The sequence below is a fragment of the Ruegeria denitrificans genome (assembly GCF_001458295.1).
GTDB lineage: Bacteria > Pseudomonadota > Alphaproteobacteria > Rhodobacterales > Rhodobacteraceae > Ruegeria > Ruegeria denitrificans.
Map to the genome: position 1 here is coordinate 169,772 of NZ_CYUD01000004.1, position 55,035 is coordinate 224,806.

61 protein-coding genes, 1 tRNA gene and 2 pseudogenes (2 of these 64 only partly in view) are annotated in these 55,035 nt (G+C 54.9%); 23 read left to right on the forward strand and 41 right to left on the reverse strand.

What is annotated here, in order from left to right; all coding sequences use genetic code 11:
* The 6 genes from pstA to RUE5091_RS07480 form a co-directional block, all read left to right on the forward strand.
* On the forward strand, window positions 1-365 hold the 3' end of the coding sequence (gene pstA, locus RUE5091_RS07455) for a phosphate ABC transporter permease PstA (RefSeq protein WP_112297150.1). Its footprint begins 997 nt before the window's first position; the window shows 365 of its 1,362 coding nt (coding positions 998-1,362); its start codon lies off the left edge, out of view; it ends in the stop codon at window positions 363-365.
* Between the two features lie 12 nt (window positions 366-377).
* Window positions 378-1,175, forward strand: a complete 798-nt coding sequence (pstB, locus tag RUE5091_RS07460; RefSeq protein ID WP_058281465.1) for a phosphate ABC transporter ATP-binding protein PstB — start codon at window positions 378-380, stop codon at window positions 1,173-1,175.
* A gap of 16 nt (window positions 1,176-1,191) precedes the next feature.
* Window positions 1,192-1,893 (forward strand): phosphate signaling complex protein PhoU, encoded by a 702-nt coding sequence (phoU, locus tag RUE5091_RS07465; protein WP_058281268.1) that lies wholly within the window; start codon window positions 1,192-1,194, stop codon window positions 1,891-1,893.
* 12 nt (window positions 1,894-1,905) lie between these two features.
* Window positions 1,906-2,595: a phosphate regulon transcriptional regulator PhoB gene (gene phoB, locus RUE5091_RS07470; RefSeq protein WP_058281269.1), complete on the forward strand. Its 690-nt coding sequence runs from the start codon at window positions 1,906-1,908 to the stop codon at window positions 2,593-2,595.
* A gap of 109 nt (window positions 2,596-2,704) precedes the next feature.
* Window positions 2,705-3,934 carry an acyl-CoA dehydrogenase gene (locus RUE5091_RS07475; protein ID WP_058281270.1) on the forward strand — a complete coding sequence of 410 codons (1,230 nt, stop codon included), beginning with the start codon at window positions 2,705-2,707 and terminating at the stop codon, window positions 3,932-3,934.
* Between the two features lie 112 nt (window positions 3,935-4,046).
* The gene (locus RUE5091_RS07480) at window positions 4,047-4,814 is read left to right on the forward strand and encodes an SDR family oxidoreductase (RefSeq protein WP_058281271.1); all 768 of its coding nucleotides are present in this window, start codon (window positions 4,047-4,049) and stop codon (window positions 4,812-4,814) included.
* On the opposite strand, the gene RUE5091_RS07485 is transcribed toward RUE5091_RS07480, so the two are convergent.
* Window positions 4,811-5,680 (reverse strand): acyl-CoA thioesterase, encoded by an 870-nt coding sequence (locus RUE5091_RS07485; RefSeq protein WP_058281272.1) that lies wholly within the window; start codon window positions 5,678-5,680, stop codon window positions 4,811-4,813. The two genes, RUE5091_RS07480 and RUE5091_RS07485, sit on opposite strands and share 4 nt — an antisense overlap.
* Before the next feature lie 50 nt (window positions 5,681-5,730).
* On the reverse strand, window positions 5,731-6,951 hold the full coding sequence (locus RUE5091_RS07490) for a serine hydrolase domain-containing protein (RefSeq protein WP_058281273.1): 1,221 nt from the start codon (window positions 6,949-6,951) through the stop codon (window positions 5,731-5,733).
* A gap of 164 nt (window positions 6,952-7,115) precedes the next feature.
* On the opposite strand from RUE5091_RS07490, the gene RUE5091_RS07495 reads away from it, so the two are divergent.
* Window positions 7,116-7,721, forward strand: coding sequence for a 2-hydroxychromene-2-carboxylate isomerase (locus RUE5091_RS07495; protein ID WP_058281274.1), 606 nt, complete (start codon window positions 7,116-7,118; stop codon window positions 7,719-7,721).
* On the opposite strand, the gene RUE5091_RS07500 is transcribed toward RUE5091_RS07495, so the two are convergent.
* Together RUE5091_RS07500 and RUE5091_RS07505 are read right to left on the reverse strand one after the other, a co-directional pair.
* Window positions 7,718-8,740, reverse strand: coding sequence for a phosphotransferase (locus tag RUE5091_RS07500; RefSeq protein ID WP_058281275.1), 1,023 nt, complete (start codon window positions 8,738-8,740; stop codon window positions 7,718-7,720). The two genes, RUE5091_RS07495 and RUE5091_RS07500, sit on opposite strands and share 4 nt — an antisense overlap.
* A gap of 15 nt (window positions 8,741-8,755) precedes the next feature.
* The gene (locus RUE5091_RS07505) at window positions 8,756-9,574 is read right to left on the reverse strand and encodes an SDR family oxidoreductase (protein ID WP_058281276.1); all 819 of its coding nucleotides are present in this window, start codon (window positions 9,572-9,574) and stop codon (window positions 8,756-8,758) included.
* Between the two features lie 117 nt (window positions 9,575-9,691).
* On the opposite strand from RUE5091_RS07505, the gene RUE5091_RS07510 reads away from it, so the two are divergent.
* The 3 genes from RUE5091_RS07510 (at window position 9,692) to RUE5091_RS07520 (ending at window position 11,999) form a co-directional block, all read left to right on the forward strand.
* The gene (locus tag RUE5091_RS07510; RefSeq protein WP_058281277.1) at window positions 9,692-10,705 is read left to right on the forward strand and encodes an NADPH:quinone oxidoreductase family protein; all 1,014 of its coding nucleotides are present in this window, start codon (window positions 9,692-9,694) and stop codon (window positions 10,703-10,705) included.
* 92 nt (window positions 10,706-10,797) lie between these two features.
* Window positions 10,798-11,247 carry a type II 3-dehydroquinate dehydratase gene (gene aroQ, locus RUE5091_RS07515; protein ID WP_058281278.1) on the forward strand — a complete coding sequence of 150 codons (450 nt, stop codon included), beginning with the start codon at window positions 10,798-10,800 and terminating at the stop codon, window positions 11,245-11,247.
* On the forward strand, window positions 11,244-11,999 hold the full coding sequence (locus RUE5091_RS07520; protein ID WP_058281279.1) for a helix-turn-helix transcriptional regulator: 756 nt from the start codon (window positions 11,244-11,246) through the stop codon (window positions 11,997-11,999). The genes aroQ and RUE5091_RS07520 overlap by 4 nt, the downstream gene beginning before the upstream one ends.
* Window positions 12,000-12,392: 393 nt before the next feature.
* Here the strand turns inward: RUE5091_RS07520 and tsf are convergent, their stop codons facing one another.
* From tsf to RUE5091_RS07545, 5 genes are all read right to left on the reverse strand, one after another.
* Complete coding sequence (gene tsf, locus RUE5091_RS07525) at window positions 12,393-13,268, reverse strand: translation elongation factor Ts (protein ID WP_058281280.1); 876 nt, start codon at window positions 13,266-13,268, stop codon at window positions 12,393-12,395.
* A 76-nt stretch (window positions 13,269-13,344) separates the two neighbouring features.
* A complete protein-coding gene (gene rpsB, locus RUE5091_RS07530; protein WP_058281281.1) occupies window positions 13,345-14,148 on the reverse strand; it encodes a 30S ribosomal protein S2 in 804 nt (267 codons plus the stop codon).
* 168 nt (window positions 14,149-14,316) lie between these two features.
* Window positions 14,317-15,171, reverse strand: coding sequence for a lyso-ornithine lipid O-acyltransferase (gene olsA / locus RUE5091_RS07535; protein WP_058281282.1), 855 nt, complete (start codon window positions 15,169-15,171; stop codon window positions 14,317-14,319).
* Window positions 15,158-15,913, reverse strand: coding sequence for an L-ornithine N(alpha)-acyltransferase (olsB, locus tag RUE5091_RS07540; RefSeq protein ID WP_058281283.1), 756 nt, complete (start codon window positions 15,911-15,913; stop codon window positions 15,158-15,160). Before olsB ends, olsA begins: the two co-directional genes overlap by 14 nt.
* A gap of 98 nt (window positions 15,914-16,011) precedes the next feature.
* On the reverse strand, window positions 16,012-16,194 hold the full coding sequence (locus RUE5091_RS07545) for a DUF3553 domain-containing protein (protein ID WP_058281284.1): 183 nt from the start codon (window positions 16,192-16,194) through the stop codon (window positions 16,012-16,014).
* 42 nt (window positions 16,195-16,236) lie between these two features.
* Here RUE5091_RS07545 and RUE5091_RS07550 point away from each other — a divergent pair, with 42 nt between their 5' ends.
* Window positions 16,237-16,833: a histidine phosphotransferase family protein gene (locus tag RUE5091_RS07550; protein ID WP_058281466.1), complete on the forward strand. Its 597-nt coding sequence runs from the start codon at window positions 16,237-16,239 to the stop codon at window positions 16,831-16,833.
* Here RUE5091_RS07550 and RUE5091_RS07555 read toward each other — a convergent pair.
* From RUE5091_RS07555 to RUE5091_RS07595, 9 genes are all read right to left on the reverse strand, one after another.
* The gene (locus RUE5091_RS07555; protein ID WP_058281467.1) at window positions 16,830-18,092 is read right to left on the reverse strand and encodes a glutamate-5-semialdehyde dehydrogenase; all 1,263 of its coding nucleotides are present in this window, start codon (window positions 18,090-18,092) and stop codon (window positions 16,830-16,832) included. The genes RUE5091_RS07550 and RUE5091_RS07555 overlap by 4 nt on opposite strands.
* 46 nt (window positions 18,093-18,138) lie before the next feature.
* Complete coding sequence (gene proB / locus RUE5091_RS07560; protein WP_058281285.1) at window positions 18,139-19,245, reverse strand: glutamate 5-kinase; 1,107 nt, start codon at window positions 19,243-19,245, stop codon at window positions 18,139-18,141.
* Complete coding sequence (gene obgE, locus RUE5091_RS07565; protein ID WP_058281286.1) at window positions 19,233-20,267, reverse strand: GTPase ObgE; 1,035 nt, start codon at window positions 20,265-20,267, stop codon at window positions 19,233-19,235. Before obgE ends, proB begins: the two co-directional genes overlap by 13 nt.
* 37 nt (window positions 20,268-20,304) lie before the next feature.
* Entirely contained in the window at window positions 20,305-20,841 is a 537-nt protein-coding gene (locus RUE5091_RS07570; RefSeq protein WP_058281287.1) for a GNAT family N-acetyltransferase, read from the reverse strand.
* Complete coding sequence (locus tag RUE5091_RS07575) at window positions 20,838-21,446, reverse strand: LysE family translocator (protein WP_058281468.1); 609 nt, start codon at window positions 21,444-21,446, stop codon at window positions 20,838-20,840. The genes RUE5091_RS07570 and RUE5091_RS07575 overlap by 4 nt, the downstream gene beginning before the upstream one ends.
* A gap of 91 nt (window positions 21,447-21,537) precedes the next feature.
* Entirely contained in the window at window positions 21,538-21,807 is a 270-nt protein-coding gene (rpmA, locus tag RUE5091_RS07580) for a 50S ribosomal protein L27 (protein ID WP_050602452.1), read from the reverse strand.
* 11 nt (window positions 21,808-21,818) lie between these two features.
* Window positions 21,819-22,427 carry a 50S ribosomal protein L21 gene (locus RUE5091_RS07585; RefSeq protein ID WP_058281288.1) on the reverse strand — a complete coding sequence of 203 codons (609 nt, stop codon included), beginning with the start codon at window positions 22,425-22,427 and terminating at the stop codon, window positions 21,819-21,821.
* 220 nt (window positions 22,428-22,647) lie between these two features.
* Complete coding sequence (locus RUE5091_RS07590) at window positions 22,648-23,448, reverse strand: DUF2059 domain-containing protein (protein ID WP_058281289.1); 801 nt, start codon at window positions 23,446-23,448, stop codon at window positions 22,648-22,650.
* Window positions 23,448-24,290, reverse strand: coding sequence for a DUF2059 domain-containing protein (locus RUE5091_RS07595; RefSeq protein ID WP_058281290.1), 843 nt, complete (start codon window positions 24,288-24,290; stop codon window positions 23,448-23,450). Before RUE5091_RS07595 ends, RUE5091_RS07590 begins: the two co-directional genes overlap by 1 nt.
* A 123-nt stretch (window positions 24,291-24,413) precedes the next feature.
* On the opposite strand from RUE5091_RS07595, the gene RUE5091_RS07600 reads away from it, so the two are divergent.
* Window positions 24,414-24,503, forward strand: a tRNA-Ser gene (locus tag RUE5091_RS07600).
* A gap of 332 nt (window positions 24,504-24,835) precedes the next feature.
* The gene (locus RUE5091_RS07605) at window positions 24,836-25,498 is read left to right on the forward strand and encodes a hypothetical protein (protein WP_131726286.1); all 663 of its coding nucleotides are present in this window, start codon (window positions 24,836-24,838) and stop codon (window positions 25,496-25,498) included.
* Window positions 25,499-25,766: 268 nt separating this feature from the next.
* Here the strand turns inward: RUE5091_RS07605 and RUE5091_RS07610 are convergent, their stop codons facing one another.
* From RUE5091_RS07610 to RUE5091_RS07630, 5 genes are all read right to left on the reverse strand, one after another.
* Window positions 25,767-27,320, reverse strand: coding sequence for a hypothetical protein (locus tag RUE5091_RS07610; protein ID WP_058281292.1), 1,554 nt, complete (start codon window positions 27,318-27,320; stop codon window positions 25,767-25,769).
* 247 nt (window positions 27,321-27,567) lie between these two features.
* Entirely contained in the window at window positions 27,568-28,449 is an 882-nt protein-coding gene (locus tag RUE5091_RS07620; RefSeq protein WP_058281294.1) for a DUF7146 domain-containing protein, read from the reverse strand.
* Window positions 28,449-28,748, reverse strand: coding sequence for a hypothetical protein (locus RUE5091_RS07625; RefSeq protein ID WP_058281295.1), 300 nt, complete (start codon window positions 28,746-28,748; stop codon window positions 28,449-28,451). Before RUE5091_RS07625 ends, RUE5091_RS07620 begins: the two co-directional genes overlap by 1 nt.
* A 3-nt stretch (window positions 28,749-28,751) precedes the next feature.
* Window positions 28,752-28,925, reverse strand: a complete 174-nt coding sequence (locus tag RUE5091_RS22555; RefSeq protein ID WP_082643581.1) for a helix-turn-helix transcriptional regulator — start codon at window positions 28,923-28,925, stop codon at window positions 28,752-28,754.
* A 336-nt stretch (window positions 28,926-29,261) separates the two neighbouring features.
* Window positions 29,262-30,476, reverse strand: a complete 1,215-nt coding sequence (locus RUE5091_RS07630; protein WP_058281296.1) for a tyrosine-type recombinase/integrase — start codon at window positions 30,474-30,476, stop codon at window positions 29,262-29,264.
* Window positions 30,477-30,714: 238 nt separating this feature from the next.
* On the opposite strand from RUE5091_RS07630, the gene RUE5091_RS22560 reads away from it, so the two are divergent.
* The 4 genes from RUE5091_RS22560 (at window position 30,715) to RUE5091_RS23540 (ending at window position 32,961) form a co-directional block, all read left to right on the forward strand.
* Window positions 30,715-30,936 carry a cupin domain-containing protein gene (locus tag RUE5091_RS22560; RefSeq protein ID WP_082643582.1) on the forward strand — a complete coding sequence of 74 codons (222 nt, stop codon included), beginning with the start codon at window positions 30,715-30,717 and terminating at the stop codon, window positions 30,934-30,936.
* A 411-nt stretch (window positions 30,937-31,347) separates the two neighbouring features.
* Window positions 31,348-32,211: a DMT family transporter gene (locus RUE5091_RS07635; RefSeq protein ID WP_058281297.1), complete on the forward strand. Its 864-nt coding sequence runs from the start codon at window positions 31,348-31,350 to the stop codon at window positions 32,209-32,211.
* Between the two features lie 339 nt (window positions 32,212-32,550).
* Entirely contained in the window at window positions 32,551-32,739 is a 189-nt protein-coding gene (locus RUE5091_RS23535) for a cupin domain-containing protein (protein ID WP_243470729.1), read from the forward strand.
* A 3-nt stretch (window positions 32,740-32,742) separates the two neighbouring features.
* Window positions 32,743-32,961, forward strand: coding sequence for a cupin domain-containing protein (locus RUE5091_RS23540; protein WP_279385376.1), 219 nt, complete (start codon window positions 32,743-32,745; stop codon window positions 32,959-32,961).
* A 119-nt stretch (window positions 32,962-33,080) separates the two neighbouring features.
* Here the strand turns inward: RUE5091_RS23540 and RUE5091_RS07645 are convergent, their stop codons facing one another.
* Window positions 33,081-33,971, reverse strand: a complete 891-nt coding sequence (locus RUE5091_RS07645) for a DMT family transporter (RefSeq protein ID WP_058281299.1) — start codon at window positions 33,969-33,971, stop codon at window positions 33,081-33,083.
* Window positions 33,972-34,170: 199 nt separating this feature from the next.
* On the opposite strand from RUE5091_RS07645, the gene RUE5091_RS07650 reads away from it, so the two are divergent.
* Window positions 34,171-34,902: a class I SAM-dependent methyltransferase gene (locus tag RUE5091_RS07650; protein ID WP_165590759.1), complete on the forward strand. Its 732-nt coding sequence runs from the start codon at window positions 34,171-34,173 to the stop codon at window positions 34,900-34,902.
* Window positions 34,903-35,033: 131 nt separating this feature from the next.
* Here the strand turns inward: RUE5091_RS07650 and RUE5091_RS23545 are convergent.
* Window positions 35,034-35,300: pseudogene (locus tag RUE5091_RS23545) on the reverse strand (integrase); the annotation flags it as partial.
* 161 nt (window positions 35,301-35,461) lie between these two features.
* Window positions 35,462-37,249 carry an adenylate/guanylate cyclase domain-containing protein gene (locus RUE5091_RS07655; RefSeq protein WP_058281301.1) on the reverse strand — a complete coding sequence of 596 codons (1,788 nt, stop codon included), beginning with the start codon at window positions 37,247-37,249 and terminating at the stop codon, window positions 35,462-35,464.
* Between the two features lie 371 nt (window positions 37,250-37,620).
* Here RUE5091_RS07655 and RUE5091_RS07660 point away from each other — a divergent pair, with 371 nt between their 5' ends.
* The 3 genes and pseudogenes from RUE5091_RS07660 to RUE5091_RS23845 form a co-directional block, all read left to right on the forward strand.
* Window positions 37,621-37,857, forward strand: a complete 237-nt coding sequence (locus RUE5091_RS07660) for a hypothetical protein (RefSeq protein WP_131726287.1) — start codon at window positions 37,621-37,623, stop codon at window positions 37,855-37,857.
* Window positions 37,858-38,166: 309 nt separating this feature from the next.
* Window positions 38,167-38,352, forward strand: a complete 186-nt coding sequence (locus RUE5091_RS22575; RefSeq protein ID WP_082643583.1) for a hypothetical protein — start codon at window positions 38,167-38,169, stop codon at window positions 38,350-38,352.
* Window positions 38,349-38,465 (forward strand): annotated as a pseudogene (locus RUE5091_RS23845) (hypothetical protein); the annotation flags it as partial. The gene RUE5091_RS22575 and the pseudogene RUE5091_RS23845, both read left to right, overlap by 4 nt.
* 176 nt (window positions 38,466-38,641) lie before the next feature.
* Here the strand turns inward: RUE5091_RS23845 and RUE5091_RS07670 are convergent.
* The 15 genes from RUE5091_RS07670 to RUE5091_RS07740 form a co-directional block, all read right to left on the reverse strand.
* Entirely contained in the window at window positions 38,642-39,337 is a 696-nt protein-coding gene (locus RUE5091_RS07670; protein WP_058281304.1) for an RraA family protein, read from the reverse strand.
* Window positions 39,334-40,029: an alpha/beta fold hydrolase gene (locus RUE5091_RS07675; protein ID WP_058281305.1), complete on the reverse strand. Its 696-nt coding sequence runs from the start codon at window positions 40,027-40,029 to the stop codon at window positions 39,334-39,336. Before RUE5091_RS07675 ends, RUE5091_RS07670 begins: the two co-directional genes overlap by 4 nt.
* Entirely contained in the window at window positions 40,026-41,150 is a 1,125-nt protein-coding gene (locus tag RUE5091_RS07680; RefSeq protein ID WP_058281306.1) for a cobalamin-independent methionine synthase II family protein, read from the reverse strand. Before RUE5091_RS07680 ends, RUE5091_RS07675 begins: the two co-directional genes overlap by 4 nt.
* Window positions 41,151-41,160: 10 nt before the next feature.
* Complete coding sequence (locus RUE5091_RS07685) at window positions 41,161-41,763, reverse strand: class I SAM-dependent methyltransferase (protein ID WP_058281307.1); 603 nt, start codon at window positions 41,761-41,763, stop codon at window positions 41,161-41,163.
* Window positions 41,760-42,725, reverse strand: a complete 966-nt coding sequence (locus tag RUE5091_RS07690; RefSeq protein ID WP_058281308.1) for a cupin domain-containing protein — start codon at window positions 42,723-42,725, stop codon at window positions 41,760-41,762. Before RUE5091_RS07690 ends, RUE5091_RS07685 begins: the two co-directional genes overlap by 4 nt.
* 192 nt (window positions 42,726-42,917) lie before the next feature.
* Window positions 42,918-43,907, reverse strand: a complete 990-nt coding sequence (locus tag RUE5091_RS07695) for a nuclear transport factor 2 family protein (protein WP_058281309.1) — start codon at window positions 43,905-43,907, stop codon at window positions 42,918-42,920.
* Window positions 43,904-44,947 (reverse strand): LacI family DNA-binding transcriptional regulator, encoded by a 1,044-nt coding sequence (locus RUE5091_RS07700; RefSeq protein WP_058281310.1) that lies wholly within the window; start codon window positions 44,945-44,947, stop codon window positions 43,904-43,906. Before RUE5091_RS07700 ends, RUE5091_RS07695 begins: the two co-directional genes overlap by 4 nt.
* Window positions 44,947-45,711, reverse strand: a complete 765-nt coding sequence (locus RUE5091_RS07705; protein ID WP_058281311.1) for an SDR family NAD(P)-dependent oxidoreductase — start codon at window positions 45,709-45,711, stop codon at window positions 44,947-44,949. The genes RUE5091_RS07700 and RUE5091_RS07705 overlap by 1 nt, the downstream gene beginning before the upstream one ends.
* Window positions 45,711-46,763, reverse strand: a complete 1,053-nt coding sequence (locus RUE5091_RS07710) for an ester cyclase (RefSeq protein ID WP_058281312.1) — start codon at window positions 46,761-46,763, stop codon at window positions 45,711-45,713. Before RUE5091_RS07710 ends, RUE5091_RS07705 begins: the two co-directional genes overlap by 1 nt.
* Window positions 46,760-48,091 carry a histidinol dehydrogenase gene (gene hisD / locus RUE5091_RS07715; protein WP_058281313.1) on the reverse strand — a complete coding sequence of 444 codons (1,332 nt, stop codon included), beginning with the start codon at window positions 48,089-48,091 and terminating at the stop codon, window positions 46,760-46,762. The genes RUE5091_RS07710 and hisD overlap by 4 nt, the downstream gene beginning before the upstream one ends.
* A gap of 11 nt (window positions 48,092-48,102) precedes the next feature.
* Window positions 48,103-48,633 carry an ester cyclase gene (locus RUE5091_RS07720; protein WP_058281314.1) on the reverse strand — a complete coding sequence of 177 codons (531 nt, stop codon included), beginning with the start codon at window positions 48,631-48,633 and terminating at the stop codon, window positions 48,103-48,105.
* 128 nt (window positions 48,634-48,761) lie between these two features.
* Window positions 48,762-49,916 (reverse strand): carbohydrate ABC transporter permease, encoded by a 1,155-nt coding sequence (locus tag RUE5091_RS07725; RefSeq protein WP_058281315.1) that lies wholly within the window; start codon window positions 49,914-49,916, stop codon window positions 48,762-48,764.
* Between the two features lies 1 nt (window position 49,917).
* Complete coding sequence (locus tag RUE5091_RS07730) at window positions 49,918-50,940, reverse strand: carbohydrate ABC transporter permease (RefSeq protein WP_058281316.1); 1,023 nt, start codon at window positions 50,938-50,940, stop codon at window positions 49,918-49,920.
* A 67-nt stretch (window positions 50,941-51,007) separates the two neighbouring features.
* Window positions 51,008-52,219, reverse strand: a complete 1,212-nt coding sequence (locus RUE5091_RS07735) for an ABC transporter substrate-binding protein (RefSeq protein ID WP_058281317.1) — start codon at window positions 52,217-52,219, stop codon at window positions 51,008-51,010.
* A gap of 66 nt (window positions 52,220-52,285) precedes the next feature.
* Window positions 52,286-53,341 carry an ABC transporter ATP-binding protein gene (locus RUE5091_RS07740; protein WP_058281469.1) on the reverse strand — a complete coding sequence of 352 codons (1,056 nt, stop codon included), beginning with the start codon at window positions 53,339-53,341 and terminating at the stop codon, window positions 52,286-52,288.
* A gap of 156 nt (window positions 53,342-53,497) precedes the next feature.
* Here RUE5091_RS07740 and RUE5091_RS07745 point away from each other — a divergent pair, with 156 nt between their 5' ends.
* Complete coding sequence (locus RUE5091_RS07745; protein WP_058281318.1) at window positions 53,498-54,511, forward strand: nuclear transport factor 2 family protein; 1,014 nt, start codon at window positions 53,498-53,500, stop codon at window positions 54,509-54,511.
* Window positions 54,508-55,035, forward strand: partial view of an amidohydrolase family protein gene (locus RUE5091_RS07750; RefSeq protein ID WP_058281319.1) — the 5' portion only. 342 nt of this gene lie beyond the right edge of the window; the window shows 528 of its 870 coding nt (coding positions 1-528); its start codon is at window positions 54,508-54,510; its stop codon lies off the right edge, out of view. Before RUE5091_RS07745 ends, RUE5091_RS07750 begins: the two co-directional genes overlap by 4 nt.

The following is a 55,035-nucleotide window of genomic DNA, read 5'->3' on the forward strand; positions in this document are numbered from 1 at the left end:
GTGATGCAGCGTTGGGGGTAGGGGCCTCGAAAATGCAGGCGGTGTTCCATCACGTTCTGCCGCTGGCCGCGCCTGGTATCCTGACCGGCACGATCATCGGTCTGGCGCAGGCGCTTGGGGAAACCGCTCCGCTACTGCTGATCGGGATGGTGGGCTTTATCGCCTCGAACCCGCCGGACGGGATCGTCGCGGGCTTCCTGTCGCCAAACTCGGCCATGCCGGCGCAGATCTATGAATGGTCCAAACGCGCCGACCCGGCCTTTTATGAACGCGCATGGGGGGGCATCATCATCCTGTTGATCTTCCTCGTGACAATGAACACCATCGCGGTACTTCTGCGCCGCCGCTTTGAACGCCGCTGGTAAGAGGGGCCTATGATGAACCAGATGACAAATGTGGAGAGATCCGTGGACTCCAAGAACATCAAGATCGCCGCGAATAACGTTCAGGTCTACTACGGTGACACGCACGCTATCAAAGACGTGAATGTTGAGATCGAAGACAAGACTGTCACGGCCTTCATCGGGCCGTCGGGTTGCGGCAAGTCCACCTTTCTGCGCTGCCTGAACCGGATGAATGACACGATCGACATCTGCCGGGTGCAGGGCGATATCCTGCTGGACGGTGAAGACATCTATGACAAGCGTGTCGACCCGGTGCAGCTGCGCGCCAAGGTGGGCATGGTGTTCCAAAAACCGAACCCGTTCCCGAAGTCGATCTATGACAACGTGGCCTACGGTCCGCGCATTCATGGCCTTGCCAAGAACAAGGCAGAACTGGATGAAATCGTAGAAAAATCCCTGCGTCGCGCTGCGATTTGGGATGAGGTCAAAGATCGTCTGGACGCCCCTGGCACCGGCCTGTCCGGTGGTCAACAGCAGCGCCTGTGCATCGCCCGCGCTGTCGCGACCGAGCCCGAGGTTTTGCTGATGGACGAACCGTGCTCGGCCCTGGACCCAATTGCAACCGCACAGGTCGAGGAGCTGATCGACGAGCTGCGCTCGCGATATTCGGTGGTGATCGTCACACACTCGATGCAACAGGCAGCTCGGGTCAGCCAGAAGACCGCATTCTTCCATCTGGGCAACCTGGTCGAATTTGGTGAGACCGGACAGATATTTACCAACCCCGTCGATCCTCGCACGGAAAGCTACATCACCGGCCGGATCGGCTGAGCACAGGTATTCAGATATGAGCGAACAACATATTGCATCCGCCTTCGACCGTGACCTCGAAGCCATTCAGGCCCATATCATGAAGATGGGCGGGCTGGTCGAAGCCGCCATCATGAATTCGGCCCGGTCGCTTGAAACACGGGACGAGGAATTGGCACAGCAGGTCCGTCAGGGTGACAAAGCCATCGATGCGCTGGAAGAGTTGATCAACGAAGAAACCGCCCGTCTGATCGCTCTACGCGCGCCGACGGCCAGCGACTTGCGTTTGGTGCTGTCGGTTCTGAAGGTTTCGGCCAACCTGGAACGTATCGGCGATTATTCCAAGAACATCGCCAAGCGCACTACGGTTCTGGCGAGCGGGGGTGATATCAACGGCAGCGCCGCTGCCCTGCGTCGCATGGCGCGCGAGGTTGAACGCATGCTGCGTGATGCGCTGGACGCTTATATTCAGCGTGACGCCGAATTGGCCGCTGAGGTGATCGACCGCGACGAAGAGGTTGATCAAATGTACAACGGTTTGTTCCGTGAGCTGCTGACCTTCATGGCCGAGGACCCGCGCAATATCTCGTCCTGTATGCACCTGCATTTCATCGCCAAGAACATCGAGCGCATGGGCGACCATGTCACCGCCATTGCCGAACAGGTCGTGTATTTCGTCACTGGCGAACGCCCGACCGAGGCGCGCCCGAAAGCTGACATAACCTCTCAATCCGCCTAGGAGATTAGAAAGATGTCCGCTGATCAGCCAACCGTTCTGGTTGTCGAGGATGAACCAGCCCAGCGTGAAGTGTTGGCCTACAACCTCGAAGCTGAAGGTTTCCGCGTATCCAAGGCCGCCAATGGCGACGAAGCCATGCTATTGGTCGATGAAGAGCAACCGGACATCATCGTGCTGGACTGGATGATGCCCAACCTCAGCGGGATTGAGGTCTGCCGTCGTCTGAAAATGCGCCCCGATACACGCACGATCCCGATCATCATGCTGTCGGCGCGTACCGAAGAGATTGACAAGGTGCGCGGTCTGGAAACTGGCGCGGATGACTACGTGGTCAAGCCGTATTCGGTGGTGGAGCTGATGGCGCGTGTGCGTACGCAACTGCGTCGAGTCCGTCCCGCAACTGTTGGAATACGATTAGAGTTTGACGATATCGTTCTGGACGCGGAAACGCATAAGGTCAGCCGTGACAGCAAGCCGCTGAAGCTTGGCCCGACCGAGTTTCGCTTGCTGAGCACGTTCATGGAAAAACCCGGCCGGGTCTGGAGCCGAGAGCAACTGCTTGACCGGGTGTGGGGCCGCGATATCTATGTCGATACACGCACCGTGGACGTCCACATTGGTCGGTTGCGAAAAGCACTAACTCAGCACGGTGGCAAAGACCCGGTGCGAACTGTCCGTGGTGCCGGATACGCTTTGGGATAAATCGGGGTAGGGGTATGAGTTTTGCTCATAGGTGAATGCTAAACTCTTACTGTCATTTGTTGATGCTCCGGGTTAGTTTGCCGCGAAGCTGATTGAGCGGAGATGCACCATGAACGCCCCTGACACCAAGCCAACTCTTCGCGCCAAAGATGCGCCTGATATGGGTAATTTCACATGGGATGATCCGTTTCGTCTGACTGATCAATTGACGGAAGACGAACGCATGATAACCGACAGCGCCTACGCTTATGCGCAGGAAAAGCTGCAGCCTCGAGTGACCGATGCCTATCAGAACGAAGAAACCGACCCCGAGATTTTCCGCGAAATGGGAGAAATGGGCCTGCTGGGCACCACAATTCCTGAGGAATACGGCGGTCTAGGGGCAGGGTACGTATCTTACGGTCTGGTCGCGCGCGAGGTTGAGCGTGTGGATTCGGGCTATCGTTCGATGATGTCGGTTCAAAGCTCGTTGGTGATGTACCCGATTTATGCCTATGGCAGCGAAGAGCAGCGTCGGAAATACCTGCCGAAACTGGCCAGCGGTGAATGGATCGGATGTTTTGGCCTGACCGAGGCTGATGCAGGGTCGGATCCTGCCGGTATGAAAACCCGGGCCGAGAAAATAGACGGCGGATACCGTTTGACCGGCAGCAAGATGTGGATCTCGAACTCTCCGATTGCAGATGTGTTTGTGATTTGGGCCAAGTCAGACGCGCATGACGGCAAGATCCGTGGCTTTGTCTTGGACAAAGGTCTTAAGGGACTGAGCGCTCCGAAAATTCAGAACAAGCTGAGCCTACGGGCGTCGATCACCGGCGAAATCGTTTTGGACGGCGTCGAGGTCGACGAAAACGCGCTGCTGCCGCACGTTCAGGGGCTGAAAGGTCCGTTTGGTTGCTTGAACCGAGCGCGTTATGGCATCAGCTGGGGTGTCATGGGGGCGGCTGAAAACTGCTGGCATGCCGCGCGCGAATATGGGTTGGATCGAAAACAATTCAATCGTCCGCTGGCGCAGACGCAGCTGTTTCAACGCAAGCTGGCAGACATGCAGACCGAAATCTCTTTGGGCTTGCAAGCAAGCCTACGCGTTGGCCGCCTGATGGACGAGGCGAACGCCGCACCCGAGATGATTTCGATCGTTAAGCGCAACAACTGCGGCAAAGCGTTAGATATTGCACGGATGTCACGGGATATGCATGGCGGCAACGGCATCTCACTGGAGTTTCATGTCATTCGCCACATGGTCAATCTTGAGACTGTGAATACCTATGAAGGGACCCATGATGTGCATGCGCTGATCTTGGGGCGGGCTCAAACTGGTCTGCAAGCATTCTACTAGAATTTTCGTGTAATTGGTATTATGGTAATTAAAGGGTAAAGATAAAGTGCCAACATTGCCATAATGCCAACGCCTTACGACGATTTCTTGAACTGTCGCCTGGGTTAAGAGCATGGAGCTGAATGGGAAAACTGTGGTTGTCACCGGTGCCGCTCGGGGCATCGGCAAAAGTTTGGCCGTATGTTTCGCCGAACATGGTGCGACAGTTGTATGCTCCGATATCGACGCACACGGCGCAAACTCCGTTGCCCAGGAAATTGGTGGCCACGGACTGGCCTGCGACGTGTCGCGCGAAGAAAACATCAAAACACTGATCAACACTGTTGAAGGCCAGATTGGCCCGATTGACCTGTTCTGCGCCAACGCGGGAATTCTGACGCTTGGTGGTCTGGATGTACTTGACCAAGATTGGGATCGCATTTGGCAGATCAATGTCATGTCCCATGTCTGGGCCGCGCGTCATTTGGTGCCGCGAATGATTGCACGCGGCGGCGGTTATTTCATGATTACTGCATCAGCAGCTGGCGTGTTAAATCAACCTGGCGCGGCACCTTATGCGGTTTCAAAGCACGCTGCAGTCGGTTTTGCTGAGTGGCTTTCTTTAACGTACGGCCAGAAAGGTTTGCGCGTGTCTGTTCTGTGTCCTCAGGCGGTTCGATCTGATATGATCCACGGAAATGAGGTTTCGGTCGCGGCAATCGATGGCATTTTAGAGCCGGAAGATGTGGCTAAGGCCTGCGTGTCCGCGATCCGTTCCGAGCAGTTTCTGGTGCTACCGCATCCACAGGTTCTTGATTACATGCGGTTAAAAGCTGATGACTACGACCGCTGGTTAGCTGGAATGCAGAAGCTGAATCAACAGTTTACCAAAGACACTTAAGTTTGTCGCCGTGCCTTACGCATCAATCCTTCCTGTGCCACAGACGCGACCAGAGTCCCGTCCTGTGCGTATATGGACCCGCGGTTGAAATTGCGTCCCTGCCCGCTCCAGGGCGAATCCATCGCGTAAAGATGCCAGTTTTCAAAATGGATTGGCGCGTGGAACCACAATGCGTGATCCAAGCTCGCGCCATTGACGTCTCCGGTAAACCAACTGACCCCATGCGGGCGCAGTCCAGAGGTCATCAGATACATGTCGGACGCATAGGCCAAAATCAGGTGTTGGGTCACTGGATCAGTTCCGGCGGCGGCTTTCATACGGAACCATACCTGATTTCGGTCATCTGATTTTTCGGGCGCAAATGGGTTTTGATGATCCACTTCACGAACTTCGATCGGGCGTTCACGCATCAATTCGCCACGTAGTTTTTCAGGAACCTGATCCACATATCTTTGACGCAATTCCGCACGGGCCGGATAGGTTTCGGGTGCATTGGTCGACGGCATAGCGTGCTGGTGGTCCCATCCTTCGTCCTGAACATGAAACGAGGCCGACATGTTGAGGATTTGCTTACCATGTTGGATTGCTACAACGCGGCGGGTGGTCATTGAACCTCCATCTCGTGCTCTATCAACTTGATAAATAACAGGAATCGATGGATCTCCGGCGCGAATGAAGTAGGCATGCAGTGAATGGCACAGACGACCTTCGACGGTTCGATATGCCGCTGCTAACGCCTGTGCAATCACTTGACCACCAAAGATACGCGTTGGCGTTTCACCGCCCGACCCTGTGCCGCGAAACAGGTCGACCTCAAGCCTTTCGATGTCCAAAAGGTCCAGAAGGATATGCTCTGCTTCGGTCATGTTGCAGTCTCCGTTTGGTTTTCAGTTCTTGGGTAGCAGCGGTCAGAACGTCATTCAATCAATGCCCCGAGGACAAGCGACTTTAGCTCTGCCCGTGATGGGTACGAACTGGATGGCGACAATTGCGTGAAGAAGACCGTGGTCAGGTCGTTGGCCCGGTCGATCCAGAAGAATGTCGACGCCATACCACCCCAGCTGAAATCACCCATTGAACCTGGAACACGGGTTCGGCCCGGGTTGATAACCACGGCGCCACCCAATCCGAAACCTGTGCCTTCCATGGGTTGTTCCGCAAAACTCTGCGGTCCCATCGAGGCGATGTCGCCCGGTAAATGATTGAGCATCATGTAGTCCACGGTTTTGGAGCCCAACAGGCGTTGACCTGGGACCTGCCCGCGGTTTCGCAACATTTCGGCAAAACGGGAATAGTCATCAATCGTGCTGACCAAGCCGCCTCCGCCTGAAAAAGTGGTGGCATTTTCGAACGGAGATCTTCTGGCCTGATCAACCAATCGCAGAGTATCACCCCCCGTTTCGGCTGAATTCAACGCCATCGCATCCCCGGCCAAAGGGGTGTACAGCGACGCAAACCGATCCCCTGCCCCGGCCGGCACCGAGAATGCGGTGTTCTGCATTCCAAGTGGTTCAAAAATTTCCTGTGTTAGGAATTGATCCAAAGGTTGCCCTGAAACAACTTCGATCACACGACCAATAACGTCGATGCCGACAGAATACTCCCACCGGGTGCCCGGTTGAAACGCCAACGGTAGTCGAGCAAGGTCGCGGACGCGGTCAGCCAGTAGGCCCTGATCCGGTTTAAACAACAGATCTTGCTCATCCATCGCTTTTGGCAGCACCCCGGGGTTGAATGGATAGCTGAGCCCGCTTGTATGCGTCAGCAGCTGGTGCAGCGTCGGCGTGGGTGCGTCTTGGATCTGGTCCAATCGAATAGCCCCCGGAATCAAAGCCTTCATATTCCTGAATTCTGGTAGGAATTCTGATAGTTGCGCGTCGAGATGAAACAAACCCCGTTCAGCCAACATCATCAGTGCAACGGTCGTGACCGGTTTGGTCATCGAGTAGATGCGCACGACAGTATCTCGCTGAAAATCCAGATCGTCTTCAACGCTTCTTTTGCCGCAGGCGTTAAAATAAACCTCTGATCCGTTGTGTTTCACCAACAAGGAACTGCCCGCGTATTTACGCTCATCGACATATCGCTGCATCCAATTGGTGATGCGGCCCAAGCGGTTCGTGTCGAAGTTTGTCATTTTTGATCAACCCTTTGGATCCTGGGCGGGATTTTGCGGGCTTACATGCTGAATTGACAGTGAAATCGTCCAAAGAACCCGCAAGACTGCTACACTAGGGTCGTAGCGGATTCGCTTGTCACGAGTTGGTGCATTTCAATTGTTCGAAATCTCGGAGGCGCAACATGACGCAACATATAGATTTTGTGTATGATTTTTGCAGTCCCAATGCATTTTTAGCGTACAAGACCTTGCCGGAATTGGCAGACAAACATGGTGCGCAGGTGAATAATGTACCGGTTCTGCTTTCGACGGTGTTCAAGGCGACCAACAACCAGAGCCCATTTCAGGCCTTTTCCGAAAGCCGTCAGAAATCGGCCTATCTGACCCATGACTTACATCGCTTCGCGCGCAGACGAGGCTTGAGTTTTCACATGAGCCCCCACTTTCCTATCAATACTAAGTTTGCCATGCGTGGTGGGGTATTTGCATCCGGAAAACCTTGGGAAGGCGGGTATATGGATGCTATCTTTGATGCGATTTGGGTGCATGGTCAAAAGGTGGACGAACTCGGTGTCTTAACCGAAATCATGCAAGAAAACGATCTGCCGGCGCGCAAAATTCGCGAGGCGATGACCAGCGTCGACATCAAGCAGCGGCTCAAAGATCAGACCAAAGCCGCCGTGAAACGTGGCGTGTTTGGCGTGCCCAGCATGTTCGTGGGGACCGAGATGTTTTTTGGTAAGAATAGCCTTGGAAATCTGAGGTTGGAGTTATCAAAGTCCTCTTAGCGTTTTATGGCGCTCAGCCCATGCTGGGCGAATATCGGGACATATGAACCAAGGATCGTCGCCCGTTCCGGATCGGACGCATTGCCATCCTGGGCGCGTTTGTAGACGCCTTGCAAAATCCCAGCCATGCGAAAGAAATTGAAAGCCAAGTAAAACCCGAAATTGTCGATCACAGGAAGGCCGCGACGCTGGCAATACTGGTCGATAAACGTTTGATCGGACGGCAGGCCGAGGTTATTGCGATCAATTCCGGCCAGGCCCCGCCCTTCACTACCGGGCGGCAGCTGCCACTGCATGATCACTGCTGCTAGATCCGCAAAAGGGTGGCCGATGGTCGACAATTCCCAATCCAAAACCCCTATGCACTGGGTTCCGTCCTTTTCAAACATCAAATTGTCGATGCGGTAGTCGCCATGCACCAGGGTTCTTTGGCCATCATCCGCAGGGATTGATTCTTTAAGTGCTGCTATCAGTGCATCCATTTCGGGGATATGTGCGGTTTCAGAGGCGCGATATTGTTTGATCCAGCGCGCGATCTGACGCTCGAAGTAATTCCCGGGCGGACCATAGTCGGACAGTCCGACAGCGTCGATATCCACCTCATGCAGGGCGGCCAGAACTCGGTTCATTTCATCAAGAACGGCGGTCCGCGTTTCGTTGCTTTCCCCTTTCAAAGTAGGTTCCAGAAATACGCGGCCTTCAAGATGCTCCATAATGTAAAAGTCTGAGCCGATGATATCGCTGTCCTGACACAACAGGTGCATCTTGGGGACCGGTACGGCACTGTTGGCCAAAGCGCTCTGAACACGGAATTCTCGGTCGACAGCGTGGGCGGATTTCAGTAACGCACCCGGTGGTTTCCGTCGCAGAACTAAACTCTGATCCGGTGTTTTAAGCAGAAAGGTCGGGTTGGACTGACCAATGGCGAACTTTGTGGCTTGCAACGGGCCACGATAGCCCGGAAGTTGGGCGCTGAGATAGGCATCAACGGCCGTCAGGTCCAAGATCGTACTGTCCATCTTGCGCCTCTGTCCTCAGAAAGCTTCGGCAAAGATATTCCCGGCCGTCTCGACGTTAATACCGCCCGAAACCGGGATCACTGCGCCGGTGACATAGCTGCCGCCACGGCCGCACAAGAACAGCATGCAACCGGCAATGTCCTCATCACGCCCGACCCGGCCCAGAGGAACCGATTTGCCAACTCTTTCGCGCGTCTCTTCGTCGGCGGTGGCAAAGGCGGTCATTTTTGATACGAATGGTCCCGGCGCCAACGCGTTTACCGTGATATGTTGGGCCGAGAATTCTTTGGCCATGATCTTGGTCAGGTGCAGCACAGCGGCTTTGGAGGCCGAATAGCTATAGGCACCATCACCCATCGGAACCTCTCCCATGACCGAGCCCACATTGACCACACGCGCGGGATCGTCGGCCGAACCAGATTTCATCAGCATTGGCAGCAGTTTTTGGGTCAGTTCAAACAGGCCCGCAACATTGACAGACATAACTTTTTCCCAAGCCTCGTGCGGGAATTGCCCCATCGGTGCACCCCAGGTCACGCCCGCATTATTCATCAGGATATCAAGCTGGTCTGTCCGGTTGCTAACTTCTGAAACCAAGGCCTCGATCCCGTCTTTGGTCGCAACATCGCCACCGAATCCATCAGCATGGCCGGGTGCATCCAGAGCGTTCAACTCAGCCGCCACGGCTATGCAGGCGTCTTCTTTGCGAGATGCGATCAAAACACGTGCCCCGGCCTGAACCAGCGCCTCGGCGGCCATGCGCCCAATTCCGGTTGCACCGCCTGTGACTAGCGCGGTTTTACCCTGCAATGAGAATAACGTGTCGGGGGTCATGGTCTGCTCCTCGGTCCTGAGTTTGCTGGCATGGTGCAGAAACGGTTGGTTTCTTGACAACCGCCTGGGCCGCGCCAAAGCTCCTCCTATCTGAATAACAAGGATAACAGGATCGATATGCAAGCTTTACTCAGCGTCGCGCCGGGCGGGCCGGGCACACTGGAGCTGACCACCTTGCCCGAACCCTTTCCTGGCAAGGGTGAATTGTTGATCGGCATCAGGGCCGCAGGCGTCAATTTCCCCGACACGCTGATCATACAAGATCTCTATCAGATCAAGCCTCCCCGTCCCTTTGCGCCGGGCGGTGAAATCGCCGGAGACGTCCTGGCCGTCGGAGATGAGGTGACTGGCTTCGCCGTCGGGGATCGTGTACTGGCGCTTACCGGGCATGGTGGGTTTGCGACGCATATTACCATCCCTGCAGCTACGGCCATAAAGTTCCCAGATACGATGCCATACGAAGACGCAGCCTGCTTTATCTTTACCTACGGCACATCCTATCACGCGCTAAAGGATCGCGCTGCCCTGCATTCCGGAGAAACCCTGCTGGTATTAGGGGCCGCTGGAGGCGTCGGTTCTGCTGCTATTCAGTTGGGCAAGGCCATGGGCGCCCGTGTGATTGCAGCAGTATCCTCGCAAGACAAAGCGGATTTTTGCCGAAGTTTGGGTGCGGATGAAACGGTCCTCTATGCCGGAGACGTGGACAAAAATGCGCAGAAAGCCTTTTCCTCTGAAATCAAGGATTTGGCGGGTCCTCTGGGCGTAAATGTCGTCTATGATGCCGTAGGCGGCGATTATGCGGAACCTGCGTTGCGTAGCATCGCCTGGGCCGGTCGATATCTTGTGGTTGGCTTTCCGGCCGGCATTCCCAAAATCCCGCTGAATCTTCCCCTTCTAAAAGGATGTCAGATTGTTGGGGTGTTTTGGGGCGCGTCTGTTCTGCGCGACCCAGAGGGGCATGCTAAAAATATGAAAAATTTGTTTGGGTTATACGAAGACGCTCAGATAAACCCTAAGATCAGCGCAAGATATCCGCTGGATCGCGCAGCTGATGCATTGACCCATCTGTCCAGCCGTTCAGCCCTTGGTAAGATTGTGGTGATTATGCCAAAGCGAGAGAAGGTTAGTTAGTGGCGCTGCGGTTGCTCGCCCTATGCGCGCGTTGACCAGTGGACATTACCACCCATTCGCGTTTAAGAACCTGTTATGGGAACAGTGAAATAATGCATAAAGCTCTGATTTTGAACGGTCCGAACCTGAACCTTTTGGGCACTCGGCAACCTGAGGTTTATGGAAGCACCACGTTGGAGATGGTTGAAAATCTGTGTGTTAGTCACGGATCTTCTATCGGAATTGACGTGTCTTGCTTTCAGTCGAACCATGAAGGCGCGTTGATTGACGCGATCCACGCAGCCAAAGGGGATCAGGACGGCATTGTTCTGAACGCAGGCGCTTATACACATACCTCCATCGCGCTGATGGATGCGATTGCATCTGTCGAATTGCCGATGATCGAGGTTCATATGTCCAACATCCACGCCCGTGAAGATTTCCGGCACGTGTCATATATCTCGAAGGTGGCAGTCGGGCAGATTTGCGGGTTTGGCGCACGGGGATATGTTATGGCACTGGACGGTTTGGCGGCGCATCTAAATTGCGGGTCAACTGCATGAAGCTGAGCGAATACCTGCACTTTCTCAGCTATACCAAAACCCTGGAAGAGCTTTGGGATGCCCATTGCCGTCAGATGGCTGAATACGGGTTTGACCGGCTGATCTATGGTTATACCCAGTATCGTACCGAAACATCACTTGGGGATCCCGAGGATTTCGTGATTTTGGCCAATCATGAAAAATCCTATCTGGATGGGTTCCTGCGTGAGGGGCTTTATTTTCACGCGCCGATGTTGAAATGGGCGTTACACAACGAAGGTGCCGCCAGTTGGAACATCGCGCAGGCCATGGTGAACAACAGCAGATTGACGCCTCAGGAACTGGACGTTTTGGAATTTAACCGCAAGCACGGCGTTGCCTTTGGCTATACGGTCAGTTTCACATCGGTTTCGATGCGGTCGAAGGGGGCGATTTCGCTATCCGCCGGGAATGCGTCCAGTCAGGATGAGGTGGATGCGATGTGGGCTGAACATGGCGACGATATCCTACTGATGAATAATGTCGCGCATCTAAAAATTCTCACCTTGCCCTATCACGCGCCAAACCGGGCGCTGACCAAGCGCCAGCGTGAGGCGTTACAATGGGTTGGCGACGGCAAGACAACTCAGGACATTGCGCTTCTGATGGGTCTAACATCGGCAACGGTCGAGAAACATCTGCGATTGGCGCGCGAGGCGCTGTCAGTGGAAACCACTGCCCAGGCCGTCCTGAAGGCATCCCTGCAGAATCAGATGTTCGTGATGGAAGCCTAGCGTTAATAGTTTGACGCGGAATTGCGTCAATTTACCCTAGGTAAGGAAATCATGACTTTCCAATTCTCCACCCTGGTTGCAAAGTGAGAGTGTTCCGTGAGTGGTGGCTTTAGCCAGGGAACATTTGATTGGATCTTTGTAATACCAAGGCTCTCCAATCGCTCTGACATCTGGGCGCCTATTCGTCCGCGTCTGACTGTCGGAAATTTGGGGGGCCTCGACCATCCCCATCATGCGGGGCCCCTCATATCCTTCTCAGAAAGGGATAGGACGCGCGAGCGTCTTTTTTTGTTTCTAAAACAACTAAAGCAGCCCAACAAAAAAAACCGGCCACGCAACACGCGACCGGTTTTTGTTGGGTACCTGACCGCTTTCGGGGTCGGGAATATCTGCTTAGCCTTGTGCGGCTTTGGCAACTTCGGCTGCGAAGTCTTCTTTTTCGACAACGATGCCTTCGCCAACTTCCAGACGGATGAAGCCAGTGATGGTTGCGCCTGCTTCTTTGGCCGCTGCTTCAACGGTCAGGTCAGGGTTCACAACGAAGGGCTGGTTCAGCAGAGTCGATTCAGCGACGAATTTCTTCATACGGCCTTCGATCATCTTTTCGATCACCTGCTCCGGCTTGCCGGATTCGCGGGCGATGTCCATCTGAACTTGTTTTTCTTTTTCGACAACAGCCGAATCCATGTCCGCTTCGGACAGGGCTGCCGGGTTCACAGCCGCGATGTGCATCGCAATCTGCTTGCCGATGGCTGCGTCGCCACCGTTCAGGGCAACCAGAACACCGATTTTACCCATGCCGTTAGTCGCAGCATTGTGGACATAGGACACAACGGTATCGCCCGACAGCTTGGCCATACGACGAACCGACATGTTCTCACCGATGGTTGCGATCTTGTCGGTCAGAGTGTCGGCAACGTTTTTACCGCCCAGATCAGCGGCCAGAAGCGCTTCGACATTGTCGACGCCTTCAGCTGCGTAGGCGATCTTGCCAACCATTTCCTGGAACTCGGCGTTTTTGGCGACAAAATCGGTTTCCGAGTTCACTTCGACAGCAACACCGTTGCCACCGTCGACGTGGACTGCAACCAGACCTTCAGCGGCGGTGCGGCCCGATTTCTTGGCCGCTTTGGCCAGACCTTTGGTGCGCAGCCAATCAACGGCTTCGTCCATATTGCCGCCGGTTTCGGTCAGCGCTTTTTTCGCGTCCATCATGCCTGCGCCGGTCGAGTCGCGCAGTTCTTTAACCATTGCTGCTGTGATTGCCATCTTTTGGCTCTCCTCAATTCAAACGGAATTGGGGCAGGTCTACCCTGCCCCATATGTCAATTAGGTGACGGGCAGCTTACGCTTCGGCTTTAACTTCCGGCGCGGCTTCTTCTGCTGCGGGAGCTTCTTCCGCAACGGCTTCTTCAACCGGTGCTTCTTCGAATGCGCCCAGGTCAACACCTGCTGCACCCATCTGCGCGGTCATACCGTCCAGAGCGGCACGTGCGGCCAGATCGCAATACAGCGAGATTGCGCGGGCTGCGTCGTCGTTGCCGGGGATGATGTAGTCAACACCATCGGGCGAGCAGTTGGTGTCGACAACAGCCACAACCGGGATACCCAGCTTGTTGGCTTCGGCGATGGCCAGTGCTTCTTTTTTGACGTCGATGACGAACAGAAGGTCCGGAACGCCGCCCATTTCGCGGATACCGCCCAGCGAAGCCTGCAGTTTGCCCTGGTCACGCTCCATGCCCAGACGCTCTTTCTTGGTCAGGCCTTCGGCGCCGCCTTCCATGGCTTCGTCGATTTGGTTCAGACGGTTGATCGACTGGGAAACAGTTTTCCAGTTGGTCAGCGTGCCGCCCAGCCAGCGGTGGTTCATGTAGTACTGAGCCGACTTTTCTGCGGCTTCGGCGATCGGACCAGCGGCCTGACGCTTGGTGCCAACGAACAGAACGCGGCCACCTTTTGCAACGGTGTCACGAACGGCCTGCAGAGCTTGATCCAGCATCGGAACGGTCTGGGTCAGGTCCATGATGTGGATGCCATTGCGCGAGCCGTAGATGAACGGGCCCATGCGGGGATTCCAACGCTGTGTCTGGTGACCAAAGTGAACGCCAGCTTCCAGCAGCTGACGCATGGTGAACTCGGGAAGAGCCATGCTTTTCTTTCCTTTTCCGGTTTACGCCTCGGCGGGGGTGAAAGAAGCGGATGCTCCAACCGGCGGGCCAGGTAAGGATGTCTCCCCTACAAAGCCCAAACCCCGCCTGCGGGTTTGAATGGCGCGCGTATACGGTAGGTTTTCAGGCAGCGCAAGGGCTTTCCGCCCTTATTTTTCAAGTCGCGCCAGCACATGCGCTTGGCGTACGGCTTCTTCGCAATGCGCGGCCAGCGCCTTTCGGTTTGCAAAATCACTGACCTTGGCCGGAGTATGATAGATCAGCTCAACCGAGCCCTGCCTTCGTGCGCCCAAGGTCTTGAGCAGATGCGGCCCAAAATCCATATCTCCCCACCAACCATAGAACCGGTCGGGTTGGCCTTTGGGGGAATGAAACACAACCGAGACGGGCTGCACATACATAAAATCCCGCAATTCGTCTGCAAAGAACGCCGCAAAAAGTGTTGTTTTAAATGGTAAAACCCGCAATCCGTCAGTCGACGTGCCCTCTGGGAAGAACAGCAGTTTGTGACCTGCTTTCAGGCGGGTTTCAAATACTTTCGTCTGTTCTTTTGCCTTCTTCCGGTCGCGCTCGATGAACACCGTGCCAGTTGCACGGGCAAGCCAGCCAATACCTGGCCATTTCGCCACTTCGGCCTTGGACACGAAATAAACCCGCTTACGTGCGTTAAGCGCAAAAATATCCAGCCATGAGCTGTGATTGGCAACTATGGCTCCGCGTTCATGCATCAGTTCGCCGGAAGCCCGAAACCTCATCCCCAGTATTCGAAACGCATTGCGGCAGACGAACTGAGAAATGAATGGTGTTACCGGTCGGTGCACACCAAACAATGGGTGTTCAATTAGACGAAAGCACAAAAGAACGAGAAGACCGCCAAATACCAAAAGGGCCAATGGCAATCCGCGGACCAATACCAACACCCATTCCACTGGACCCAGATTGATGGGGTCCGGTGCATCCTCGCTATTCCAAAGCGGGTCACTCACCGGGTTATGCCCCACCATAGATACGCTTTTGCCGCTCGTTCATGCGGGCGGTATCGAGGATAAGGCATACGTCGGTGGTGTTGAAGGCGTGGTCGATAAACGCACCTTCACCCACGAAGCCGCCCAGGCGAAGATAGGCTTTTATCAGTGCCGGAACCTGAACCATTGCAGCGCGTCTATCCAGATCCTCGGGCGCTACAAGATCCATGGATTCATATACTTCCGGCTGCGCCTTCACACGCAAATCGGGTGGCGCAAGATGATTGTGATGCAGCATCGACAAGGGCTGCGCCAGTTCTTTAACATCCGTACCGTGAAAGCTGGCAACGCCGAACAGAACCTCGATCTCGCGTTGGTTTACATAGCCTGCCAATCCGTTCCACAAGTGATACATCGCCGTCCCGCCGCGAAAATCTGGATGGAGACAGGACCGACCCAACTCCAACAGCTTGCGACCGCTTTTCTTCAGAACAGTCAGATCGTATTCATCCTCGGAATAAAACTGACCAATTTTCGCTGCACGTTCACCCGGTAACAGCCTGTAAACGCCCACAACTTCGCCAGATTTGTCGTCAATAGCCAGCATGTGGTCAAAATATGGATCGAACTTGTCACGTTCCAACCCAGCCTCGTGATCGACCATCTCTCCACCGCCGCCCAGTTCGCGCACGAAGACGTCATAGCGCAGCCGTTGAGCGGCGCGCAGTTCGTCCTCAGTCTGTGCAAGTTTAACGGTAAAGGAAGGGCCTGCGTCCGGCATTGGTGGTTCCGTTCTTGTTTGCGCGCTGATACCGCAGTTTCCGTGGGGATGGCAACAAGGGCAGATATGTGGGGCCGTTAACCTTTCCTAAACCAGTTTCACGGATCAAAGACCGGCATCAGGGCGATGCGCGTTCCGTCAATCACCACTTTCCCCTGCTCGCGAAAGTTCACGGTGACTTTGCCCCCGATGTTGGACTGCACCTGTCCAACGCCCCAATCGGGGAAATCAGGGTGGCGGACATACATGGCCGGTGCAAGAATAGCATTAAGGTCTGTCATGCAAGGGCTCCGATCCGGCGGCAGATGCAGCAGGAGGTACGCATGAGCGACACCACAGTCAACCTGGCCGAGCTGATCGGTTCCCGGATTTGTCACGATCTGATCAGCCCCATTGGCGCGATCACCAACGGTCTGGAGTTGCTTGAGATAGTTGGTTTGGTCCAGGGCCCTGAGATGGAGTTGATCTCGGGCAGTGTCGGAAGTGCCGGAGCGCGCATTCGGTTTTTCCGCGTGGCGTTCGGTTCGGCCAGCGATCAGCCCCTGGGTCGCGCCGAGGTGTCAGAACTGCTGAAGGATGTCGAACGTGCGGGCCGCGTCCGCGTAAACTGGCACCTGACCGAAGCGGTGCCGCGTAATCAGGTGAAACTGGCGTTTCTGTCGCTGATGTGCTGCGAAAGTGCGATGCCTTTTGGGGGCGAGGTTACGATCGACCATCGGGGCAACGAATGGACGGTCACAGGGTCAGCGGACAAGCTGAATGTGGATAATGACCTTTGGAAAAACCTGCCAAAGGGGCGGTTTGCCAGCAAAGTTACACCTGCACAGGTGCAATTCGCGGTGTTACCTGAAACTGCGGCCTCGATGGGACGGCGGGTTGCGGCGGAAACCACCTCAACCCGCGTTGTGATCCGATTTTAGGACCGGGTCGTTCCGTTCCCGCGCACAAGATACTGGAAACTGGTCAGCTGTGCCGCGCCCACCGGGCCACGCGCATGCATCTTGCCGGTTGCAATGCCGATCTCAGCGCCCATACCAAACTCACCACCGTCGGCAAATTGGGTTGAGGCGTTGTGCATCAGGATCGCACTGTCGAGCCGTTCAAAGAACCGCGCAGCCGCGGTTTCGTCCTCGGTTATGATGCAGTCAGTGTGCTCTGATCCATTGAGGCGGATATGCGCGATGGCCTCGTCAATATCAGCGACGGGTTTCGCCGCGATAATGCTGTCGAGGAATTCCTTGCCCCAGTCGTCCGTCGTCGCTGCAACGGTGCCATCCAGGGCCAGCGCACCTTCGGCGTGCACCTCAACACCTGCGGCCATCAGGGCGGCGATGACGTCCCGTCCCAACGTTTCGGCCACGTCCTGATGAACCAAAAGGCATTCGGCCGCACCGCAGATACCGGTTCGACGGGTTTTGGCGTTCAAGACCACATCGAGAGTTTTTTGCGGATCAGCGGCCTTGTCGATATAAATATGCACGATACCTTCAAGATGCGCGAACACGGGCACACGCGCCTCGCGCTGCACCAGCCCCACTAAACCCTTGCCTCCGCGTGGGACGATAACGTCCACATAATCTGTCAGGGTCAGCAATTCCTGAACTGCGGCGCGGTCCCTCGTTGGTACCAGTTGGATGGCATCTTCAGGCAGGTTCGCGGCTTTTAACCCCTGGACCAGACAAGCATGGATGGCGCCCGAGGAGTGAAAACTTTCGGACCCGCCGCGCAGGATCACGGCGTTGCCCGATTTCAAGCACAGAGCACCGGCATCGGCCGTCACGTTGGGGCGGCTTTCATAGATCACACCGATCACGCCCAGTGGCGTGCGCACGCGCTGGATATGTAGACCCGAAGGCATGTCCCACTCGGTCAGCACTTCGCCCACAGGATCAGCTTGATCCGCGACCGTACGCAGCCCATCGACCATGCCCTGAATGCGCGAGTCGTCCAGCATCAGACGATCCATCATTGCCGGGCTAAGGCCTTTCTCGCGGCCAAATTCCAGATCTTTCTTGTTCGCCTCGATGATGTCGGCACGGTTGGCCCAAACGGCATCCGCAGCAGCAATCAGCGCCGCATGTTTGCGTTCGGCACTGGCAAAGGCCAATTCGGCTGAGGCTGCCTTGGCGCGTTTTCCAAGATCGGCCATCAGTGTGGGAATGCTGTCGAAATCCTTCATCTCATGTGCCTTTCGGTCGGTCTTTTGGTGTTCTAACATCGCGCAGCTACAGCGCCAAATCGTCTCGGTGGATCAAAACAGCCCTGCCTGGGTAGCCAAGGGTTGCCTCAATTTCCGAGGATTTACGACCCTTAATCGCGTCTGCCTCTTGCGCGGTGTAACGGCTGAGGCCTTGCGCCAGGCGTCGCGCTTCTGGGTCCAGAATGGCCACTGGATCGCCACGCCCAAAGTCACCGGTTACTTCGACGATCCCAGCGGGCAGCAGACTTTTACCATTACCAAGCGCTCGCGCTGCACCCGCGTCCACGACAATTTCACCGCGCGGTTTCATTGCCGAAATCCACCGCTTCCGTGCCGCGTGTGGGTCCATGGTCGCTGTGAACCAAGTGCAGTTCGCGCCGTTTTCTAGCATTTTCAGCGGGTTCAGAGGTGATCCTTCCGTGATTGCCATATCACACCCGGCGGCGGTCGCCATCTTGGCGGCCAACAGTTTAGTCTTCATTCCGCCTTTGGACAGGCCCGAACCGGCGTCTCCCGCCATCTGTTCGATCTCGGGGGTGATTTCTTCGATCACATCATACCGCGTGGCCGAAGCGTCCTCGGTCGGGTTGCCGGTGTAAAAACCGTCGACGTCCGACAGAAGGATCAATTGATCCGCACCGACAGTGACGGCGATCTGCGCCGCCAGGCGATCATTGTCACCATAGCGAATCTCATCCGTCGCTACCGTGTCGTTTTCATTAACGATTGGTACTACACCCAAGCCCAGCAATGTTTCCAGCGTAGCGCGCGAGTTCAGATAGCGGCGGCGATCGGCGCTGTCTTCCAACGTCACCAGAACCTGCGCGGTGGTGATCTTGTGCGGCGTTAGCGCCTCTTCATAGGCACGGGCCAACCTGATCTGGCCGACAGCGGCAGCAGCTTGCGATTTCTCAAGTGGCAAAGTCTCCATCGGCAGATCTAACACCCCGCGCCCCAGCGCGATGGAGCCGGACGATACCAGAATGACATCCATCCCCTGCCCTTTAAGCCAGGCCACGTCCTGTGCCAGAGAATGCAACCAGTCCGAGCGCAAAAGGCCCGTGTCCCGATCCACCAGCAAGGCGGACCCGATCTTGACCACCAGTCGCTTGGCCGAGGTCAGGGCTGCCACGACTTCGACTCCTCAACCGGCTTTTGTCGCAGTCGGTTTTCGTCGATCTGTGCACGCAAAGCGCGCAGAACCTCGGTCACGCCCAGATGCGCCACGCCGGACATGGTCATGACGGGGCCGCCGACGGCCTCCTCTAACTCGGACTTGGCCAGCTCGCGTTCTTCATCATCCAGCGCGTCGACTTTGTTCAGCACCGTGATACGGGGCTTTTCGGCCAGTTCACCACCGTAAGCCTCAAGCTCGTGAATGATGGTTCGATAGTCGTCAGCCACAGTTTCAGACGTGCCATCGACCAGATGCAGCAGAACGGCGCAGCGTTCCACATGACCCAGAAAACGATCTCCGATTCCACGGCCTTCGTGGGCGCCTTCGATCAGGCCGGGAATGTCAGCGACGACAAATTCAACGTTATCAACGCCGACAACGCCAAGGTTCGGGTGAAGCGTGGTAAAGGGATAATCCGCGATCTTGGGGCGAGCATTGGAGGTTGCCGCCAGAAAGGTCGACTTGCCCGCATTGGGCATGCCCAGCAGACCCACGTCGGCGATTAGTTTCAACCGTAGCCAAATCGTGCGGTCGATCCCCGCTTGCCCCGGATTGGCCCGGCGCGGGGCCTGGTTGGTGGCCGACTTGAAATGCAGGTTGCCAAAGCCGCCATTACCGCCCTTGGCTAGCAATACCCGCTGACCAACCTCTGTCAGATCGCAGATGACGGTCTCTTCGTCCTCGTCCAGAATCTCGGTGCCGACCGGAACCCGCAGGACAATTTCGTCACCATCCTTGCCAGTACGTTGTTGGCCGCGGCCGGGTTGACCGTTCTTGGCGAAGAAATGCTGCTGATAGCGGAAATCGATGAGGGTGTTTAGCCCGTCAACGACCTCGGCCCAGACAGACCCGCCTTTACCGCCGTCACCGCCATCGGGACCGCCATATTCTATGTACTTTTCGCGCCGAAAGCTGACGCAACCACCACCTCCGGCCCCGGACCGGATGTAGACCTTTGCAAGATCGAGAAATTTCATGACTGTCCCCTACTGCAAAGGCCCCATCGGCCACAAGTCAGAGTTTTTTAGTATATGTCCAGGTGGGCACATTCGCATCACGCGCCACCGAATAGCTTTCGGCATCACCCAGATATTCAAACCCGCAATGGGTCAGCACCCGTGCCGAGGCCGGATTGTCCTGAAACACGCTGGCAAACATAGTGGCGTTTTCCAACGGGTTGGCATTGACCAGCGCTTCAACGGCCGAAGAGGCAACGCCTGTGTTCCAATAGACCGGCGCGACCCAATAACCAACCTCGGACTGGTTCCGATCCAGACGCGTCAGCGAGATCAAACCGATCAGTTCAGGGCCGTCATCTTTGGTGGCATCCATCGCCCACACGTCTTCTTCTCGTTCTTCTGTCATAGACCGTGTGACAAATGCCTCGATCGAACCGGGCGGTAATGGGTGCGGGATCGACGTTGTCATCCGCGCCACGCGCTTATCACCTGCATAATGTTCAATGAGACCCATATCCGACCGACGCAATGGTCGCAGGTCGAACCGCTCGGTTTCGATGACCGGCTGGTTAATTATCGTCTCAATCTTCATGAGTGCGTTCCTCCTCCGAACAACACATAAAATACGGACGCAACAGTAATACTCGCCAACGTCCACATCAGATATTTTTCCGCAGGCCGTCCTTCAACCGCGTGGGCAATTCTATCCCCCGCAAATGTCCAGATTGGATGAAGAAACGCCTGACAAACCAACAAACAAGCAGCAATTGTAGCTGTTGCCTCAAAACTGGGTGTTCCCACCGCGACAAAACCAGTGAAGCCAGCAATGATCATCGCCCAAGCCTTGGGGTTCAGCGGATGCACCACTAGTCCGGACCAGAACCCCGGCACGTCGCCGTGGCTGTCTTGCCGGGAAAGGCGCAGATTGGCAATTTTCCATGCAAGCCAGCAAATATATACCGCCGAAGCATATTTCAGGACGGTAAACACCTCAGGAGCCTGATCTGCCAGATGCAGCACCCCAAACCCGACAGGCCAGATGATCAGTTGCTTGCCCAGAACGACGCCCGCCACGAAAGGCAGTGCCGCCCGAAAACCATAGCGCGCACCGGTTCCCAGCAGGACCATATTGGCCGGTCCCGGCGTGCCGACCTGACTGGCGGCAAAGATCAGAAAACTGGTGGTTGCGACTGTCATCTGAACCTTGATCAAATCTGCGTTAAAACGAGAAAAGGGACCGGCATTTTCTGCCGGTCCCCAAGAATTTTCAAACCTTTTGGGTTTCGGCTTACTCTGCGGCCTCCGCCACTGGCAGGACCGAAATAAAGGTGCGGTTTTTGAGCCCCTTGTGGAACTTCACGGCGCCATCGACAGTTGCAAAGATGGTGTGATCTTTGCCGATGCCTACGCCTTCGCCCGGCCAAAACTTGGTGCCGCGCTGACGCACGATGATGTTGCCTGCGATGGCGGCCTGGCCACCATACAGTTTCACGCCAAGGCGGCGACCAGCTGAGTCGCGACCGTTACGGGAGGAACCGCCAGCTTTTTTATGTGCCATTCTCTCTCTCCTTAGCCTTTGGCCAACTCTTTGGCCTGCTCAACCCATTCGGGTTTTACTTTGACCGTTTCGATAGCAGCAATCTGCTCGTCCGACAAGGCGGCCAGAGCGGCAAAGCTCTCGATACCGGCTTCTGCCAGCTTCTTGGCGGCGGCGGGGCCTACACCAGTCAGCGCGGTCAGATCGTCAGCAGCAGCAGCAGGTGCCTCTGCCTTGGCTTCAGCTTTCTTGGCTGGCTTCGCAGCAGGTGCCGCATCGCCAGCCGGTGCCGAACCAGTCGCAGCCTTGATGCCCGATTTTTCAGCGCCCGACGCCAAGATGTCGGTGATTTTAACCAAGGTCAGTTTCTGACGGTGGCCAACGGTACGCTTCGAGCTGTGTTTACGACGGCGCTTGACGAACTTGATGACCTTGTCACCTTTGACCTGTTCGATCACTTCGGCTTGTACGCCTGCGCCTTCAACGAAAGGTGCGCCAACAACCGGTGCGTCACCGCCCAGCATCAGAACATCGTTGAATTGAACTTTTTCACCTGCGTCGGCAGCCAGCTTTTCAACACGGAGCACATCGCCCGCCTGAACCTTGTACTGCTTGCCGCCAGTCTTGAGGACCGCAAACATGCGTCTTTCCTTTTTCAAACCGCGTTCTGTGGTCCCCGTTAGGGTGTTTTGGCCCCAAGAAACTTGAGAGCCACCTCGAACAGCGCGCCCCTTTCGGGCTGTGTGACGACCCTTGGGATACGCCCTTTGGGTCAATAATAACGAGACCCGGCGCGGAAGAACCGGCCGGGATGCGCGCTTATCCAAAGATTGCAGGGGAAAGTCAACATCAAATGCGCCCCTAAAGGTCCGATCCTTTCAGGACCTGAGCGACCGCAAGACCCAACTGATAATAGATCGTGTCAAACATCCGATCAAAGCTTTCAAACAGTGCCGTATTGATCGCCCTACCCGTCTCGGTTCGTGAAAAAGCGATGTTCTCTCGCATCTGGCTGTCGCTCAGCGGTTTATAGGCCAGCAGGAAGAAGGAATACAGCCACGTGCGGGTGTCTTCGGTCACACTGTCTTTTTCCTCGAGAAGCTGTGCCAAAAGTTCGCCATCATCCGCTCCGGCCCCCAGGGTCATTCCGCGGAAAAAATTGAAATCTGCACTGATGGAATTCTGGACATTCTCGTCAATCAGGTTGTTAACCTGAATATATTCGTCAACCAGACGAAACAGTTCCGTGCTGCGGTCACCTTGTTCATATGCATCCTGCGCCATTTCTTCGATGGTTTCATCTGCCATGGCAACGCGGGCTGACAATTCCAACGAGATGATATCTTGCCCCAGATCGCTTTCAAAAAACAGGATGGCTCGTTCCATCTGGCTTTCGGTCAGGGCTTCCTCGAAGACTTCTTTGACCTGACTGCGCATTTTGTCCGCATCGTAAATCCGATCCACCTGATCCAGAAAGACCGGGCCACCATTGTCGTCCAGAAAGGTTTGTTGCAGGTCCTGCCCAAGCAAGTTTCCTTCGTCCCGCAGAATAGTGATGACCGCGTCCAGCTGCAAAGCTTGCATAAGCCGTTCGATCTTTTCTTCGGCCTGCAATGGCACTGCCCATGCGAACAGAGCTAGAAACGCCGCAACCAATCGCATCAGATATCCTGAGCCGGGTGCAGGTCCGCCATCCGAGCGGCAAGAATTTCGAACTTCATGGCCATGATTTCATATTGAACGGCATTCAGCAGTTCGTAGACCTCTTGCATCAGCGGCTGCTCCAGCGCTTCGGCATAGGTGGTCACGTCGGCGTCCGAGAAATCCTGATACGTATATGCCGCCCCCGCTAGCGCCGACAATTGCAGCGCTTGACGCATTCCGGTTTCATTCTGCCGCATCATCAGGCGCAATTCGTCAGCGTCCAGTTGAAGATCAATCACCCCCGAGGCACTGGCGGCGAGCAAAAACCGCAGCTGGATCTCCTGCAAGGCCCGCAAGGCTGTCCCGCTGGAATCAATCGCCCTATTCATCCGTTTAAGGCTTTCTACCCGGTGCGAGCCATCCTTGATCAGCCCGGCCACAATCTCCTGCCCGTGCTGTTGCTTGGCCTCTTCATCCTCAAGCATATGAGAGGCGTTTTCTGCCTCAACCAAACGCTGCCCCAAGTCCGAGGCATAAAATTCCACTGCGTGGTTAAGCGCTTCGTCGCTAAGTGTCCGTTCCAGGATGGACACTGCGGTTTCATGCATGTCCTTGGTGTCGAACACCTCTTCTGTCAGCCGCGTCCAATCTGATCCGAATCCGTCGGGGTCGATACCCAGAATCTTCGGGGCCGAGGCTGATGACAGCGCAATACTTTCCAACGCCACATCAAACCCGGTTGTGGTCAAAAATGCCTCAATCCGATCACGTCCAGCAGCAAAGGACGTCACTGGCACTGCGGCCAGCGTCAGAATCAACAGGAAAAAGGTGAAAGCGGTACGGTGTAGGGAATAAGTCATACCTGAAACCCTAGGTGTTTTATGCCGTCTGGCAATGGAAAATACTGTCATAGTGAATTTCGGGAATTTTCTGCTTGCACCCCCGCGCGTTCCTCACTAAATCCCCCCCTCACAGACCCCCGCGGAGAGGTGCCGGAGTGGTCGAACGGGGCGGTCTCGAAAACCGTTGTGGGTGCAAGCCCACCCAGGGTTCGAATCCCTGTCTCTCCGCCATAAAATCATGCTAACTTGCTGTAAAGATTTATTAATCTTTGTGGAGATGCGAGTCTTTCCCTCATTCACTCCCCCCTTGGATTGCGCAGCGGAGAGGCAGTCTCGAGCTTTTTTTTCTGCCATTTAACTGGGTTTGTGAACCTGAATTTCTCGGTTGTTTAAGAAGTAAACGGCGTTTTGCTGTGCGAGAGAGCACGAACTTGAGATACGCATTGGTTGGAAGAAATCGCGTTTGTCCAGCCTAGTAGAGCGTCAACTCAAATACACAAAATGCCCTTTGAGTAGTTGCTTTGATGAGGCTCAAGCGGCATCGTCAATGGAAAGTTAATCAATTGAAGTTTGAGATTGGGAAGATAATGGGTGTTTTATTCGATGATGGCTACTGGGCAAATGTAGCGAATTCTATGATGGAACTACGTCCAACCCGAACGGAGGTTTTGTCACTCAATGATGCGACGCAAATGCTTCAAATTTGCTGTAAAGCACTCACGGATTTAATTGAAGATCCAGAGTTTTCTGCAGATCTTTCAAATGCTCTGTCGACACGTGTCGACGGTGACATGCCATTGATTTCCTTTCTTGACGAGTTCGAAAGGATGGAGCGGGCGATTGCTATGCAGTCCGGCGTGAATGAGGCAGCCGCCGCAGACTTAGGCAGGTCAGTGAGGGCTGTGCAAAGGCAGTTGTCTGATCCAATCGCTGCTAGCGAACTACTGGCGGATACAGAAGATAAGATTCGATTGTCGCAAAAGATGGCGTGCAAAGCATATAGGGGAGAAATTTCTCCATTAGAAAGTCGCGATAATCGAACGATTTGGTCGCGTGCGTGGTCTGCCACTAAAGGTGTCTCAACGATATCGTTCAATGCGTCTGTTGGTGCTGGGGCTATGGTTTATCTTCCTGGTGTAGGGGACATGCTCGTCGGTTATGCAGCAGGAAAGTCGATTGAATCGGGTGCTGGCATGATAGGAGATGCCTGTAGAGGCTATTGGTGAATTGCCAGCTAAAGCCGGGCGGGTCCACCAATGTCGGACACGATCAGGGTTCAATAGTCGAAAGGCGCGGTCATTGCGGCTAATGCTGGCGAAAGGAAAGTATTGCTCGACTTGACCAGATCTATTTACAGGAACTCATCGAGATTATTTCGACGGTACTGTTTGAAAGCGGCTGGACAAGTCAAATCGAGCAATACTGTGACACTGATTCGATCTTATTTTATGTGAACTCGATTCCCCTGAGCGCCTTAAAATGCACTGTTTGGTTTTATAAACGGTTTATAAAACTCTTCAGTTGATCTTCAAGGCGCGGAGTTAAAGTTGTGTCCAACCATTTCTCCTTTCTGAATCCTGACGACAGGGTATCACGGGCTTGATTCTTTATCCGCGATTTCTCGGGCTTAGCTAAGGTTGCCAGAGGTAGCCGCTCAATATGAGCAAACAACGCTTCTGCGACTGGGTCTAGATATCCTTCAGTATCATTTTGAAGCGACTTCATTTCGCTGAATAGTTCCCAAGGTCTATAAGAAGAGATAATTCTAAAGTACTGATCAGCGGTATTCAGAGCGTACTTTTCTGAGATGTTCGTCATCGGAGAACCATTCAATGCATTGTGTTTAAATGCTTTAGTGTGCAACAAGATGCTTAACCGCATCAAAGCTAGAGCCTCGTCGGGAGAGCTCTCCAGTTTCTGCTGAGCGATGTGGTACGCAGTCGTCGCTTTTCTAGAAACCATTCCAATCTTCTGATCTTCCGAGTACCTTCTTCCGGAAGTTACTGCATCCATTATTGAAAAAAGGTGTTCACCAACAACATTTGAAGACTTCTCCGCATCAAACCATGCAGTCAATTCTTCGAACTCTGGTTCATGTTTCATTTGCAGTGCATAATGAAAATCTTCTCGAACCTCCGATAAGTCCACGCGCGTCTGGCTAGCTTCAACGTAACCTTTCAGAGCCCTGAAAACTGGATCTTCTGTAACACTCAGTTTCAGTTTTGGATCCCTAACCAGATTCAGAGCAATTCTAAGGTCACTTGAACTGTGGGACGATAACCTCAGAGGTACATACCTTCTGACAGTAGCTACAAGTCTAGCAACTTCCGGAGAGGCAATTTTTGCCGTTCGCTTGAAAGCACGAACGCGCTCCTTAACGGCCGGGTACAGTTTTAAGCTCTCCTTCTTTGAATTGACGAAACTGCGTGTCAGTCCTGCAAGTGAAAAAAGAGTGCTCTCGCCAGCGTCGTCAATTGTCAGAAACATCTCTCGAACTGCAGCAATGGAATCACGAATTGCAGAGTCGCCGGCCCGAAGGACAATTTTTAGGTCATCGAATGAAGTTGGCCTATTGAGATCAGCGAGGGCTGCAAGCAATGGACGTTCCAATCCGTTTGGCAAAGCGTCCCACTCTCGGGAAAAGACATAATCTCGAACGTCGTCGCCGATATTTTGTGTAAACAGTCGATCCGCACCTGAATAACCACCAGCAGTTCGTGACAGTGCAATGATCGACTCGATTACAAGTGGTCGTCTCTCCGATAAGAGAGGAAGGCGGCTTTCTCTGAATTCTTGACTTGGCTCCGGCGCATTGAACTTTGCAATGCACTCATTCACAAATTCATCATAGTCACGCCCAATAAGTCCCGGAACTTCAATTGAATTATGAATGGATTGAGACGGCGCATTTCTGATGGTGTAAAGTACTTTGGATCTCTTTTTTGCTCGGCTCAACGCTCGAAAAAGAAAATCAGCCCCAGGATCAACGCCTTTAGTTGTTAGGGTATCCACATCGTCAAGAACGATGAGGTAAGAGAAATGGTCCAAATATTCTTGGACAGTCCTCCTGTAATCCTTCAGATCCGCAACCTCATCTTCACCTATGTCACTTCACCGCCAGATAGCTTTACTATCGATGACTTGGCCTCAGCCGCAACCGTGATCCATTGCGCCCATTTTGGTCCAAAGACCTTTTCTAGAGGCAGCCTGGGCGCAGCGGCGCGTTCATCCCGCAAGAACCGCGATGCCGGTTCCGGCCAATCCGGCGCAAAACTCTCTTCTTTTGGATGGATTGTCATTGCGCTTTTGCCTTTCCCATCAGTACGTCGTTCCAGTCATAGCCGTCAGGTGCAGGCAGCAATGAGACATGCCAGCCCAAGGCATAGGCGCGGTGTGCCAGCACTTGCGCCGCCTCGCGGCCAACGGCATCGCCATCTGGCGCAATCACCAATTCACCAGGATGTTCCGGCAGGTATAGGGATTTCATTCCGCTGGCGCTTAGCGCCGCCCAAACCTCTATGGGTCCGTGCATCAAACCAGAGAGCAGCGACAGCCCGGTTTCAATGCCTTCTGTCACCACGAGCCGCCCAGGCGCATTGGAGAGTTGAACCGCTCCGCCTTTGGTTGCCCCAAGCATGGCCTTGCTTGGGGAGAGGTCTGTTTTGCCAGCGCCATCTATACGTAGATATGTCCGGTGCACGGCGAATGTGTCGGTTCCGCCTACATACCCTATAAGGGCGGGCACCTGTTTGGCTGCCGGGTGCCAACACCTATCCAGGTAACGTAGGGAAGACGGCAGCGGGCATGTAATCCCACGTTTACGCAGGTAGGTTTCGCCCGGTGTGCCGCAAACTGGTTGAGCCTCTTTCCAAACGGATTGAGCAATCTCTGCCCGCCGTAATGTTTGGCGGCGTTCCTCTTCACGGTTCTTGCGCACAACTTCGCTAGAGAGCGGCGCATATTTTTCTTGGCTGCCCGCTAGTCCCAGACCTTTGAGCGCCTCCAGAACATGCACAAAGCTGCACCCGGCATGACAGGTCAGCAAAAGCTGACCTGAATGTCCGTTTGCGATGCTCAGGCTGGGTGAGCGGTCGTCATGGGCTGGACAGCAGGCAATGCCAGACCGCCCAGACCAGCGCCCACCCAAGGCCTGCGTGATGGTTTCCGCGTCTCGCATTACACCACCTCCCGCTTGAAGCGTTTGGGCAAGGCCTGCAATTTTTCATGCTGAGGCGCTTTATACGCCTGGTGGAGTCCGATTAGAGCCTTCCGGGTCACGCAGTAGCCCAACGTGTCCCAGGCCGCTCCACCAGCCGTAAACTGGAACCGTTGGCGCTGGAACAGCCATTGCATCCCGTCCCGGCAGGTCGCGACACGGTAGCGACCGCGACGGAACAATTCGCCACGATAGACGTCTGAGGTTTCCCGGTGATCGGTCTTTTGCTCGATAGATGTTGCTTGCAGTGTATCAACCATTGTTCACACCGCCTCGCTTGCGCGGCTTTCCAGCCAGGTCAAAACATCAGACTGACGCCAGCCCACAGCGCGCTTCCCAAGCTTGATCGGCCTTGGGAACGTTCCGTCCGCAATCATAGCGTAGATGGTGGATCGAGAAAGACCCACCAGGGATTCCACATCTGGCCTGCGATAGATTTTTCTTGCACTTCAATATGCCCCTTCGAATGCCGCGCCATTTCTTTTGACGCGAACCGTTGTCGGCAGTATCGAGGAAGGCAGGGATTGCTCTAAATTCCTAACTTCCCGTCGGTTCCGATGTTGGCGCATCGGGGCCGACACGAAGCGCTAACTGCCAGTAAGCGCCGCGTAAGTCCGAATAAGCACAGGAAAAAACACCTGCCAACGGGCTCCCGATGGCAGGTCAAAACCTATATTATACAGAAAGTTATGGGCAGGTTTGGGGGATTAGGTACGGGAATTCATATGAATTGCGCTTTTTTTGGACGGAAATCCTAAGCGACTGATTTTCCTCTACTCTTTTTTCAAGAATTTTTCCCAGGCAACCATCATTTTACGGCGGCGCTCCAGAGCGTCGGTTCTGCGGTATGCGCGCACGACCATGCTGTCCACATTATGCGCAAGTGCCAGTTCTGCCATGTGGTGATCATAACCCTCTTCTGCGGCCCAATCGCGGAAGGTGGAGCGCAGCCCATGCGGGACGGCAGGTGATCCGCTTTTGGCATCAAAGTAGCCTGGACCGCACTTTGCCAGGTCTGCCTTGTGCATTTTCCGCATCACAGACGACAGAGCCATATCCGAAAGCATGCCGCCCTTGGCTCCAAAAAACACATAAGGTGAGCCCTCAAGCCGAGGCAGCTCTTTCAGCAAAACAATCATGGATGGGGTCAGTGGAACGCGATGCTGCCGCCGCGCTTTCATGCGCGCGGCTGGAATGGTCCAATGACCCGCCTCAAAGTCCACTTCATCCCAGGTCATGCCGCGTATCTCACCTGAGCCCGAGGCAGTGAGAGCCGCAAATTGAAGCGCCTTGATCGATATTCCGTCCCGACTGGAAAGATCGGCCCACCAGCGCCCGGTGTCACTCTGCGCCAGCGCAGGGTGGTGCTTCACGGTTGCGACCTTGCTTGGCTTGGGGAGGACCTCTGACAAGTTGCCTTTCCAGCGTGCCGGATTGTCGCCAATGCGCAACTCGTTCACGGTTGCCCAAGACAAGACCTTTTCAATGCGCCCACGCAAGCGGCTGGCGGTTTCGGTCTTCTCTTCCCAGATCGGTTTGAGAACCGAGACAATATCCGTAACGTCGATGGTTTCTACTGCCCTATTGCCGATCACCGGTATCGCATAGGTGTCCAGTGTCGCGTTCCATTGCTTCTTGTGTTTTTCGCTGCGGAATTCTGCGAGCTTGGCTTCAAGGTATTTCTCAACAACGCTGGCGAAGTCCGTATCCATTTTGGCTTTGCGCTTCTCAGCCAGGGGATCGCCGCCCAGATAGGTCTTGCGCTTGTTCTCAACCGCCTGTTCCCGCGCCATCGACAGCGTGACAAGCGGGAAGTTTCCAAGGCCGATCTCTCGGCGCTTGCCAGAGATCACGATCCGCTGAATCCAATACTTGCGACCCTGTTTGTCTATTCTTAGGAACAAGCCATAGCGGCTGTTGTCGAAATATTTCCCAGGCCTGTTGATGTTTTTGACAAAGGTTGCTGTCAGAGGTTTGCCTGCTGCCATGAATCTGCTCGTTCCGTATTTTTGTCCGTCACTTTATCCCCCATTTGATGCTGGATTTCACCGGAACGCGCAAGACTTCTTTGGACGCCAAATCAAAAAATAGCGGTTTATTATATTGACCTTATGAGCGCTCAGTGGATCAACTCGGATCATAGCATGGCTGCCTGTCTCTCCGCCACTATTTCACAACCAGTGATACGAACGAAACTGGTTTGAGTTTGCAAACGACGACGAAACTATTCTCTCGGGTGTCTGGGAATGCCTAATCTGTCGTGAAGAGATCGACGCCTATCCGGTACATGAAATGATGACCGTGATTTCCGGGTCCGTAACACTGACGCATCCTGACGGAGGCGCCGAGACCTTCACGGCTGGTGATACGTTTTTCATCAAAAAAGGCAGTAAGTTGATTTGGGAGATCACCGAGAAATTGCGGAAGTACTACATGATCGTCTCTTAGGAGGTTCAAATTGCGAGGTGATCCCTGCGATCGAACCTACGACCAAAATGGGCTCACGGCTGACTTTCGTCGCATAGTAGTCTCATGGCCGCGAGGCGCAACAAAGTGAACTTTCGCGGCATTCACACCAAATTTCGGATATCACTTCAATCTACTATCTGCGGCCCACTGCCCATCGAGTGCTGTCGCCGCAGCTACCTTACTAGGACTGACCACTAATTCAGGCGGAATTACACCAGCTCTTCATTGGATGGCTTCGTTGTTCAGAATTCCGGCGGTTTTTTTCTTGTTAGACCGAATGACCTCTTCGCATTAGCCTTCATTATGGTTCACTTTAAGTGACGGCACCAGAAGGGAGTTCTACCGCTGCCATCGCCAGACCAATCCAATTCGCGACTTCGTCAGAGTTACATGCGCGGCGTCCTGCTTGTGGCTCTCGGAATGCTCGTGTCTTCGACCATTGGTGTCGGTGTTCGGGCGGTCGACGCGGCTACATCCTGGCAAATTTTGGTCTACCGCTCCATTGGAACTATCTTGTTTCTCGCCATGGTCATTGCAATCCGGCAGCAAGACGGCATGCGAGGAGTTTTAACAAAAATTGATCCACCCGTTCTGGTTGGTGGTATTGGCCTCATGCTTGCCTCGTGCGGTGTGATCGTTGCCTTCGAACATACCACGGTTGCCAACGCGTTTTTTCTGGTCGCTGCGGCACCATTTATTGCAGCCTTACTTGGGCGCGCTCTATTGTCGGAGCAGGTACGCAAGGCAACCTGGTTTGCAATTGTGCTCGGGTTGGGCGGTGTGGCCATTATGGTCGGCGGCGGATTATCAATTGGACAGTTCTGGGGGAACATTGCGGGGTTGATCGCTGCCTTTGGGTTTGCAATCTTTGCTGTTTCTCTTCGCTGGGGGCGATCCAATGATCTATTGGTACTTGCACTGGCAGGGGGATGCTTCACCTTCCTGACGGCCTCGTTTGCGACACTGATGAGCGGCACTGGATTTTCTGTTTCCATGCATGACTTATTGATCAGCCTTGCAATGGGCGCTTTTCAACTGGGCTGCGCGCTCTTGCTTATCACGGCCGGTTCCAGATCGGTTCCGGCAGCGGAAATCGCTGTGCTCGGATTGGTGGAGATCGTCCTCGCCCCGGTTTGGGTGTGGATAATTTTTGGCGAGAACGTTGGGCTCATGACAGTTCTCGGTGGCACCACGGTCCTACTTGCGGTTGTTATTGACGCGATAACAGGCGCTCGCAAGGCCCACGCGATGTGATTACAGTCCTTGGACCTAGCTTAGCGAATTTGAACGACCCAGTTGGGATCACTACAGACCTAGGAGAGAACGCAGCACCTGTCGGTTAGAACCGCCCAGCTACGATTAGAGCGGCCCATAAGCGACATTTGTCAAATCAAAATCTACCGTATTGTAGCTTCCCGCATTTGCGTCGGTTATTTCTCTGAATTCGGTACGTTCAGCATCACGGACTGGATCGGTCACGCGCCGAAGGACCTGTTGTCAAAGTCCCTGGGCCTGCCCACTGCAGCATTTGGTTCATTTCCCAAAAGCGAAGTCTATTTCGTGCACGGTGACCCTCCCCCAGAAGAACCTGCAATGCCTCATCAGGGCCATCTGGCCACACCTCGGAACACACACAAATACAGGCTTCTCGATCAGGAACCGAACTCTTCATTCGCAGGTGGTCGTGAATGGCTGGTCAGCCAATCGGAATTCCCTATCTCAACCACAGTGACTGGTGTGGTGCTGGAGCTTGAACCGAAGGGGATGAGAGAGTTCCACTGACACCTGAATGCAGATGAATGGCAATACGTAATGAACGGTAGCATCGGTATTACAATTTTCGGTGCAAATGGCCGTTTCGCCAAAGAGTCTCTGAACAAAGGGGATGTTGGTTATATTCCGCAGGGCTACGGGCACTCGATTGAAAATGTTGGTGAGGAAAAAGCCTGTATACTGATTGCGTTCAACACCGGAGAATATCAGGCCATCGACCTTTCGGAATGATCGCAGGGACTCCAGATTACCTGCTTGCCGCTTATTTCGATCAAAAACTTGATGTCGTCGAAAAATTCCCGAAACAGGATGTTTTCATTGCACCAAGGTAAACGCGGCATGGCAGCCCTTTAAGATTTGAACTTGCCGATGAACAGCGCAGCAATGATCAGAATAAGCGCCAGTATGTCATTCACCTGTAATCGTTCACCAAGAAACGCAATGCCGATGAAAACGCCAACCAGCGTGATCAAATAGCCGGAAAGTGCAGTAAATGTCGGGCCGGTTCGACCAACCATATAAATGAACAGAACATAAGCGACGCCACCACAAAATACACCTAGTCCCATTAGTGCTGTTATGCTCTGCCACTCTGGGTTCGGTTTCCATGCGGAACTGAGGATCAGCGTTAAAACCACCAACACTGCGGACGCGATCATAAAGACATTCCGCATCGCCAGAACCGGTGGCACATTCGACAGGTGTTTCATCATGATCAGGCTTGCCGAGAAACTCAGTGCGCCACCCATGATTGCCAACTCGCCGATTATGTTTGCCAGCCAGCTGCCTTTGATACTTGGAACGATCAGAACCAAAACACCAATAAAGCCGACAATGACACTCAGCGCAGCGATCAAACTCCAATGCTCGTCTTTCACGAAAAACGGGGCCAGTATCAATGTAAAGATAGGCACGGTTGCAAGGAGGATGGCGGCAATACTGCTGTCGACATGCTGCTGCCCCCAGGGGATCAAAAAACATGGCAGGATTGCCTCAGCAATCGCGATAGCACAGTAAAGCGACCAGGGCTGTCGATCGCCCTCTGTCGCGGAATTGGCTGAGCGCCTGTACATCACTAAAGCTATGATCGTCAGGGTGAAAAAACCGATCAGCACCCGTCCGGTTGCAACGACCAGTGGTGAAAAGCTCCTGATGGCCAGTTCATTCAGGACAAACTGCGACCCCCAAATAAGGCTGATCCCAACCAGCAGCAGATAGTCGAGTGCGACTGGCCTGTTCATGTCGATTGCGCTTTCTCGAACACTTGCTCCACCAGAAAAGTATGAGGTCAATCAATCTTACCACAAGACAAAAAACCATGCGTCCGGGTATTATCCTCAGTGAATTCCGAGTATTTTTCAGGGTAGTAAGGGGAGGTTCCAGATGTACGAAGATCTCTTACCGCACACATTGCCCACCGAGGCCGAGCGGCTTGATCGAATGGCGCTTGCGCACGACCCCGATACCTTTGCAACCATCGAAAGGTTAGATCTTCCCAGGAATGCGCACTGTCTGGATATAGGTGCCGGGCGTGGGAGCGTCGCGATCTGGCTCGCCGAGACATTGCCCGACGCCCAAGTAACCGCCAGCGATCTGGACGTGACTTCCGTCAGGGAAAACTCCTTGTCCAACCTGTCACTGAAAGAGATCGATTTGCAAAATGATGACCTTGGTTCGGAATTGTATGATCTGGTTCACTGCCGCGCGGTGTTGTGTTTTTTGCCAATCCGAACAGAAGTTCTGTCAAATATCCTGAAGTCGCTCAAACCCGGTGGAGCATTTGTTGCTACTGAAATGGACTTCAGGCGAATTGCCTCCGGCCCCAGCCGTTTTTGGGCAACATTCTGGACCGCGTATCTCGAGTTTACAGCATCCCAGGGGTGGGATCTTGAATTCGGCGCCAGGTTGCCTGGTTTTCTTGCCAAGACAGGCTTTGCAGAAATTGATGCGCGGCACATTCAGCCCGTCTTGAATCACTCTGGAAAAACCGCAGGTGCGGCTGAAGCTCAGACCTGGTCCTTAACATTGGCGACGTTGGCACCTCAGTTGATCGGTGGGGGTTTTATGACCGAAAGCATGTTGAGCGAAGCGCTTTCTATCATCCGCAACTCAAAGGCCTGGACCGCTGGGCCAGGTTTCATGATCACAAGTGCGCGGCGGCCAGTCGAATAACCGGGACAATTTGACCTCAGAAAGAGTCGTATTTGGATGTCCACTTTCCAGGAGAACGCGCCATTCGCGCAACGTAAAGCTAGTGTAGCGTCTTTCCATAGAACATATCTTGTTCCAGTGAAAACGGCCCATTTGCTCTGGATCCCGGACACCCTTTCGCGAACGTGATCATCCCTCAGTAGGTCGGTGACGGCCAGATTGACCATATCACACCCGCGAAGCTTGCTATCTATCGCCGCTTTAAACAGCGCAAGATCGCGCAAGCTGCCCGCCAGTTCGAGCCGCGCGCGAATTGCCCAGACCTGTTTCGGCTACAGCGGTCGTTGCTGACCGATGACCCGCTCCTTATTCCAGGCTCTTCGGTTCAGGGTGACTGCGGAAAGTTGGGCTTTTGGCATAGTTTGCCCTCCAATCCACCCTTTAGGCCCAGACATCAGCACGGCTCTGACACTTGAAGTCTTACGGCGGTTTGAACGACCGTTGACCGATTGCATTTTCTTTTGGAAACGCCGCAGATGCATTGGGCCAGTCTGAGTCCAAACGTGGACATTCCCTCTGTCTACAATTTTCCGATCGGCTTGGATAACTGCGGTGACTCTGCCCATCCAGCTTTATGCAAGCCGTCCATAACGTGTTTTGCGTCCGACAGATTCTGAAAAACCACTGGGAGAACTCTGGCCTCCATCGCAATCCGCCCGGGGTCAATTCGTTCACATTCGTCAATTGCGGTCTTTGCCTCTTCTCGCTTTCCAAGGTGACCCAACGCCGATGCCAGCACAATGTAGGCGAATGCGTGGTTTGCGTGTCTACCGATCGACTCACGCGCAAACTCGACAGCCTGATCATGTTCCCGTGCCGTCAAATATGAGCGTGCAATCATGTTGATGTAGAAGTGTGCATTGGGATCATGTGGGTTAAGAAGGAGAGCCCGTTGTATGCTGGATATCCCTTCAATCGGATGCCCCGCGAATGAGAGTGCGTTCCCCAAAATTGCGTGTGCGAGCGAATTGCTGGGATTTAGGGCGATGGCGTGTCGGCAGCATGCCAGTCCAAGGTCGTGTTTCCCCATGCGTAGGTAGACTGTCCCAAGAATTGCCTGAGCGTAGGAATCGCCATTGTCGAGTTCAACCGCCTTTGTTGCGGCTGCAATCGCTTTGGACAGGATTTCTTCTCGGTTATCTACCTGCCAAATTGCGACTTCGGCATGATAACAAAATGCCATCGATGCATAGGCCGTACTGAAGTTAGGATCAGATTCGATCGCCTTCTTAAAAAATTCCTTCGCGGTCGCGTTGGACTGTCGATTGGTCTGATAAAAGCAGGACATTCCTCGCTGGTGGAGGTCCCAGGCGCTTATTGCCCCTTTTGCCGAAGAAAGACGCTTGCGCTCGGCTCGCTCAAGCTCAGGCGCGACAATAGCGGCGATCTTTTCAGTGATCTCGTCCTGAAGTTCAAAAATGCTCCCTAAGGCGCCGTCAAATCTCTCAGCCCAAACGTGATGCTCGGTTATTGCATCAATTAATCTGGCGGAAATCCTTACGTGATCACCAGATTTGCGAACGCTTCCTTCCAGGACATAGCGGGCTCCAAGTTTATCTGCGATGGTCTTCACGTTAACGGTTTCACCCTTGAAGGCGAATGAGGAGTTGCGTGCAATGACAGGGAAGTAGCGCCAACAAGACAGCGCCGTGATGATGTCCTCTGTCAAACCGTCCGCGAAGTAATCTTGATCTGGATCGCCGCTCATGTTCGTCAATGGAAGCACTACGAGGGCAGGTCTCGCTAAAAGGACCTCAACGTCTATTGGCACAATGGGCTCTTTCGCAGTGACGAGACGGTAGACATGTATCGGCCGAGAAATGTTCTTGAACTGATGATTGCCAAGGTCGTCGAAATTCAGATCAACTTTCCGCACTACGTGACGATAGACTTCTTCGGAGAGAGCCACTCCACCAGAATCCGCGACCGCCTCCAATCGCGAGGCGACGTTCACTCCGTCGCCAAAAACGTCGTCTCCATCAATAATCACATCTCCGACATTGATCCCGATACGGAATTCCAAACAATCGTCGCCGATTTCTAGCCGCTGTTGACGAATGGCTTCTTGGATCTCCCAAGCACACAGCACTGCATCCACGGCACTGGCGAACTCGACAAGCAATCCGTCGCCCATTTCTTTAAAGACACGCCCTGAATACCTGGATACCGCGGGACGAACGGTTTCTGCGTAGGCGGCATTCAGGAGGGCTAACGTACCGACCTCATCCGTCGACATGCGCTGGCTGTACCCGACAACGTCCGCGACGAGTATTGCTGCAAGCCGCCTATGAGTGTGTTCTCGCGACATAACTCAATATAGGCGGAACAGTTCTTGTTTTGAAACGGACTTCTGGTCGAATTCACTAGCTATAAAATTCTACTGTGGCGATTGCTAAGCTGCGGGCGAGATAGCTTAACATCTGGTCCCAACGACGGGTTTTTCCGCATTCTGTGAGTTTGACAGGCCTCCTATCTCGTCGCTGCAGCGAATGGCGGTCTATATTCGCGGTTTTTTCAGGTCACACGATTCCACAACTGCCATTCTTTCAGGCAATTGAGCGCAGAATTTCCCCTCACTTTGGGATGCGGATACCCAAGGCCGTGCGACCACTTGGGAAAAGGCAAAAAGTTCCAATCCATTAAGCTACATGGTTACTTGGCCGCCTTTGGGGTTCCGTGATGTTTGAAACTATATCTCCAGATATGCTCTTAAAACTGTGCGCGACAACACTATTTGTCGTTGCCGTAACAATCGTCGCCGAGAAGGCGAATCTTTTCGTTGCCGCGATGCTGGCGGCGTTGCCGATCTCCGCGGGGCCAGCTTATTGGTTCATCGCTATGGAGCACAGCGCTGTTACCGTCGGAAAAAGCGCTCTTACTGGAGCGGGTGTCAATGCAGTGACAGCGATTTCTTAGCAATCTCCGTGCGCCTCATTCCAAGGCTAGGAGTATTTTATTGGCTGGTAGTTGCGTTTTTCATTTGGAAGACAGGTGCATTGATCATCCTGCAATCACAACTGAAATTACTTGGTGCTACCGTATTAAATGCTGCTCTGCTCGCTCTTGCCCTCAAGATGAATAACAGAAGGCAATCCTTCGGTTCAAAGGTTTCAACAAAGCTCAGATATCTGATATCGTTTTGCGAGCCATTAGCGTCACCGTTGTCTTTTTGACGGTTTTGCTTGTGGGTCGGTACGTCGGACCAGAAGTGGCGGGGATATCCTGTTGGGAGGAATCTATTCGGGGCATTGCTCTCCAACCGAAGCTGCCGTTATTGCCCTGGCCTATGCCATTTTGGTCGAGTGCGTGATCTACCGTGAACCAACTCTGGCGGACCTGCGCGACAAAGCTATCGAACTTCAATCACGCTGGGCACCATCTTTCCCATTCTCGCCATTGCGCTCAGCATGAACCTGCTCCTGATCTCACATAAGGTCCCTGCCCTGTTGGCGGAATGGGTCGAAACGGTCATCACTTCGACAATCACCTTTCTACTGGCCATGAACGTACTGCTGCTGATCGTCGGCTGCGTAATGGATATAATGTCCGCCATCGTGATCCTGGCCCCACTTTTGGTGTCGCTGGGGCGGGTCTGCGACACGGCTTATTCAGACGTACCATTTTCAGAGTTTGTCATTGTCGTATCAAAAGAAGGCAGTCGTGCCTTAGGTGCGCCGTTTCTTATTCACTCGGGCGACAATCAGACTCTGGCTTTTTCAAAGGCTGCCCAAGCGGTTTCGAATGCTTCGAAATTAAACTCCGGATGTCGGGCTGCGTCTAAGACAATACGTTCTGTCGACAATAGCTTTTGTATAGCAGCTTCCAATTGATCGACGACATCCTCGGGCACCACCAGCGCACCATGACGGTCGGCATGGACCAATTCGCCCGGATTAACCGTCAAGCCAAAAACTGAAACCGACGTATCAATCTCACGGATGTGGACAAAACCATGGCTCGGCCCAACAGAACCGGCAACTACTGGAAACCCCTCGGGTAAGTCCCCGAGATCGCGCATGACACCGTTGGTTACGACACCGGATATACCGAACCCCTTGTGGACAGAGGTATTGATTTCCCCCCAATAGGCGCCGATGCAATCCGGAAAATCCAAGTCCTCAATCACAGCGACACAGGGGCTGGGCGCTTCAGCCATGTATTTATAATAGGCCATGCGCCGGGCTTTAATGACGTCGGGCGTCTCGGTCGGAGGATTGACCGCCGCGATCTTGGCCGTGCGCGCATAGCCGACGATCGCAGGCTCTTCAGGCACTGAACACAACATGGTGCCGCGCGTAAAATCGTCGAAACCGCGCTTGCCCTGCGCCACTTCGATGGCGTTGCAGACAGTCGGAGTGTCGACCTTGCGCAGCAGGGACAAAAGGGATGGCGTCATGTGTCCTCCAACCAGCGGATCAATGCCGCTGTGGTTTTTTGTGGTTGTTCCAAAGTTGGAAGGTGTCCTGCACCCTCGATGACCTCCAGCGCGCTGTGTCGCAGCAGATCATGCATCATCTGGTGACGCTCAACCGGGCACAACTTGTCTTCGCGCCCACACAGGACCAGAGCGTTTCCGGTATAAGCCCTCAGGGTCATGCTTTGATCCGGGCGGTCCATCAGCGCCTGCGACTGGCGTAAGAAAACGTCAGGGCCCAAGCCGTTGGCCATCGCCATGCAAAGATCTAGGATAGCCCCCCGGTTAGGCCCATCGGCCAGGTAATTGGGTTTCATCTCGTCCCGCATCACCGACCTTAGATTGCCGTCGCGAACAGCCGCCATTTGGGGCGCACGACGGGCTTTTACTTCTGGATTTTCAGCCAGAGGGTTTGTGTCGAGCAATGCCAGTCGTGAGACACGTTCAGGAGCCTGACGCAATACTTCCATTGCCACGATCCCCCCCATCGACAAGCCTGCCAGTGCGAAATCGGGCGGCGCATGTTTCAGGATATCATTCGCCATGGTCTGCACACTGTCGTGCCCAGACAAAGGGAACATCATCACGGGCCTTCTGCCCGACAGAGCATTGATCTGCGGGCCAAAGAGGCGTGCATCACACATCATACCCGGTAAGAAGATCAAAGGTGTCATGCCGAAGCCAGCTTTGCCCCATCAGACAGCGCGGACAACTTGGCGTAGGCAATCTGCGGATCAACAGCCCCAAAGCCCGCAAAGGTTCCAAAGCCGCAATCGCTGCCCGCTATCACCTGGTCCGCGCCAACAATTCCCACAAAGCGCTCAATCCGCTGGGCCACGAGTTCGGGATGCTCGACGAAATTGGTGGTGGTGTCGACCACACCGGGCACCAGAATTTTGTCGTCAGGTATCTCTGCCCTACGGTCGCGGAACACAGTCCACTCGTGGGCGTGGCGGGGGTTTGAGGTCTCAAACAAAACATAACGCGATTTGGTCGCCATCAAGGTGCTGAACACCTTGTTCATTGCGATGTCGCAGCAATGTGGACCCTCGTAGTTGCCCCAGCAGATATGCACGCGCACGCGATCCTGTGGGACGTTCTGGAGTGCGTGGTTCAGCGCCTCCACATGCATGTTGGCAATCTTGACGAACTCGTCGTCCGAGAGATCGGTGAACAGCATATGGCGCGACAAGGCCAGATCGGGGCAATCCAGTTGCAGGTCCAAACCAGCGGCCACGATGGTTTCGTATTCCTCTTTCATGGCATCAGCCAGCGCTGCCAGATAGGCCTCACGCGTTGGGTAGAAATCGTTCTGCAAAAACAGAGAGATCACGCCCGGTGACGCAGCATTCATGAAGCCGCGCTCAGCCCCGTGCTGCTCCATGGCGGCTTTAAAATTGGCGATGTCCTTTTCCAACTCACCCTGCCCTTTTGAGCGCACATCGCCGGTGCACATCGGGCGTGCGTATTGAGGCGTACCACCGTCATTGGCCAGACGTTGCAGAAAGCCGGGGAACATCTTCAGGTCTGCAGGCGCATTTCGGGGGCTGTCACCTGAAAACCCGGTGTAACGATCCTTGACATAGGTCGCGTAGGAAATCTTCGAGGTTTCGCCATCGCTGACAACGTCGACACCGGCTTCGACCTGTTTTCGTACTGTCTCAGAAACCGCATCGGTCATACAGGCATCTAACGCGGCCGCGTCGTAGGTTTCTCCGTTTTCGCGGGCGAATATGAAATCCACCACGTCTTGCGTTCGGGGCAGAGACCCAACATGTGTGGTTTTGATAGTCATCAGAACCTCCTTAAATTTTGCGCGCCATCAGGATTGTGTGGCTTTGGGTCTCAGGGTCCTCGGCCAAAAAACCGGTCATTTGCAGTCCGTTTTCCTCAAGACACGTCGCGTAGTCTGCTGGGGACAACGACGCGTGATAGACAAGCTCTGATCCCACCGTGCCGCTGACCTCTCCGGCCCGCGGTCCTACGGTCAGCATCAGCATTCCAGCGGATCGCAAATGACGCGACATGCGCGCGATACAGTCTTTTTGTTCATCCGCCGTCAGGTGAAAAAAGCTGTTCCAAGCAATGATGCCATCGAACTGCTGATCCAGCTCAAAGACCCGCATATCAGCATGCCGCCAATCTCCGTCAGGCCAGCGGTCACGGGCTATGGCCAGCATCGCCTCGGCAAAATCGACACCTGTTACTGCGAACCCCTCAGCCATGAACCAGCGCGCAATCGGATCGCCTGTGCCGCAGCCCAGATCCAGCACATGGTCACCCGGCATGAGGCTGGCCGTGAAGCGCGCCAGCCAGCGCGCTTCGAACAGGGCCTTTGAGCGACGTTTGTCATACTCCGTCGCTTGCCGCTCATAAACGGCGTGTATGTCCTTTGGGTCTACGCTCATCCTGTCCAGGTTGCTCCTGCCGGGTCATCGGTTGCAGTGATCCTATACAGACCCGCATGCCCGGTCATCGATGGTTGCACGCTATAGGATTCACCGGATAGGACCAAAGCCGTGTCGCCGGTGGACAAAGTGGTTTCATGATCGTCGATCACAACACGCCAATGGCCGCTGGCTGGCATAAGAACCACAGGATTTTCTGCCACAACCGGTTCGGTCACAGAGGATCCTCGCCCAAGGAAATCTACCTCGAAGCCGGGTTTATCCTTGATCATTCCGTTTTCGCCGATCACCTGCGCGGGTTTGTTGGCCGACAATGCCATCAGGTCCCAATAGCGCGCGATGTACTTTCCAACCAAATCTTCTATCGGAACTTCGGGGTAGTCCTTCAATTGCTCTTCAGTCAACAGAGGCATCGGGTGCACGTTGTGAGGTAATTCTTGGCCCTTTTTGGAATCGTACAGCACACCATTGTCGCCCAACATCAGCCCATGTGCCTGCGCATCTTCAATAACTTGAGGTGCCCACGTGACGCCGCCGCCGGCATCGTCACCGCCCAGGATCGACATGATCATCCCATAATCCTGACCGACGTTTTCGAAACCGCGGAAGATACCGGTGGGGATGTTGAAGATATCGCCCTCTTCGGCGATGAACTCGCCAGCGGTGCCATAACGACCCCAGAAAAACCGCCAACGTCCTTTGGCGACAAAAAAGACCTCGGCCGTAGTATGGCTGTGCAGAGAGTTCCGGCATTTTGGCGGCTGGCCCGCAGCGCCGATGTTGAAGCCTATCTTGTCAGTGATGTGCACGTGTTGATCCGGGGATTCCGAGACCCCACCGCCGACGATTGTGAAGTTCTCTTTCTGATCGCTGCCCGGAGTATGGGCGTCGATAAATGCGGTTTTGCACGGCCGGAGTTCACCATAGTGAACAATGCGGGAAGAGATGGTTGATTTCGACATTTTGTAAGTTCCGATACTACGTTTTCAGGAGTGGTGGGTTGCGTGCTTGTACGGCACGCTCTCTCACTTTCCCGGCGGGCGCAGGTTCAAACGACGTGCACGCAGGCTTTGGCGGTGTATATGGTAACGTCGAAGGGTCCCGGTCTCACTCAGACCATCCACAAGAATGCGATATGCAACCGGGTGGGCCATTCAGACTTCTCCACCTTGCAACAGGATTTGCTTCCAGACCGAGGTTTCATCAAACAGAGTATATTCGCGGCGCAACTTCGGCTGCCCGCCGATCAAGGCGCCAAACTCGGCGTGGCTAACGCCAAGGACATACACCTGTGCACCTGTCGGTGCGCCAAACACACCCCAGCCGTCATGTTTGCCCCAAAGGCTCCAGCGGATCGCCGCGCGGGGTGGCATATCCGGGTCGTCGCGCCCGATTTGATGCTCTATCTTGAATTCAGCATTCGGGAAGCTCGCCCGCAGACCCATCCAGAAACGGTCGACCGCATCCCAGCCATGACCGGTCACGCCGCCCACATATTCGGACTGAACAGCGCGATCATATTCTGCCTCGATTGTACCCATATCGGCATTCATGATCCGGGTAAGAATGTTGGAATAGCGCTGCCCCCACTCATTGTCGTTTCCGCGGCCCTTGTACGGCCCCAGCTGATCGATTTCGGGGGTAAGGGGTTTAACGCAGTTTTCCTTACCGCCTTCGCGGGCAATCAGATCGGCGGCGTATTCCTTTGGATCCCACCCCATCTGACGGACGATTGCGCCCTGATCACGGATCAGCCACTCGTCATTGATCTGATTATTGATGGCATGGCAGTCGGCCAGAATTCGATAGCGCAGTTTTAGTCCCGTTGGCTTGCCGTAAACGCCCTCGGCCAGATGCGTGGCCGTTGAAAGGATGCGGTGAGAACTCAGCATCCCTTCTTCGGGTGTGCCGGACCAGATCACATCCTCGCCCAGCAACTGCCGATCCGGAAACTCGGCCAACGTCGCCATGGTTGCACCGATCACATTCTGATTGCCCAGCACCACTGAACCAGGCGAGCGCACGACGATATCTTCGCTGTAATAGTCGTGCAACGTCGCGATACCCCGGTCTTCCCAAATCTCTTTGGTGATACCGATGATATAGTCTGGGAAGTCCCGGAACTTGGGATCAAAGCCTTTCATGTTTTTATCCTTTGCGGCGTCCAGCCCTTGGGCAGCCGGGCAGATGTGCGCACAATCAGCGGCCCATCAATCGCGACCTTGCGTGCCGCATTAGCTGTCGGGTTTTCAATATGGTCCAAAAGGGCGTCAACGGTCTCGGCAACCATCAGGTTTGCGCGCTGACGAATGGTGGTGAGATTATAGGCAAGCCAAGCGGCCTGCGGGACGTCATCATACCCAACGACTGAAACGTCTTCGGGAACACGCAATCCCAGTTCGAACCGGATGACGTCCATGACGGCAAGAGCCATGTGATCATTGGCAACGAATACCGCATCAGGTCGTTTCTGCGGTTCGACATCGAACATACGACGTGCCGCCAATCGCGCATTCTCAGTGTGAAACTCGCCGATCTCATGAGCGTATAGGTCCTGGCCCGCATCGCTGAGCGCTGCGCGGAAGCCGGCCTCGCGATCCCGTTGGGTTGAGGCACCCAGCCACCCTGCGATATAGGCAATGCGGCTGTGACCGGCTGCAACAAAGAACTCGGCCACCTTGCGACCGCCCGCATAGTTGTCGGATGTGACCGATGTGATCCCGTCGATGTCCTGACTGCGGTTGAACAGTACCACCGGCACACCGGCCTGTTGGCATCGCGTTGCAATATCGGACGACATCGCGACCGAGGCCAGAATGACGCCATCGACTTGATAATCGAGGATTTCCTCCATCACGTCGTCAATGTTTCCGGCCGTTCTGGAGGCCATGAAGATCAGGACGTGATAGCCTTGCTCCTGCAACTCACTCGACAACTTCTCGAGTGCTTCGGGATAGAAATAATTGTCCAGATAGGCAACCACTAACCCAATAATTCGGCTTTTGCCGGATACCATTGCCCGCGCTAACACATTGGGGCGATAGCCCAATTCAGCGGCGGCCTTTCGCACTTTCTCTTCGGTCTTCTTGCTGACCGAAGCGCCGGGCGTGAATACCCGGCTAACCGCAGACTGGCTGACCCCTGCAAGCTGGGCGACCTGAAGTGATGTTACTTTCTCAGCCATCAGTCTGCCGTCCAACCTCCGTCGATCAACATCGAAGTGCCAGTGACCAGTGCCGAGGCGTCCGAGGCGAGGTATCGGACTGCGCCCATGATATCTTCGACCTCTCCTACGCGATCCAACTTGATCTTTTCCATGATCCAAGCGGCGCGTTCGGGGTTGTCAAAGGTGGATTGGGTCAGAGGCGTCCGAATGAAAGTCGGGCAGACTGTATTGATCCGGATGCCCTGTTTTCCCCATTCGATGGCCATTGATTTGACCATACCCTCCAGCCCGTGCTTGGTCGCACAATAGAGCGCCCTGTCGACCCCTCCGACATGCCCCATCTGGCTGGAGATATGGATAATCGAACCGGGCTTTCCAGCTTCGATCAATGCACGCGCAGCGTAGGCCGATAGGAAATAGGCCGAACGCAGATTGACGCTGGTGACAACATCGAAGTCCTTTGGCGTTGTCTCAATAGCAGCGCTGTGCCGTGCGACACCGGCCGAATTCACGACTATATCAAAGCTGCGCGTTAAGAATAGCTGTTCCAGCGCGCCCAGATCGCCCTGATCCAGCACAAGGGCCTCAGCTGACCAACCCTGAGCCTGCAGAGCAGCGACGGTGTCATTCAACCGGTCCGCACCTCGGGCCGCGCAGACGACATGCGCGCCTGCCTCGGCCAAAGCCACCGCACACCCCTGCCCGATGCCGGAGGAAGCTCCGGTAACGAGGGCGGTTTTCCCACTCAGCGAAAATGACGGGGTGCGCGGTAGTTCAGTCATCAGCTCATTCCATCCGGTATTTCAATGCGCCCAATATTTCGGGCCTTATTGAATTCCCGCAGACGGGCAAAGACGTCAACGCCAAGCTGCCGATAAGCGTCCAGCAAATCGACCAGAACCCAGTTTTCCCGGATGCGCCCGTCTTCCAGTCGCCAGAAATCAAGGCTGCGCATGGTGATCTTCTTACCTGATGGCGCGATGCCCATCCAGCCATCATCAGTGACGGTTTGGATCATATTTGGCCAGCCAGTCACGGCCGCATATTCGCCATCACCAAAGAAGTGATAAGTGATCTCGTCCACGTATTGCCCCCGGTCCGGCATCCCTTTCAGGAACGGGATCTGGTGCCAGTTGCGAAAGCCTGCAAACCCGCGCCCGGTACCGATGCCCGAAGGACCGTACCAGTTCATCCGCGGATGCCAGAACCGCTCCATCTCCATCACTTCGGGGCCACCTTGCGACGGGTGTTTCTTGAGGTGTTCCAGCATGTCGATGATGTGCTGGCAGGTCGCCTTTCCCTTGACCGCGTCATAGGGGCCAGGCACGAAGCCGTCTTGCATAGCTGGTCCGGGCACATGCCATTCGCGCCCCAGGCTGGGGGCCATCGGCCATGCACCCGCCTGCATCATCACCTCGGGGATATCCCAAAGCGCCTGCATTTCAACAACCTTATCGTCCTCGAACCGATAGAATTCGTGGAACCTCATGGTCACCTGATGACCGGTGGGCGGGATTTCGAGCCACGGGCCGGTGAAAGTACCCGTGTAGTAGCCTCCGCATCCGACCCAGTCGGCGCTGTCTTCGTCCGGCCCGGCCATGACGATATAGTCGCGGCGCTCCAGGTCGGGCCAGGCGGCCAACAGATCCTTGAAGGCACAGTCATAGACGGCTTCACTGCCGACGCTGTCACCAAAGGGATGGCACAGGTGGAATACAGTGTCTTGGGTCGTCGCCCCGGCCAACGCCTTGCGGACACGGGCCTCGGAAAAGTCATACATCGCAGCCCTGAGCGGAGCGATCAGGGCCTTGTGCCGGGAGTGCGGGTCGTTCATTCAGCCGCATCCCGATACGGCGCGGGTTCGCCGTAGGGCACATTGATACCGCCATAGCGACGGACGCGGACGTTGCATTGCTCGGCATGACCGATGAAGCCCTCCAGCATGCACAGGCGCGAGCCGTATTCACCGATTAGAGTCGCCGCCTCATCGGTCAGAACTTTCTGATAGCTGTGGGTTTTCAGATACTTCCCGACCCAAAGCCCACCTGTGTATCGCCCCGCTTTCTTGGTCGGCAACGTGTGGTTCGTTCCAATCACCTTATCACCGTTCGACACATTGGTGCGGGGACCAAGGAACAACGCGCCATAGCAGGTCATGTTTTCGAGAAACCAGTCGTCGCGATCTGTCATCACCTGAACATGCTCAGACGCGATGTCATCGGCGACCTGCAGCATCTCGTCATAGGTGTCGCAAACGATCACCTCGCCATATTCTTCCCACGAGACTTTCGCGGTTCCTGCGGTCGGTAGGATACCCAGCAGGCGGTCCACCTCGGCCAGTGTCTCTTCGGCAAGCTTGCGAGAGTTGGTCAGCAACACACAGGGGCTGTTATAGCCGTGCTCCGCCTGACCCAACAGATCAGTCGCGCACAGCTCGGCATCGGCGGCGCTCTTATCGGCAATGACCATCGTCTCGGTCGGGCCAGCGAACAGGTCGATGCCGACACGCCCAAAAAGCTGGCGCTTGGCTTCGGCAACAAAAGCGTTGCCCGGACCCACCAGCATATGAACCGGGTCGATCGTCTCAGTCCCCAAAGCCATCGCACCGATGGCCTGGATGCCGCCCATTACGTAAATCTCATGCGCGCCGCCCAGATGCATCGCCGCAATCACCGCCGGGTTGGGTTTGCCATTGAACGGAGGTGTACAAGCGATGATGCGCGGAACACCGGCGACCGAAGCCGTAGCCACCGACATATGGGCCGATGCCACCATCGGGAACTTGCCACCGGGAACATAGCATCCGACCGATTGCACAGGGATGTTTTTGTGACCAAGGATGACGCCCGGCAGCGTTTCAACCTCGATGTCCAGCATTGACTCTCGCTGTGCTTGTGCAAAGTTGCGCACCTGCTCCTGCGCGAACTTGATATCGGCCAGTTCGCGGTCAGTCAGCTGTCCGATCAGGTCATCGATTTCCTGCTGGCTCAGCCGGAACGAAGGCGGCGAGTAGTTATCGAATTTCTCGCTCAGGTCACGCACGGCAACATCGCCGCGGGTTTCGATGTCTTTCAGAGTTGCCTCGACCACGGCACGGGTTTTGGCGTCATCTTCGGCCCGGTCAGCGTCGGACTTACCGCGTTTCAGATACTCGATCGTCATGTTTCCAATCCTCAGTTTTCGGGCCGGGGCGGAAGTTTTTCACCCCGGTCAAATGCTTCCCAGCCTTCGCCGTTGAACAGATCCACGCCCAGCTGAGCCGCAATGTGGGCAAAGTCGACATTCACCCAGTTGTCGACAATCTTGCCGTCGACTACTTTCCAAAAATCCATGTAGCGGATCTCAACCCGTTTACCGGTGGGGGAGATGCCCAGAAATTCGCCCGAATGGGTCGCTTCCTGACGACCGAATGCGGCCGCCCATTCACCCATGTAAAGGCGTGCTTCATCTATGCAGGTCTTGTCCGAGAACGCCGCCTGAAACGGGCGCTGCCAGTTGTCCTGGAACTCCTCTAGGCCGGTCTTGGTGCCGCAGCCCTGATTGCCCATCCAGCGAAAGCCCTGGGCAAAGAACTCACCAATATCATCTATACGGTGGTCGTTCAGACCATCCACCATTGTTTCGATCACACGGCGTGTTTCCTCAGTTTTGCTGAGATCCGTGTTGCGGGTCAGAACCGCTTGCTCAGGGCGAGAACCTTTCATGCCTCATGTCCTTTCAGATTGCTTGGGGAAGAGTTTCCGGGAAAGGTCCCCAAAGCTCAGAAAATCCCTGGGCATCCTGTTCAGCGCCGGGTGGCGCGACATGGCGCTATGTCGGGCGTTTTTGCTCATCAGCCTTTCACCGCCCCTGCCGTCAGACCGCTGACAATCTGGCGCTGGAAGATCAGAACAAGGAAGATCAGAGGCGCGGTTATCGACACGGCTGCTGCTACGGCAACTACCTGATCAGTCGTCGTTGTCTCGCGGTTGAACATGCCGACAATGGCGGGAACCATTGTCTGGTTCTGCGCGTCCAGCAGCAACGCTGTGACAAGAAAATCGTTGTAGGCCAGCAGGAAGCTGAACAGCCCTGTGGTGATAACACCCGGCCACATCACCGGCATGATAACGCGGCGAAAGGCCTGGAAGTGGCTGCACCCATCCACGCGGGCGGCCTCGTCCAGCTCGGCTGGTATGTTCTGAAAGAACGAACGCAGCATCCAGATGGTGAAGGGCTGATTAATGGCGACGAGCACAGCGATCACCGCGAAGGGTTTGCCGTAGAGGGTCGGCGCATTCTCTCCCAAGATCGGGGCCAACCATTCAGCCGAATTGATGAAGACCGGCAGATAGCCTGCTACCAGCACCGAATGTGGCAATGCGCGGAAGACCAGCGCGACAATCAGAATCCAGAACGCCAGGGTCGAACCCGAGCGCGCCAGACCGTAGCCTGCCAGCGTGCCTACAGTCAGCGACACCGTCACCACACCGGTTGTCACGATCAGCGAATTCTTGAAGTTGTTCGAAAAACCCCGGTCGATCCAGACGGTCTTGTAGTGTTCTGTCGTCAGGCCCAGCACATCCCGACCCAACGGGCCGAACCACGGGTTCAGCACATTCAAAATGGCAGGCAGGATTACAAAGAACGCCACGAGAAAGCCAACCAGGACGACCAGTGCGCCAATGACCCATCCAAACCACTCCTGCCCGGGCCTCGAGTACGATTTGACCATCGACGGCAGGTTTTTGGTGGCGATCACAATCGTGACCCAGATCACCGCTATGCCCAGAATGATGTCCAGCAACGAAAGACCCTTACCGCCGCCCAACGTGGCCGGACCGAAGATGACGTTCAACGCATTGCTGTCGAAGGCATCGACCGGTGATTTGAAGCTCATCACCACAATCCAGAAGATCGGGAAAGCTGCGATCAGGCACCAAAGCGCCAGAAAGATGTTCGAGGTCAGCCGCAAGCTGAAAGGCTGGCGTAGCGCGCGCGAGGACATATCAGTGACCTCCTTTGTGATCGCGCCAGGTGCGGCGCAGCGGCAGGATAAGCAGGATAACGACACCGATCATGGTCAACATCGAGTTCGCCGAGGCACGGCTGATCGACCGGTTACCCGCCTGATCAGGCGTCAGGTAATCGAAGGTCAGCCACTGAAGCGAGATGACGTAGCCCTGGCTCGAGAAACCAACGATCTCTTCGAAGACACGATAGCTGTCCATCAGATGGATCATCGCAACAAAGATGATCAAGGGCATCAGGTGAGGGATGACGATGTACTTCAGTCGCTGCCAGCGGGTAGCCCCGTCAATCACCGCACTTTCCAGACTGTCCTGATTAACCGTTTGCAGACCGGCATAGAAAATGATCGCTGCAAAGGGGGCGACGTGCCAGACGCGGTAGAGCATCATCAGAAGCTCGATGGTCCAAGCTTGAGCAAACAGAGCAATGTCGCGGTTCAGCCACCATTCCATCATTGCGGTCAGGATACCGTCGCCCCGGAACAGCCAATTGATCGACAGCACACCAATTACCGGCGTTATGATGAACGGCAACAATGAGATAAATATCACCGGTCCACGGATCGTTTTGGCCGCGTTGTTGATCAGAATTGCGATCCCAAGCCCGCATCCGACCACCAGCGGCAGAGTGATCAGCGTAAAGGTCAACGTGAACCGCAGGGCCTTCCAGAAGTTAATCGTCGAAAGCACCTGCCAACTGCCGTCGCTTATGGCGCGCCAGGCCCGTTCGGGCTCCAGAACGTTACGGTAGCTTTGCAACCCGACAAATTGGGTTTGTGTAATGATCTCGCCATGATCATCCAGCATAGGTTGCGAAACTTGTTCGGTCACACAGGTCTGCGTCAGGAAACCGGGCGTGCAAGTTTCCTTTTCAACCGTCTCATAGATTGGCTGGGTGACATAGAAACTCTGCTTAAACACGCTGACCAAAGGAAACGCGATGAAGAGAAGCATCATAAAGACAGAGGGGCCGACAAAGGCGGCAAATGTCCGGAAATTCATGGCTCTGCCTTTCTCATGTTTCTCAAGGGAAAAAGTCGGGAGGGCCCAAGCCCTCCCGTAGGAAGGATCAGTTGCTGATCAGACCAGCTTCTTTAGCGGCGGTGATGTAGTCGGCCTCAATATCGGCCAGTGTAGTCTGCGCATCCTTGGCGCCGGTCAGGTAATCGGCCAGACCGTTACCCAAAGAGGTGTGCATGATGCCCATTGGGCCCGAGGCGGGATACGCCTTAGCACCGCCTTCTGCGGAAGCTGCAGCTCCTGCCGCCAAGGCACCTGCCGAATAGGCTGGGCTTAGCCAGACGGCGACGTCATTGTTGGCGCTCACCATATCGGTGTCCATGCCTTCCAGGGCGACACGAAAGGCGGCATCCGCCTCTTCATCCGATATGTTCGAGGCCAGAACGATGCCGTCCCACCAAACGGTGGTTGCGGGCACAGCGGACCCCATCGGTGCTGCAGCCATGGTCACTTTGCCAACAACTTGGCTTTCAGCTTCGTCATTCATTGCTGCAGCACGGCTGGCCCACAGGTTGGCCATGGCAATCTTGCCCTGCTGGAACTGCTGCTGAACATAGGTCGAGTCAGATACCAGATATTCTGGATCCATGTACTCGGTCATTGCTTTCAGGGTTTCCAGCGCCGCCACGCCCTGCTCATTGTTGATCGCGGGCATGTTGCCGTCGCCAAAGAACGCCCCACCCTCGCCGAGGTACATGTTGACGAATTCCTGACCGAGGTTCCATCCCGTTTTGAAAGTGCCGCCGATCGGATAATCCATGACACCGGCTTCTTTGATCTTGGCAGCGGCGGCCAGAACGTCGGCGTAGGATTTTGGTTCTTCGATACCCAGTTCAGCTAGAACATCATCGCGATACATTAGGTGCTGAGCATTGACCATCATCGCGATGGCCATGGTCTTGCCATCCACCTTGATCAACTGGTTAGGCAGCAAATCTTGGCCGTACTTCTCGACCAGATCGTCCAGCGGGCGGATCGTACCCGCGTTTAGCAATGGCACCAGTGTCGCATTGGACACGCCACCAATTTGATACAGCGCGGGATCAGCGGCAAAAGCTTCCGGCTGTTTCTCGCGGAATTCCTGGTCCAGCGAGGCGCTGAAGTTTCCGCATTCAGCCATCGCATCGGTGACCGCTTTCCATGCTTCAAAACCGGCTGATAGCGATTTCAGCGGCACGTCATTTTCAAACGAACAGGCAGCCCATGCGCCACTTGCAGCGATGGACATGGCACCTGCCATGAGGATCGTCTTGAGTTTCATGCGTTTCTCCCTGTCAGGATCGGTCCGTCGTCGACGTCCGGACCGGTGTTAAGCCCGTTTGGGCTGTTAGTGGGGTAGTTCCCCGATCCGCGCACCGCTTTCCGCTTCGAAAAGGTGACAGATTTCTTTGGGCACTGAGAATGAGACCGGTTCTCCAATCTCGGCGCGGAAGGCTTTGTCGGCTTTAACCGAAACCAGCGCTCCACCGACCCGGACCGAGATCATGGTCGCGTCGCCCAACAGTTCCAGCGTGTAGATCGGTGCGGTAATCTGGCCATTTCCTTCGGCAAGACTGGCATCCTCGGCCCTAAAGCCCAGCGTCATCGGGCCGTCCGGTGCATCGACCGAAATTTCGACGTGCTCGGCGCGGAAAACGCCGCCCGATACCTCGCCGTCCATCAAGTTCATTGCGGGCGAGCCGATAAAGCTGGCCACAAAAGTATTCGCAGGCCGGTCATATATTTCGGTCGGACTTCCGACTTGCTGAACCACGCCCTGTTTCATCACCACAACACGGTCGGCCAGCGTCATGGCTTCGATCTGGTCATGGGTCACGTAAATGGTGGTGACAGCCAATTCATGGCTAAGATTCTTGATCTGCGCCCGGGTCGAAACCCTTAGCTTGGCATCCAGATTTGACAGCGGCTCGTCCATCAGGAACACATTCGGCTCGCGTACAATGGCGCGGGCCAGCGCCACGCGTTGCCGCTGACCACCCGACAACTCGGCAGGCTTCCGGTGCAGGAAATCGTCCAGTTCGACCATCGCGCTGGCGCTGCGCACCTTATCGTCATGGGTCGTCGGGTCGATACCGCGCACTTTCAGCGGAAATCGGATGTTTTCATAGACGTTCATATTGGGATAGAGCGCGTAGCTCTGGAACACCATCGCAACGTCGCGGTCCTTGGGCTCAAGATCGTTGACCACCTTGCCGTCAACCAGGATTTCGCCCTCGGTCACGTCCTCGAGACCGGCAATCATGCGCATCGTGGTGGTCTTGCCGCAGCCCGACGGGCCGAGCAGCACCAGAAACTCGCGATCCGCGATCGTCAGGTCGAAATTGTGGACCCCAACGAATGAGCCCCATCGCTTGCCGACGTTCCGCAATTGAATTTCCGCCATGGTGCCCCCCCCCCGCAAGGAATCATTTTGCATACGCTTGCAAAACTGTAATTCGCATATATCAAATCAGGCAAGACTTTTTTGCATACGTATGCAAAACTACAAAAAATACCCGACTCACACCGGCCTCGCGCCTCTCGTAAAACCCTGATTACAATGGCAAAAACCGTGAACTTTCAGACAGAAAAAAAACTGATCTCCGCGTTCCACACCGCCCTGGATTCCGCGACAGAACAAGAATCCCCCAAGGTCATGAGCCAATTCTGTGCTCCAGACCTGCAGTGGCGCGGCTTTCATCCATTCAACGAAATCAGCGGTGCTGAACAGGTTGCGCGGCAATTCTGGCAACCTCTAAAGGGCAGCCTTACCCATATGCAGAACCGTGTGGATATCTTGTTTGCAGGACAAAACTCGTTGCGTAACGAGGCTGACGTTTGGGTCGTGTCCATGGGGCATTTGATGGGCTTGTTCGACCGACCTTGGTTGGGTATTCGACCAACCAGTAAGTTGGCATTCCTACGATATTGCGCGTTCCACAGAGTCACCGGTGATAGGATTGTCGAGACGGCAATGTACTTCGACATACCGCACCTGATGGTTCAAGCCGGACAGAACCCGTTTCCTCCCCAAACAGCGGCGCATCTGGTGCAACCTGGACCAATGCCCCATGACGGCCTGTTGTTGAACGAACAATCCGTTGAAGAAGGCGAGAAGACGCTGGCGGTCATCAATGCGATGATCTCGGATCTCGGCCAATGGGACAGCGGAGTGTCGCTTGAGGATGAATTGGCCCGAACCTGGCACCAGAACATGATTTGGTGGGGTCCCGAGGGGATCGGCGCAACTTACACGATAGAACGCTATGCCAACCAACACTCTGGACCGTTCCGCACGGCTTTCAAAGATCGATCCAAGACCAATCATGTCTGCCGCCTGGCCGAAGGTCATTATGGCGGCTTCTTTGGTTGGCCCAACTTCACGGTTACTCCTACGGGAGGGTTCATGGGTATGCCTGCCACTGATAAAACGGGCGAGTTCAGGGTGATCGACATCTATCGCCGCGCTGGTGACAAACTGGCCGAGAACTGGATCTTCATCGACCTGCTCCACTTCTGGAATGGGCAAGGTGTTGATATTCTGGCACGCACCACAGGGATTGAAACACCATGAAGATAGATGCGCATCACCACCTGTGGGATCTCTCTGCAGTGACCTACCCCTGGCTCATGGAGAAAGGCATCACTCGTTTTTTTGGCGACCCGGCTTCTATCCAGCGGGACTACTTGTTGCCAGAATTTCGCGCAGATGCCGAGGCCGTTGGCGTCGGCGCTTCGGTACACATTCAGGTCGGTGCTGCTGATCCCTGGGCCGAAGCACAATGGGTGCAATCGGTAGCAGAACAGTTCCCTGACTGGCCGTTGGTGCAAGTGGCTTTCTGCGATTTGACCGCCAGAGATCTGGACGAACATCTCGACCGTCTGCAAACCCTGCCTTCTGTGCGTGGCGTTCGTCAGATAATTGGACGAGCTCCGGGTGAAGATGCGTCAACTGGCACAAACGCCCTGCTTAAAGACCCCGCGTTTTTGGCTGGTCTGCAGCAATTGGGCAACCGCGGCCTCTCCTTTGACCTTCAATTGCTGCCAGAACTAATGGAACAAGCTGCAGATATTCTTGCGCAAGCTCTGGAAACGCAA

Excerpts from the sequence above, each read along its gene's own strand:
- aroQ (WP_058281278.1), top strand. The coding sequence starts at position 10,798 with ATGCATAAAGCTCTGATTTTGAACGGTCCGAACCTGAACCTTTTGGGC.
- RUE5091_RS07700 (WP_058281310.1), bottom strand. The coding sequence starts at position 44,947 with ATGGCTGAGAAAGTAACATCACTTCAGGTCGCCCAGCTTGCAGGGGTC.
- phoU (WP_058281268.1), top strand. The coding sequence starts at position 1,192 with ATGAGCGAACAACATATTGCATCCGCCTTCGACCGTGACCTCGAAGCC.
- RUE5091_RS07625 (WP_058281295.1), bottom strand. The coding sequence starts at position 28,748 with ATGGTTGATACACTGCAAGCAACATCTATCGAGCAAAAGACCGATCAC.
- RUE5091_RS07575 (WP_058281468.1), bottom strand. The coding sequence starts at position 21,446 with ATGACAGTCGCAACCACCAGTTTTCTGATCTTTGCCGCCAGTCAGGTC.
- RUE5091_RS07680 (WP_058281306.1), bottom strand. The coding sequence starts at position 41,150 with ATGACTATCAAAACCACACATGTTGGGTCTCTGCCCCGAACGCAAGAC.
- RUE5091_RS07590 (WP_058281289.1), bottom strand. The coding sequence starts at position 23,448 with ATGCGATTGGTTGCGGCGTTTCTAGCTCTGTTCGCATGGGCAGTGCCA.
- RUE5091_RS07745 (WP_058281318.1), top strand. The coding sequence starts at position 53,498 with ATGGCAAAAACCGTGAACTTTCAGACAGAAAAAAAACTGATCTCCGCG.
- RUE5091_RS07570 (WP_058281287.1), bottom strand. The coding sequence starts at position 20,841 with ATGAAGATTGAGACGATAATTAACCAGCCGGTCATCGAAACCGAGCGG.
- olsA (WP_058281282.1), bottom strand. The coding sequence starts at position 15,171 with ATGGTGGGGCATAACCCGGTGAGTGACCCGCTTTGGAATAGCGAGGAT.
- RUE5091_RS07505 (WP_058281276.1), bottom strand. The coding sequence starts at position 9,574 with ATGACCCCCGACACGTTATTCTCATTGCAGGGTAAAACCGCGCTAGTC.
- RUE5091_RS07585 (WP_058281288.1), bottom strand. The coding sequence starts at position 22,427 with ATGTTTGCGGTCCTCAAGACTGGCGGCAAGCAGTACAAGGTTCAGGCG.
- tsf (WP_058281280.1), bottom strand. The coding sequence starts at position 13,268 with ATGGCAATCACAGCAGCAATGGTTAAAGAACTGCGCGACTCGACCGGC.
- RUE5091_RS07710 (WP_058281312.1), bottom strand. The coding sequence starts at position 46,763 with ATGAACGACCCGCACTCCCGGCACAAGGCCCTGATCGCTCCGCTCAGG.
- RUE5091_RS07650 (WP_165590759.1), top strand. The coding sequence starts at position 34,171 with ATGGCGCTTGCGCACGACCCCGATACCTTTGCAACCATCGAAAGGTTA.
- RUE5091_RS07480 (WP_058281271.1), top strand. The coding sequence starts at position 4,047 with ATGGAGCTGAATGGGAAAACTGTGGTTGTCACCGGTGCCGCTCGGGGC.
- RUE5091_RS07705 (WP_058281311.1), bottom strand. The coding sequence starts at position 45,711 with ATGACTGAACTACCGCGCACCCCGTCATTTTCGCTGAGTGGGAAAACC.
- rpsB (WP_058281281.1), bottom strand. The coding sequence starts at position 14,148 with ATGGCTCTTCCCGAGTTCACCATGCGTCAGCTGCTGGAAGCTGGCGTT.
- RUE5091_RS07555 (WP_058281467.1), bottom strand. The coding sequence starts at position 18,092 with ATGAAGGATTTCGACAGCATTCCCACACTGATGGCCGATCTTGGAAAA.
- RUE5091_RS07675 (WP_058281305.1), bottom strand. The coding sequence starts at position 40,029 with ATGACACCTTTGATCTTCTTACCGGGTATGATGTGTGATGCACGCCTC.
- RUE5091_RS07685 (WP_058281307.1), bottom strand. The coding sequence starts at position 41,763 with ATGAGCGTAGACCCAAAGGACATACACGCCGTTTATGAGCGGCAAGCG.
- RUE5091_RS07735 (WP_058281317.1), bottom strand. The coding sequence starts at position 52,219 with ATGAAACTCAAGACGATCCTCATGGCAGGTGCCATGTCCATCGCTGCA.
- RUE5091_RS07695 (WP_058281309.1), bottom strand. The coding sequence starts at position 43,907 with ATGAAAGGCTTTGATCCCAAGTTCCGGGACTTCCCAGACTATATCATC.
- obgE (WP_058281286.1), bottom strand. The coding sequence starts at position 20,267 with ATGAAATTTCTCGATCTTGCAAAGGTCTACATCCGGTCCGGGGCCGGA.
- RUE5091_RS07630 (WP_058281296.1), bottom strand. The coding sequence starts at position 30,476 with ATGGCAGCAGGCAAACCTCTGACAGCAACCTTTGTCAAAAACATCAAC.
- RUE5091_RS07660 (WP_131726287.1), top strand. The coding sequence starts at position 37,621 with ATGTTTGAAACTATATCTCCAGATATGCTCTTAAAACTGTGCGCGACA.
- pstB (WP_058281465.1), top strand. The coding sequence starts at position 378 with ATGAACCAGATGACAAATGTGGAGAGATCCGTGGACTCCAAGAACATC.
- hisD (WP_058281313.1), bottom strand. The coding sequence starts at position 48,091 with ATGACGATCGAGTATCTGAAACGCGGTAAGTCCGACGCTGACCGGGCC.
- RUE5091_RS07720 (WP_058281314.1), bottom strand. The coding sequence starts at position 48,633 with ATGAAAGGTTCTCGCCCTGAGCAAGCGGTTCTGACCCGCAACACGGAT.
- RUE5091_RS07670 (WP_058281304.1), bottom strand. The coding sequence starts at position 39,337 with ATGACGCCATCCCTTTTGTCCCTGCTGCGCAAGGTCGACACTCCGACT.
- RUE5091_RS07500 (WP_058281275.1), bottom strand. The coding sequence starts at position 8,740 with ATGGACAGTACGATCTTGGACCTGACGGCCGTTGATGCCTATCTCAGC.
- RUE5091_RS07740 (WP_058281469.1), bottom strand. The coding sequence starts at position 53,341 with ATGGCGGAAATTCAATTGCGGAACGTCGGCAAGCGATGGGGCTCATTC.
- RUE5091_RS07635 (WP_058281297.1), top strand. The coding sequence starts at position 31,348 with ATGCGCGGCGTCCTGCTTGTGGCTCTCGGAATGCTCGTGTCTTCGACC.
- RUE5091_RS07550 (WP_058281466.1), top strand. The coding sequence starts at position 16,237 with ATGAGCGACACCACAGTCAACCTGGCCGAGCTGATCGGTTCCCGGATT.
- olsB (WP_058281283.1), bottom strand. The coding sequence starts at position 15,913 with ATGCCGGACGCAGGCCCTTCCTTTACCGTTAAACTTGCACAGACTGAG.
- RUE5091_RS07510 (WP_058281277.1), top strand. The coding sequence starts at position 9,692 with ATGCAAGCTTTACTCAGCGTCGCGCCGGGCGGGCCGGGCACACTGGAG.
- RUE5091_RS07655 (WP_058281301.1), bottom strand. The coding sequence starts at position 37,249 with ATGTCGCGAGAACACACTCATAGGCGGCTTGCAGCAATACTCGTCGCG.
- RUE5091_RS07495 (WP_058281274.1), top strand. The coding sequence starts at position 7,116 with ATGACGCAACATATAGATTTTGTGTATGATTTTTGCAGTCCCAATGCA.
- phoB (WP_058281269.1), top strand. The coding sequence starts at position 1,906 with ATGTCCGCTGATCAGCCAACCGTTCTGGTTGTCGAGGATGAACCAGCC.
- RUE5091_RS07545 (WP_058281284.1), bottom strand. The coding sequence starts at position 16,194 with ATGACAGACCTTAATGCTATTCTTGCACCGGCCATGTATGTCCGCCAC.
- RUE5091_RS07690 (WP_058281308.1), bottom strand. The coding sequence starts at position 42,725 with ATGTCGAAATCAACCATCTCTTCCCGCATTGTTCACTATGGTGAACTC.
- RUE5091_RS07490 (WP_058281273.1), bottom strand. The coding sequence starts at position 6,951 with ATGACAAACTTCGACACGAACCGCTTGGGCCGCATCACCAATTGGATG.
- RUE5091_RS07730 (WP_058281316.1), bottom strand. The coding sequence starts at position 50,940 with ATGAATTTCCGGACATTTGCCGCCTTTGTCGGCCCCTCTGTCTTTATG.
- RUE5091_RS07645 (WP_058281299.1), bottom strand. The coding sequence starts at position 33,971 with ATGAACAGGCCAGTCGCACTCGACTATCTGCTGCTGGTTGGGATCAGC.
- RUE5091_RS07725 (WP_058281315.1), bottom strand. The coding sequence starts at position 49,916 with ATGTCCTCGCGCGCGCTACGCCAGCCTTTCAGCTTGCGGCTGACCTCG.
- RUE5091_RS07620 (WP_058281294.1), bottom strand. The coding sequence starts at position 28,449 with ATGCGAGACGCGGAAACCATCACGCAGGCCTTGGGTGGGCGCTGGTCT.
- RUE5091_RS07475 (WP_058281270.1), top strand. The coding sequence starts at position 2,705 with ATGAACGCCCCTGACACCAAGCCAACTCTTCGCGCCAAAGATGCGCCT.
- RUE5091_RS07520 (WP_058281279.1), top strand. The coding sequence starts at position 11,244 with ATGAAGCTGAGCGAATACCTGCACTTTCTCAGCTATACCAAAACCCTG.
- RUE5091_RS07595 (WP_058281290.1), bottom strand. The coding sequence starts at position 24,290 with ATGACTTATTCCCTACACCGTACCGCTTTCACCTTTTTCCTGTTGATT.
- rpmA (WP_050602452.1), bottom strand. The coding sequence starts at position 21,807 with ATGGCACATAAAAAAGCTGGCGGTTCCTCCCGTAACGGTCGCGACTCA.
- RUE5091_RS07485 (WP_058281272.1), bottom strand. The coding sequence starts at position 5,680 with ATGACCGAAGCAGAGCATATCCTTCTGGACCTTTTGGACATCGAAAGG.
- RUE5091_RS23535 (WP_243470729.1), top strand. The coding sequence starts at position 32,551 with ATGCCTCATCAGGGCCATCTGGCCACACCTCGGAACACACACAAATAC.